This is a genomic window from Ascidiimonas meishanensis, assembly GCF_037782385.1.
Taxonomy (GTDB): domain Bacteria; phylum Bacteroidota; class Bacteroidia; order Flavobacteriales; family Flavobacteriaceae; genus Ascidiimonas; species Ascidiimonas meishanensis.
The window spans coordinates 1-57671 of sequence record NZ_JBBEXD010000008.1 but is presented as its reverse complement, the minus strand read 5'-3'; the positions used below and the strand labels follow the sequence as shown (position 1 = coordinate 57671).

General features: G+C 35.0%; 65 protein-coding genes (1 of these 65 running past the window's edge). 12 read left to right on the top strand and 53 right to left on the bottom strand.

From position 1 onward, the window contains the following. Positions 1-1345, bottom strand: partial view of a SulP family inorganic anion transporter gene (locus WBG07_RS14550; RefSeq protein WP_340202251.1) — the 5' portion only. Its footprint begins 185 nt before the window's first position; 1345 of the gene's 1530 nt are visible here — the first part of the coding sequence; it begins with the start codon at positions 1343-1345; the stop codon falls past the left edge of the window. Between the two features lie 342 nt (positions 1346-1687). Here WBG07_RS14550 and WBG07_RS14545 point away from each other — a divergent pair, with 342 nt between their 5' ends. Continuing rightward, positions 1688-3169, top strand: a complete 1482-nt coding sequence (locus WBG07_RS14545) for a BCCT family transporter (RefSeq protein ID WP_340202272.1) — start codon at positions 1688-1690, stop codon at positions 3167-3169. Between the two features lie 99 nt (positions 3170-3268). On the opposite strand, the gene WBG07_RS14540 is transcribed toward WBG07_RS14545, so the two are convergent. The 3 genes from WBG07_RS14540 to WBG07_RS14530 all read right to left on the bottom strand — a co-directional run bounded on the left by WBG07_RS14540 (position 3269) and on the right by WBG07_RS14530 (position 7562). After that, positions 3269-4729 (bottom strand): M14 family zinc carboxypeptidase, encoded by a 1461-nt coding sequence (locus tag WBG07_RS14540; protein WP_340202250.1) that lies wholly within the window; start codon positions 4727-4729, stop codon positions 3269-3271. Then, positions 4722-5405 carry a peptidoglycan recognition protein family protein gene (locus WBG07_RS14535; RefSeq protein ID WP_340202249.1) on the bottom strand — a complete coding sequence of 228 codons (684 nt, stop codon included), beginning with the start codon at positions 5403-5405 and terminating at the stop codon, positions 4722-4724. The genes WBG07_RS14540 and WBG07_RS14535 overlap by 8 nt, the downstream gene beginning before the upstream one ends. A gap of 87 nt (positions 5406-5492) precedes the next feature. Beyond that, positions 5493-7562, bottom strand: coding sequence for a DUF4403 family protein (locus WBG07_RS14530; protein WP_340202248.1), 2070 nt, complete (start codon positions 7560-7562; stop codon positions 5493-5495). A gap of 196 nt (positions 7563-7758) precedes the next feature. Between WBG07_RS14530 and WBG07_RS14525 the strand changes: the two genes are divergently transcribed. From WBG07_RS14525 to WBG07_RS14515, 3 genes are all read left to right on the top strand, one after another. Further along, positions 7759-8886 (top strand): vWA domain-containing protein, encoded by a 1128-nt coding sequence (locus tag WBG07_RS14525; protein ID WP_340202247.1) that lies wholly within the window; start codon positions 7759-7761, stop codon positions 8884-8886. A gap of 54 nt (positions 8887-8940) precedes the next feature. Beyond that, entirely contained in the window at positions 8941-10404 is a 1464-nt protein-coding gene (locus tag WBG07_RS14520; protein WP_340202246.1) for an AAA family ATPase, read from the top strand. Positions 10405-10523: 119 nt separating this feature from the next. Continuing rightward, positions 10524-10751: a hypothetical protein gene (locus WBG07_RS14515; RefSeq protein ID WP_340202245.1), complete on the top strand. Its 228-nt coding sequence runs from the start codon at positions 10524-10526 to the stop codon at positions 10749-10751. 189 nt (positions 10752-10940) lie between these two features. Here the strand turns inward: WBG07_RS14515 and WBG07_RS14510 are convergent, their stop codons facing one another. From WBG07_RS14510 to rpsL, 42 genes are all read right to left on the bottom strand, one after another. After that, on the bottom strand, positions 10941-12191 hold the full coding sequence (locus WBG07_RS14510) for a sulfate adenylyltransferase subunit 1 (RefSeq protein ID WP_340202244.1): 1251 nt from the start codon (positions 12189-12191) through the stop codon (positions 10941-10943). 1 nt (position 12192) lies between these two features. Beyond that, positions 12193-13098, bottom strand: coding sequence for a sulfate adenylyltransferase subunit CysD (gene cysD, locus WBG07_RS14505; RefSeq protein ID WP_340202271.1), 906 nt, complete (start codon positions 13096-13098; stop codon positions 12193-12195). Positions 13099-13138: 40 nt separating this feature from the next. Continuing rightward, on the bottom strand, positions 13139-13765 hold the full coding sequence (locus tag WBG07_RS14500; RefSeq protein ID WP_340202243.1) for a phosphoadenosine phosphosulfate reductase domain-containing protein: 627 nt from the start codon (positions 13763-13765) through the stop codon (positions 13139-13141). Positions 13766-13769: 4 nt separating this feature from the next. Further along, positions 13770-14006 (bottom strand): DUF2061 domain-containing protein, encoded by a 237-nt coding sequence (locus WBG07_RS14495; protein ID WP_340202242.1) that lies wholly within the window; start codon positions 14004-14006, stop codon positions 13770-13772. 75 nt (positions 14007-14081) lie between these two features. Then, entirely contained in the window at positions 14082-14498 is a 417-nt protein-coding gene (locus WBG07_RS14490) for an RrF2 family transcriptional regulator (protein ID WP_340202241.1), read from the bottom strand. After that, positions 14498-15436, bottom strand: a complete 939-nt coding sequence (gene ctlX / locus WBG07_RS14485; protein ID WP_340202240.1) for a citrulline utilization hydrolase CtlX — start codon at positions 15434-15436, stop codon at positions 14498-14500. Before ctlX ends, WBG07_RS14490 begins: the two co-directional genes overlap by 1 nt. 344 nt (positions 15437-15780) lie before the next feature. Further along, entirely contained in the window at positions 15781-16695 is a 915-nt protein-coding gene (locus tag WBG07_RS14480; protein WP_340202239.1) for a dimethylarginine dimethylaminohydrolase family protein, read from the bottom strand. Between the two features lie 74 nt (positions 16696-16769). Then, a complete protein-coding gene (locus WBG07_RS14475; RefSeq protein WP_340202238.1) occupies positions 16770-18053 on the bottom strand; it encodes a citrate synthase in 1284 nt (427 codons plus the stop codon). 304 nt (positions 18054-18357) lie between these two features. Then, positions 18358-19647 carry a phosphopyruvate hydratase gene (eno, locus tag WBG07_RS14470; protein WP_340202237.1) on the bottom strand — a complete coding sequence of 430 codons (1290 nt, stop codon included), beginning with the start codon at positions 19645-19647 and terminating at the stop codon, positions 18358-18360. Next, positions 19644-20762: a glutamine-hydrolyzing carbamoyl-phosphate synthase small subunit gene (carA, locus tag WBG07_RS14465; RefSeq protein WP_340202236.1), complete on the bottom strand. Its 1119-nt coding sequence runs from the start codon at positions 20760-20762 to the stop codon at positions 19644-19646. The genes eno and carA overlap by 4 nt, the downstream gene beginning before the upstream one ends. A gap of 101 nt (positions 20763-20863) precedes the next feature. After that, positions 20864-21370 (bottom strand): 50S ribosomal protein L17, encoded by a 507-nt coding sequence (rplQ, locus tag WBG07_RS14460; RefSeq protein WP_340202235.1) that lies wholly within the window; start codon positions 21368-21370, stop codon positions 20864-20866. A gap of 29 nt (positions 21371-21399) precedes the next feature. After that, positions 21400-22392 carry a DNA-directed RNA polymerase subunit alpha gene (locus WBG07_RS14455; RefSeq protein ID WP_340202234.1) on the bottom strand — a complete coding sequence of 331 codons (993 nt, stop codon included), beginning with the start codon at positions 22390-22392 and terminating at the stop codon, positions 21400-21402. A 21-nt stretch (positions 22393-22413) separates the two neighbouring features. Continuing rightward, positions 22414-23019: a 30S ribosomal protein S4 gene (rpsD, locus tag WBG07_RS14450; RefSeq protein ID WP_340202233.1), complete on the bottom strand. Its 606-nt coding sequence runs from the start codon at positions 23017-23019 to the stop codon at positions 22414-22416. Between the two features lie 83 nt (positions 23020-23102). Next, positions 23103-23495 (bottom strand): 30S ribosomal protein S11, encoded by a 393-nt coding sequence (gene rpsK / locus WBG07_RS14445; protein WP_340202232.1) that lies wholly within the window; start codon positions 23493-23495, stop codon positions 23103-23105. 11 nt (positions 23496-23506) lie between these two features. Next, positions 23507-23881, bottom strand: a complete 375-nt coding sequence (gene rpsM / locus WBG07_RS14440; protein ID WP_340202231.1) for a 30S ribosomal protein S13 — start codon at positions 23879-23881, stop codon at positions 23507-23509. Positions 23882-23884: 3 nt separating this feature from the next. After that, a complete protein-coding gene (gene ykgO, locus WBG07_RS14435) occupies positions 23885-24001 on the bottom strand; it encodes a type B 50S ribosomal protein L36 (RefSeq protein ID WP_340202230.1) in 117 nt (38 codons plus the stop codon). A 15-nt stretch (positions 24002-24016) separates the two neighbouring features. Then, on the bottom strand, positions 24017-24232 hold the full coding sequence (gene infA / locus WBG07_RS14430; RefSeq protein WP_123216423.1) for a translation initiation factor IF-1: 216 nt from the start codon (positions 24230-24232) through the stop codon (positions 24017-24019). A gap of 3 nt (positions 24233-24235) precedes the next feature. Then, the gene (secY, locus tag WBG07_RS14425) at positions 24236-25582 is read right to left on the bottom strand and encodes a preprotein translocase subunit SecY (protein WP_340202229.1); all 1347 of its coding nucleotides are present in this window, start codon (positions 25580-25582) and stop codon (positions 24236-24238) included. A 9-nt stretch (positions 25583-25591) separates the two neighbouring features. Continuing rightward, the gene (gene rplO, locus WBG07_RS14420; RefSeq protein ID WP_340202228.1) at positions 25592-26044 is read right to left on the bottom strand and encodes a 50S ribosomal protein L15; all 453 of its coding nucleotides are present in this window, start codon (positions 26042-26044) and stop codon (positions 25592-25594) included. 18 nt (positions 26045-26062) lie between these two features. Beyond that, on the bottom strand, positions 26063-26242 hold the full coding sequence (gene rpmD / locus WBG07_RS14415) for a 50S ribosomal protein L30 (RefSeq protein WP_340202227.1): 180 nt from the start codon (positions 26240-26242) through the stop codon (positions 26063-26065). A gap of 30 nt (positions 26243-26272) precedes the next feature. Next, complete coding sequence (gene rpsE, locus WBG07_RS14410; RefSeq protein ID WP_340202226.1) at positions 26273-26797, bottom strand: 30S ribosomal protein S5; 525 nt, start codon at positions 26795-26797, stop codon at positions 26273-26275. Positions 26798-26804: 7 nt separating this feature from the next. Next, on the bottom strand, positions 26805-27161 hold the full coding sequence (gene rplR / locus WBG07_RS14405; protein WP_340202225.1) for a 50S ribosomal protein L18: 357 nt from the start codon (positions 27159-27161) through the stop codon (positions 26805-26807). An 11-nt stretch (positions 27162-27172) separates the two neighbouring features. After that, positions 27173-27715 (bottom strand): 50S ribosomal protein L6, encoded by a 543-nt coding sequence (gene rplF, locus WBG07_RS14400; RefSeq protein ID WP_340202224.1) that lies wholly within the window; start codon positions 27713-27715, stop codon positions 27173-27175. A gap of 18 nt (positions 27716-27733) precedes the next feature. Beyond that, positions 27734-28132 (bottom strand): 30S ribosomal protein S8, encoded by a 399-nt coding sequence (rpsH, locus tag WBG07_RS14395; RefSeq protein ID WP_340202223.1) that lies wholly within the window; start codon positions 28130-28132, stop codon positions 27734-27736. 22 nt (positions 28133-28154) lie between these two features. Continuing rightward, complete coding sequence (gene rpsN / locus WBG07_RS14390; protein WP_340202222.1) at positions 28155-28424, bottom strand: 30S ribosomal protein S14; 270 nt, start codon at positions 28422-28424, stop codon at positions 28155-28157. Positions 28425-28427: 3 nt separating this feature from the next. After that, complete coding sequence (rplE, locus tag WBG07_RS14385; protein ID WP_340202221.1) at positions 28428-28979, bottom strand: 50S ribosomal protein L5; 552 nt, start codon at positions 28977-28979, stop codon at positions 28428-28430. A 2-nt stretch (positions 28980-28981) separates the two neighbouring features. Beyond that, on the bottom strand, positions 28982-29296 hold the full coding sequence (rplX, locus tag WBG07_RS14380) for a 50S ribosomal protein L24 (protein WP_340202220.1): 315 nt from the start codon (positions 29294-29296) through the stop codon (positions 28982-28984). 12 nt (positions 29297-29308) lie between these two features. Further along, positions 29309-29677, bottom strand: coding sequence for a 50S ribosomal protein L14 (gene rplN, locus WBG07_RS14375; RefSeq protein ID WP_340202219.1), 369 nt, complete (start codon positions 29675-29677; stop codon positions 29309-29311). 2 nt (positions 29678-29679) lie between these two features. Next, a complete protein-coding gene (rpsQ, locus tag WBG07_RS14370) occupies positions 29680-29937 on the bottom strand; it encodes a 30S ribosomal protein S17 (protein WP_340202218.1) in 258 nt (85 codons plus the stop codon). Positions 29938-29954: 17 nt separating this feature from the next. Continuing rightward, positions 29955-30146 (bottom strand): 50S ribosomal protein L29, encoded by a 192-nt coding sequence (gene rpmC, locus WBG07_RS14365; protein WP_340202217.1) that lies wholly within the window; start codon positions 30144-30146, stop codon positions 29955-29957. Positions 30147-30158: 12 nt separating this feature from the next. Continuing rightward, positions 30159-30578 carry a 50S ribosomal protein L16 gene (gene rplP, locus WBG07_RS14360; protein WP_340202216.1) on the bottom strand — a complete coding sequence of 140 codons (420 nt, stop codon included), beginning with the start codon at positions 30576-30578 and terminating at the stop codon, positions 30159-30161. Positions 30579-30597: 19 nt separating this feature from the next. Next, the gene (rpsC, locus tag WBG07_RS14355) at positions 30598-31317 is read right to left on the bottom strand and encodes a 30S ribosomal protein S3 (protein ID WP_340202215.1); all 720 of its coding nucleotides are present in this window, start codon (positions 31315-31317) and stop codon (positions 30598-30600) included. 8 nt (positions 31318-31325) lie between these two features. Further along, positions 31326-31733 (bottom strand): 50S ribosomal protein L22, encoded by a 408-nt coding sequence (gene rplV / locus WBG07_RS14350; RefSeq protein WP_340202214.1) that lies wholly within the window; start codon positions 31731-31733, stop codon positions 31326-31328. A 9-nt stretch (positions 31734-31742) separates the two neighbouring features. Then, positions 31743-32021: a 30S ribosomal protein S19 gene (rpsS, locus tag WBG07_RS14345; protein WP_340202213.1), complete on the bottom strand. Its 279-nt coding sequence runs from the start codon at positions 32019-32021 to the stop codon at positions 31743-31745. A gap of 12 nt (positions 32022-32033) precedes the next feature. Further along, a complete protein-coding gene (rplB, locus tag WBG07_RS14340; protein ID WP_340202212.1) occupies positions 32034-32858 on the bottom strand; it encodes a 50S ribosomal protein L2 in 825 nt (274 codons plus the stop codon). A 13-nt stretch (positions 32859-32871) separates the two neighbouring features. After that, positions 32872-33162 (bottom strand): 50S ribosomal protein L23, encoded by a 291-nt coding sequence (gene rplW / locus WBG07_RS14335; RefSeq protein ID WP_340202211.1) that lies wholly within the window; start codon positions 33160-33162, stop codon positions 32872-32874. 8 nt (positions 33163-33170) lie between these two features. Continuing rightward, positions 33171-33800 carry a 50S ribosomal protein L4 gene (rplD, locus tag WBG07_RS14330; RefSeq protein ID WP_340202210.1) on the bottom strand — a complete coding sequence of 210 codons (630 nt, stop codon included), beginning with the start codon at positions 33798-33800 and terminating at the stop codon, positions 33171-33173. Further along, the gene (rplC, locus tag WBG07_RS14325) at positions 33800-34417 is read right to left on the bottom strand and encodes a 50S ribosomal protein L3 (protein WP_340202209.1); all 618 of its coding nucleotides are present in this window, start codon (positions 34415-34417) and stop codon (positions 33800-33802) included. Before rplC ends, rplD begins: the two co-directional genes overlap by 1 nt. Before the next feature lie 179 nt (positions 34418-34596). Further along, on the bottom strand, positions 34597-34902 hold the full coding sequence (rpsJ, locus tag WBG07_RS14320) for a 30S ribosomal protein S10 (protein ID WP_007094989.1): 306 nt from the start codon (positions 34900-34902) through the stop codon (positions 34597-34599). A gap of 10 nt (positions 34903-34912) precedes the next feature. After that, positions 34913-37045, bottom strand: a complete 2133-nt coding sequence (gene fusA, locus WBG07_RS14315; protein WP_340202208.1) for an elongation factor G — start codon at positions 37043-37045, stop codon at positions 34913-34915. A gap of 6 nt (positions 37046-37051) precedes the next feature. Continuing rightward, on the bottom strand, positions 37052-37528 hold the full coding sequence (rpsG, locus tag WBG07_RS14310) for a 30S ribosomal protein S7 (RefSeq protein ID WP_340202207.1): 477 nt from the start codon (positions 37526-37528) through the stop codon (positions 37052-37054). A gap of 18 nt (positions 37529-37546) precedes the next feature. Next, positions 37547-37927, bottom strand: a complete 381-nt coding sequence (rpsL, locus tag WBG07_RS14305) for a 30S ribosomal protein S12 (RefSeq protein ID WP_340202206.1) — start codon at positions 37925-37927, stop codon at positions 37547-37549. 526 nt (positions 37928-38453) lie between these two features. Here rpsL and WBG07_RS14300 point away from each other — a divergent pair. The 4 genes from WBG07_RS14300 to rlmB all read left to right on the top strand — a co-directional run bounded on the left by WBG07_RS14300 (position 38454) and on the right by rlmB (position 45180). After that, a complete protein-coding gene (locus WBG07_RS14300; protein WP_340202205.1) occupies positions 38454-41735 on the top strand; it encodes a SusC/RagA family TonB-linked outer membrane protein in 3282 nt (1093 codons plus the stop codon). A gap of 17 nt (positions 41736-41752) precedes the next feature. Then, entirely contained in the window at positions 41753-43411 is a 1659-nt protein-coding gene (locus WBG07_RS14295) for a SusD/RagB family nutrient-binding outer membrane lipoprotein (protein WP_340202204.1), read from the top strand. A 19-nt stretch (positions 43412-43430) separates the two neighbouring features. Next, a complete protein-coding gene (locus tag WBG07_RS14290) occupies positions 43431-44294 on the top strand; it encodes a hypothetical protein (RefSeq protein WP_340202203.1) in 864 nt (287 codons plus the stop codon). 133 nt (positions 44295-44427) lie between these two features. After that, positions 44428-45180 (top strand): 23S rRNA (guanosine(2251)-2'-O)-methyltransferase RlmB, encoded by a 753-nt coding sequence (rlmB, locus tag WBG07_RS14285; protein WP_340202202.1) that lies wholly within the window; start codon positions 44428-44430, stop codon positions 45178-45180. On the opposite strand, the gene WBG07_RS14280 is transcribed toward rlmB, so the two are convergent. Continuing rightward, positions 45159-45857, bottom strand: coding sequence for a rhomboid family intramembrane serine protease (locus WBG07_RS14280; RefSeq protein WP_340202201.1), 699 nt, complete (start codon positions 45855-45857; stop codon positions 45159-45161). The two genes, rlmB and WBG07_RS14280, sit on opposite strands and share 22 nt — an antisense overlap. Before the next feature lie 87 nt (positions 45858-45944). Here WBG07_RS14280 and WBG07_RS14275 point away from each other — a divergent pair, with 87 nt between their 5' ends. After that, positions 45945-47222 (top strand): replication-associated recombination protein A, encoded by a 1278-nt coding sequence (locus WBG07_RS14275; RefSeq protein ID WP_340202200.1) that lies wholly within the window; start codon positions 45945-45947, stop codon positions 47220-47222. Here the strand turns inward: WBG07_RS14275 and WBG07_RS14270 are convergent. The 5 genes from WBG07_RS14270 to WBG07_RS14250 all read right to left on the bottom strand — a co-directional run bounded on the left by WBG07_RS14270 (position 47219) and on the right by WBG07_RS14250 (position 52896). Further along, on the bottom strand, positions 47219-48022 hold the full coding sequence (locus tag WBG07_RS14270) for a hypothetical protein (RefSeq protein ID WP_340202199.1): 804 nt from the start codon (positions 48020-48022) through the stop codon (positions 47219-47221). The two genes, WBG07_RS14275 and WBG07_RS14270, sit on opposite strands and share 4 nt — an antisense overlap. 16 nt (positions 48023-48038) lie before the next feature. Continuing rightward, the gene (locus WBG07_RS14265) at positions 48039-48725 is read right to left on the bottom strand and encodes a YjjG family noncanonical pyrimidine nucleotidase (RefSeq protein ID WP_340202198.1); all 687 of its coding nucleotides are present in this window, start codon (positions 48723-48725) and stop codon (positions 48039-48041) included. Further along, entirely contained in the window at positions 48706-50016 is a 1311-nt protein-coding gene (locus tag WBG07_RS14260) for a polysaccharide deacetylase family protein (RefSeq protein WP_340202197.1), read from the bottom strand. Before WBG07_RS14260 ends, WBG07_RS14265 begins: the two co-directional genes overlap by 20 nt. Before the next feature lie 45 nt (positions 50017-50061). Next, on the bottom strand, positions 50062-50760 hold the full coding sequence (gene radC, locus WBG07_RS14255; RefSeq protein WP_340202196.1) for a RadC family protein: 699 nt from the start codon (positions 50758-50760) through the stop codon (positions 50062-50064). 786 nt (positions 50761-51546) lie between these two features. Then, complete coding sequence (locus WBG07_RS14250) at positions 51547-52896, bottom strand: UDP-N-acetylmuramate--L-alanine ligase (RefSeq protein ID WP_340202195.1); 1350 nt, start codon at positions 52894-52896, stop codon at positions 51547-51549. Between the two features lie 219 nt (positions 52897-53115). On the opposite strand from WBG07_RS14250, the gene WBG07_RS14245 reads away from it, so the two are divergent. Next, entirely contained in the window at positions 53116-53283 is a 168-nt protein-coding gene (locus WBG07_RS14245) for a bacteriocin-like protein (protein ID WP_340202194.1), read from the top strand. Between the two features lie 90 nt (positions 53284-53373). After that, on the top strand, positions 53374-54999 hold the full coding sequence (locus WBG07_RS14240) for a vitamin K epoxide reductase family protein (protein ID WP_340202193.1): 1626 nt from the start codon (positions 53374-53376) through the stop codon (positions 54997-54999). Between the two features lies 1 nt (position 55000). On the opposite strand, the gene WBG07_RS14235 is transcribed toward WBG07_RS14240, so the two are convergent. Then, positions 55001-55966: a tetratricopeptide repeat protein gene (locus WBG07_RS14235; RefSeq protein ID WP_340202192.1), complete on the bottom strand. Its 966-nt coding sequence runs from the start codon at positions 55964-55966 to the stop codon at positions 55001-55003. A gap of 202 nt (positions 55967-56168) precedes the next feature. Here WBG07_RS14235 and WBG07_RS14230 point away from each other — a divergent pair. Further along, positions 56169-57671: Ig-like domain-containing protein (locus WBG07_RS14230; RefSeq protein ID WP_461781916.1), on the top strand; the 1503-nt coding region annotated here is incomplete at its 3' end.

Genomic DNA, 57671 nt, shown 5'->3' with positions numbered 1-57671 from the left:
CTCTACTCTCTTGAAAATCAATAATTATTTCGTTAGGATCATTTAAGATATCAAACTTCTCATTAAAAGCGGTAACAGAACCAAAAAACAAAGGGCCGTAAATTTCATAGTGTTTCACTCCGTTCTCATCTACATATTTTCTGGCCCTAATTCGTTTAGCATTGTCCCATGCAAAAACCAAGGCAGAAATAATTACTCCTAAAATTACGGCTAACGCCAGGTTGTGAAGAAAAACAGTGACTAGTGTCACCAATACCATCACGAAAATATCAGATTTGGGCATTTTGTTAACGGTTTTTATACTCGCCCACTCAAAAGTACCAATAGAGACCATTATCATCAATCCAGTAAGCGCCGCCATAGGTAATTTTTCTATCAAATTTGCTCCAAACATAATGAAAACCAGTAACATAATTGAAGCGACAATACCAGACAAACGTGCTCTAGCTCCGTTAGAAATATTAATAAGACTTTGCCCAATCATTGCACAACCACCCATGCCAGAAAACACTCCTGATAGTACATTTGCCATACCTTGTGCTACCGCTTCCTTGTTTCCACGACCGCGAGTTTCTGTAATTTCATCTACTATATTGAGGGTTAATAAACTTTCAATAAGCCCCACGCCTGCAACAATAAGTGCATAAGGAAATATAATAGTTAATGTTTCTAACTTTAAAGGTACTTGTGGGAGATGGAAAGGTGGAAACCCTCCTTTAATAGAAGCAATATCACCTACGGTTCTGGTATCTATATTAAAAAACACTACCAAACCAAAAATGGTGAGAATTGCTACTAAAGAAGCTGGAATTGCCTTGCTCAACTTAGGAAGCCCCCAAATAATCAACATCGTAGTAAAAACAAGGGCTAATAAAATATATAAAGGGGTTCCCGTTAGCCAGTTTCCGCCTAAATCTTTAAATTGCTCTAATTGAGACATGAAAATGATAACAGCTAAACCATTTACAAAACCAAATATAACCGGATGTGGCACTAGTCTCATTAACTTACCTAGGCGTAAAAAACCTGCTGTTGCTTGAATAAGTCCTGCTAATACCACGGCGGCAAATACATACTCTACTCCGTGAGATTTTGCTAAAGAAACTATAACAACAGCCACCGCGCCAGTAGCTCCAGATATCATACCTGGTCTACCTCCAAATATGGACGTAATTAAACCCATTACGAAGGCTGCATACAAACCGGTTAGGGGTGACAAACCTGCAATTAACGCAAATGCAACAGCTTCTGGCACAAGTGCCAGCGCTACTGTTAAACCAGATAATACCTCGGTTTTATAATCTACTTTCTGCTTGAGATCGAATAAATTAAAATATTTCTTCATAGCTGAATTGAAATTTAAGCAAATGCTCCTGCTTTAAAGGGCGCAAAAATACCTCTATTTAGTCTCATTCCAAGGAAGAATATCTCAAAAATACTAGGTAAGGATTGTTTTATTACTAAATTCATTACCGCAATATTGCCATATATGTTTTTAGCACCTTTATTGTTAGGAGTCACTAAAATTCATGATCTAATTTAATCACCAAACTAAAGTTAGAACTAGAAAGCGCATTTTAATTTTAATTGAAAGCTAGGATACAAATTATCATATAAAAAAATAGATCTTTTGTTTTCTTTTACGAAAAACGATTAATTTTAAACGGAATCTTAAAATAATAAGCATATCAACATTTCTAAAAATAGCCTTCTGTATGTATCCATAAGTATTCTTGTCTTATTCTCGCTTCCAGCATTATTTTTTACACAGGTATATTATGATTTAATTGAATTGGCTTCAGTTTGGGTTAGAAAATGGTTTGGCTCTTTCTACCTTTGGCTTGGATTAGCCTGTGTTATGTTTATCACTATTATTGCTATCTCGCCTTTGGGAAATCAACGTCTCGGCGATAAAAATCAGAAACCAGAACATTCTTTATGGTCTTGGATTGCTATGTTATACAGTGCGGGTATGGGAGCTGGTATTTTGTTGAGAGCCGTACAAGAACCTGTTTTTATGTTGCAGCACCCTCCTCTAAATAACGGAGTCGCTCATAAAACTTTAGCATTAGAATACACCTTTTATCAATGGGGCTTTACAGCATGGGCATTTTACGGTCTTTTTGCCATGGTAATAGGCTATTATCTTTTTGTTAAAAACAAAAGAGTAAGGGTGAGTACTGCCATTGAAGATGCGTTGCCTTCTAAGTTTATGGCCGCTTGTATTGATATACTTGCAGTCATCACAACAGTTTTTGGGCTTATTGGTGCTATTGGGCTTGGCACCACACAAATAAATGGTGGCCTCAATCATTTATTAGATGCAGACTTTGATATTGGATTCACCATTGTATTGTCATTACTCATCTCCATACTTGCCTTTATTTCTGTGTGGAAAGGGGTAAATAAGGGAATTAAACTTATTTCTAAGCTTAACATAATTATTACCCTACTTTTATTGGCATTTGTCTTTTTTCAAAGTGATATTCTAGCTATTTTCTGGGCCTTTCTAAATGCCTTTTATCATTATATCATTGATTTTATCCCCATGAGTCTGGCCATTGGTAATTACAATCCGGGAGAAGAGTTCTTAACAGACTGGACTTATTATTATTGGGCATTCTGGCTTGCCTGGGCCCCTTTTACCGGGATCTTCATTGCTAGAATTTCAAAAGGGAGGTCTTTAAGGCAATTACTTTTGGGGGTTATGATGATTCCATCTCTGGGAACATTCTTTTGGTTTTCTGTTTTCGGCGAATCGGCTTTTGGACTTATCCAAGAAATGGACGTTTACCAAGACCAGTTTGGAAATGTTTTCACCTCCTTATTTCGTTTTTTTGAAAACTATCCTTTACAGACTTTTGTGAATTCTGTAGTGGTATTTTTGCTTATTAGTTTTCTGGTTACTTCTGTAGACTCTGCCGTTTTTGTATTAAGCATGTTTACCGATAGAGGAAAACAAGAACCTTCTAGAAAACACCGATTGATCTGGAGTGTATTTATTGCATTTTTTGCAGTTGCCATTTTAGTTTTAGGAAATGCAAAACCAGAAACAGATGTGCTTCAAGCACTACAGAAAATACTCATTATAACTTCTCTTCCTTTTGCGCTTTTTATGGTACTTATGGCTGCTATTTTTCTTAAAGACTTTCTTCAAAAAAAACCTTAACCATCTAAAATAAAATACTATCCACTTTAATTGTATGCACCCATTTAAAATAGAGATTGCAAGCTTATTCTCATAGAGATCCTTTCACTTGATGGTATTTTATTTCAAGATAAGTGCATTTCCAAATTGTCCTCCTCCTGTGTTTAAATCAATGAGAAATCCATTTATAACCGCGTGCGTCAACAATCCTTCTTTTCTAATAAAAAAGGTAGCATTTACACCCGGTTTTAATGTTTCACTGGGTTCAAATCCTTCAGGTACCAAATGCAAAGGAAACTTTACATCTGGAAAAGATTCTGGCAGTACTTCTACTTGAATATATGCAAAACCAGACTTCAGTAATTCATTAAAGTCTAATTGCATTACTTCATTAAAGTTTGATTGAACTTTTGGATATACTTTTGATGCTACATATTCATAACCAGCCATTTGTTTTTCTTCATAACCAAAGTACGTAGAAAGATCACCTTGATCTGAAACAGCACCTACATAGTAAAAGTCTTTAGCACCCATTTTATTTCTTTCAAGACGATGAATGCCTACATCTAATATAAAATTGCTTCCTTCTAAGGCATAAGAAAGTCCTGTAAGTTTTAAATCAAATAGTTTCCTGTCATTATTTGGAATTTCCGTGTACTGTCTTTTATTTATTTTTTTATATGATTCATTTGAAATACTTTGTATTGCAGTTAGAATGGAAACATAATTTAATTTTCGAATAAATTGCTTTTCTGTATCGTTTTTGTAACCTCCAGATTCAATCAAAATAGTACTTGTTCCCCATTTTTGAATATTATCTCCAAAAGCTCTTGGTTCAAAATCATCATTATATCGCCCCACTCCTCCAGGGATATACTTCTGAAGTATTTTGTTCATCAAAACAATTATTTTCATAGCATTACCGCGAACCTCATTCACAGATTTTTCATAGTTGTAGGCAGGCGCAAGAAAAGATACAGTTGCTGATTCTGGGGTTAGCAAGGCGTTGTAATACTTACTTTGATCATGAAGATTAAAACCAAAATCTGCACTTAGACTATCTCGTACTTTCTTAAGGGTTCTTGCCTCTGGTGATTGTAGGCGTAGTGCATCTCTATTTATATCTATCCCCAACAAATTACGCCTTTGGAATAATTCTGCTCCATCTGGATTCAACATGGGAAGTAAATGAATTTTAACCGCCTTAAGAATGGCCTTCTTTTGGTTTTCAAAGCCATCTCCTTCAAAAAAATTTAAGAGATCAAATAAAGCCATTGTAGCCGTAGACTCATCACCATGCATCTGAGACCATAGAAAAATATCAATCTTACCACTTCCAAGACTAATAAGCTGTAAATCTCTTCCTCCTATACTCTCACCTACCTTTTTAATAGTAAACCCATCTTTGTTTTGAAACTTAGCAATTAAGGGTTGTATATCTGCATGTTTAATTCTTCTGTTTTTGATACTCTTTTCACAATAATTCTCATAAGAATTGAAGAGTTGATCCTGAAAATTTTGAGCATTTAAGACAATAAGAGTTAGAAAGCTAATTACACAAGTAATAACATATTTATTCATTGATAGTATTTTTTAAAGGAATAGGTTTAAAATCAAGATCTTGAACAGCCTTTCGAACGCTATTCATAAATTCCGCACCAGGATCTGTTTTTTCAGTGCGATATCCTGCATCTTTCTCTAGCCATAATTCATGACCTTCAAATAGCGTGTATTCATAATGGCCAATCACATAATCTATTTTGTATTTTTCTTTAAGGTACTTTACCAGTTTAATATTGGCTTTGAGTTGTTTTTTTGTGAGTGGTTTGTCTTTTGTTCCTCCCACGTTTTCAATTCCAATAGCGCAATGATTTAGACCTATTACATGACGCCCCATGACATTTTCTGGCAATAGACGATACACGGTTCCGTTTTGATCTACCAGAAAATGGGTTGAAACATTAAGGCTTCCCGCGCTTGTTATCTCAGACCTTGAACCTGGTAGTTTTACATCTTTAAAAGCATCAAAAGATTTTTCAAAAGTGGGAATAGCCGTCCAATGTAAGACCACCATTTTTGGATCTATTTTAGGGGTTTCCTGAATGATCTCATATCTATCCTTCAAGTACTTTAATGTAAGCTGTTTTCGTTCCTCATTAAACGTTATAGGTTTATCTACAATTTTGAGATTTCCACATGAGGCTAACACCATTAGTGAAGAAATCCATAAAAAAAGTAAGCGACCACTTGGTTTCATATAAATTAAGAATGTGTAATGCCGAAATTTACATAATATCCCGGTAAAGAACTAATACAATACAAAGGCACTTTGATATTTTCTTGACTAATACCGTGGAAAATCAGTTTCTTGAAGGATATAAAAAAAGGTTTCATTTTTACTTTCTAGTATCAAAGTGTCTCCTGGAATTTTTCCTCTTAAAAGTGTTTCTTTTTGATTCTTCGAATCTTGTTTTTTTATTTGGAACTCTTTATTATTTTTAAACTTATTAAATTTTAAAAATGAATTTGTTGCCGATATATTTATAGTATTAGAATTTTCTGGAGCCATACTATTTAATGTGACCATTTCAACGACTTCAGGAACTCCTGCTTCACGATATAAATCTTCCATGGTGTTCAATGCAATAAAATCAGGATCTGTAAAAGATGATTTATTCCTGTTAGGTAATAAATCTATGTTTAAAGTTCCTTCAAAATCAGCGTACAAATCAATGGTTTCTTTATTAATATAAATAGGAATATTAGGTTCTAATTCCATCTTTGGGACTATTGCAATTTGATCATTTCGTATAGAAGTGTTAAGAGTGGCTCTAAATTTATCTAAAGTTTCTTTAACACTCCAGGCGCTACTTTTTTTCAATTCCTTTAATAAATAATTCTTAAGAGGTTTGAGGTTTGCCAAATTGAGAATAGGGGTATTCTCAATAAATAAATCAAGATCATCTAATTTCAATGTATCATTAGCAAAACCAAGTTTTGCAGTGATATATGTTTTTCCTCGTACTAATTTTCTCTTATTCTTTTTATTAATTCTATATAATTTAAACTCAAAAGCAAGTCTTTCTCCATTGGGGTATAACCTGATTTTATCAATAAAATACTTATTTCCAGTAAGATTTGGAATTTGAGGGTCTTCTTCATAGTAAGATTTTATTGAACTATTCAATTCGTCTGTTAAACGATTACCCAAGGTATTGTAATCTAAACGGACAATATTGCGAGTCTTAAATTTGTTATCAAAGTCATTATTTAAAACAATTTGTGGCAATTCAAAATTCATGACCGGTAAATTCTCTCCATAGTAAATCTCTGGCTGAATCTTTATGTTCATTCTAAAAATCAAATTGTTATTTCTTGCTTGAAGCTGATCCAGTTTAATACTTTCTAACTTTGAAGGTATTAACCAGATGTTATCTTCTATTTTACCTAGGGGTACTCCTTTCAAATTATCTTTCACCAATTTTGTAAGCTCCTCTTTTAAATTCATCTCACTTACTTCTTCGGCAAGACTCTCTTCAATAGTTTCGTTAAGCTTTCCTTCTACTAATTTTGTGATAACAAGGTCCAAAGCTTCAAAAGTTGGAAGTAATAGGGGTTGATAATCAAAGGAGAGTAATGGCAAGTTTGAACAGGCATCTAAAAAAGTAACTTTTGCATCATTATGAGAAGCCTCTAATTGTATGTCTGAATTCAACCTGAAAGAACCCTTAGATTCTACCTTCACCTTAATATTATCGCAATTTAATAATCCCTTAACCTTTATATTCCCTGCCAGACCATCCAAGAATGATTGTTTAACATCTACCTTCAAATTCATATTTACAATAGTTGTTACTTTAAAGTCTACTCCCTTTGAGGTGGAATTCATATCGATATCCAGCTGCTGTAGCTGCCCTTTTACTCGCACTTTTCCAGATGTGCCAAAGGTTTTATCTATGAGTTGTAATACCTCTTTTGGTACATTTTCTTTTATGGGTTCAATCCATATAGAAGTAGGCACCAAAACGGTAACCCAAGTTTCCTTAATACAATTTTTCCATTTGAAGGGATTTAACCAGCATTTAACCGTTTTTTCTACTTTCTTTTTAACGCTCTTCATTGTAGTAGTCCAATACCCTGGTTTTACAATCCGCTCTACAATTTCGGTAATGGTATTTGCCTCTTCGGCTAATAATTGAAGATTAATTTCGGGAGATTCATAATTAATGATATTTCCTTGTAAATCATTCCTCAATTTATCTGCTAATCTATATGTACTGAGTTCTGTTTGTAAGGTTATAGATGAATTGTCTAGCGGATTGATAGTATTGGCTTTTACAGCTTCTTTAGGAGCTTTACAGCCAGACATACAAACAATAATGATAAGAAAAATAAGAGATTTACGATAAGTCATAATTAAAAGTTTGTGCAATATATTAAGAAAAAGATATGATAGAAATACCTTGAAATGGGTAAATAAATGTTCTACTCATCCTTCCTTAGGGTTTTACATTAAATTACAAATAACATAAAAAATTAACAAAATTTTTATGTTATTATAGCTAAAGATTCGCCTGTTGCTATTAAAAAAAATAGTATTTTTAAATGCTATGAAAGATAAAATTTATAAGAAAGGTTTTCGGTTTGAAAGTTACGAAACACCTCATCAGGAACCTTTTGACAAACTCTTCGATATTTTTAAGGAATTGATTACCCACACCTCTGGAGATTTGGATGAAGCCTTGGATTGGTTACGGCAATTAGATACGGAATACAGCCTTACCGATGAAAATTATACAATTGATGATTTTATTGAAGATTTAAAGAAAAAAGGCTTCATAAAAGACGAGACTGACGATGAAGGCAATGGTGGCGGAATGGTTATCACTGCCAAAACTGAAAGAGCTATTAGACAACAAGCACTTGAGCAAATTTTTGGGAAATTAAAAAGAAGTGGCTCTGGAAATCATAAGACCTCTTATTCCGGAAGAGGGGATGAACATGCAGGAGAATTTAGAGAATATCGTTACGGTGATGGGTTAGAACAAATCTCTATGACAGAGAGTTTACGAAATGCCCAGGCAAACCATGGTATAGACAACTTTAAATTAACAGAAGATGACCTGGTAGTAGAAGAAACCCAGTTTAAAGCGCAAATGAGTACGGTGCTCATGATTGATATAAGCCATAGCATGATACTCTATGGAGAAGACCGAATTACACCTGCTAAGAAAGTAGCGATGGCGTTAGCAGAACTTATTACCACTCGTTATCCCAAAGATACACTGGACATTCTTGTTTTTGGTAATGATGCCTGGCCAATTGCTATTAAAGATTTACCCTATCTACAGGTAGGCCCTTATCATACCAATACAGTTGCCGGATTGCAATTAGCTATGGATATGTTAAGGCGTAAAAGAAACACAAATAAACAGATTTTTATGATTACTGACGGGAAGCCCAGTTGCGTAATTGAAAAAGATGGAAGCTATTATATGAATAGTGCAGGATTGGATAATTACATTGTAGACAAATGCTACAATATGGCAAGACAAGCCAGAAAACTTCATATTCCTATTACCACCTTCATGATTGCTCAAGATTCATATCTCAAACATTTTGTAGAGCAATTTACAAAAGCCAATCAAGGTAAAGCCTTTTACACTGGTTTGCGGGGTTTAGGTGAAATGATTTTTGAAGATTACGAGCAAAATCGCAAAAAAAGAATCAAAGGTTAATTCCTACAAAGCATAACTAACATAATTAATTTCAAGTACCAGATTATTAGTTCTATGAATCATACTGAGATCAAAACATTAGGTGAACTTAAAAAAAGTGGATACCAAAGCATTTCCATAAAAGAAGAACTCCGAAGCAATCTTCGCAAAAAACTAAGTAACGGTGAACATATTTTTGAAGGAGTTCATGGATATGAAAATACTGTAATTCCAGAATTGGAACGAGCGATTCTTTCCAAACACAATATAAATTTATTGGGGCTTAGAGGTCAGGCTAAAACCAGACTAGCAAGGCTTATGACCAATCTTTTAGACGAATGGATTCCGGTAATAGGAGGTTCTGAGATTAATGATGACCCCCTAAAACCCTTGTCTCGTTATGCCCAAATGCTAATCAAAGAAAAGGGAGATAATACCCCCATTACTTGGTTGCATAGAAGTGAACGGTTTTTTGAAAAGCTCGCTACACCAGATGTTACTGTTGCCGATTTAATAGGAGACGTAGATCCTATTAAAGCTGCCAATTTAAAATTATCCTATGCAGATGATCGTGTAATTCACTTTGGTATGATCCCCAGAGCAAATCGTTGCATATTTGTAATTAATGAGTTACCAGATCTTCAAGCAAGAATACAGGTAGCGTTATTCAATATTTTGCAGGAAGGTGATGTTCAAATTAGAGGTTTTAAAGTAAGACTTGCATTAGACATGCAATTTATATTTACAGCAAATCCAGAAGATTATACCAATAGAGGTAGTATTGTAACTCCCTTGAAAGACCGTATTGGTTCTCAAATATTAACGCATTATCCGGAGACAATTGAGATTGCTAAAACAATTACACATCAAGAAGCAAAAATCAGTAAAGAGCAAAAGCAAGCTATTTATGTACCTTCTCTTGCCAAAGATTTACTGGAGCAAATTAGTTTTGAAGCTAGAGAAAGTGAATATATTGATGAAAAAAGTGGAATTAGTGCTCGTTTGAGCATTACCGCTTTTGAAAATTTAATGAGTACCGCAGAAAGAAGACTTCTCACTTCGGGAGCTTCTGAAACTTCGGTACGTTTTAGTGATTTTATGGGAGTAATCCCTGCCATCACAGGTAAGGTAGAATTGGTGTATGAAGGAGAACAAGAGGGCGCCGCTTATGTAGCACAAACTCTTATTGAGGGAGCTACTAAAACACTCTTTCCAAACTATTTCCCAACTATTGAAAAGCTGGAAAGGCCAGAAGACGAAACTCCTTATAAAGAACTAGTAGAGTGGTTTTTTGATGCTGGAGCTGTAGACATGCAAGATGATCTTTCGGATGAATCTTATAAAGAACAATTAGATGCTATAAAGCCCTTAAAAAAGCTAATAGGTCAATACCAGCCAGATGCTCGCCCACAAGATCGTTACTTTTTGATGGAGTTTTTACTTTGGGGCTTGGTTTGCTTTAATAAATTAAGCAAACGTAGATTTGAAGAAGGATATCAATTTAAAGATATATACGGTAATTATATCAGTGGATTATAGCCTAGATTACAGAAAAATCAGATAAAACTTTCTAGAAATTCATGAAATTAGACTTATAGTATGACGTTTTAACCTAAATAATAATTACTTTTAATTGCATAAAATTAAAATGTATACAAATGAAGAAGAAGAAAATTTCAAGCAAGTTAAATCTTAACAAAAAGTCAATTAGCAATCTAAGCAATCAAATCGTTGGTGGTGGATGGTCTGACGGTTGCACTGATGGCTGCACTCCTGCTCAATCTTATGGAAATTGCACAAATGCTAATTGTTCAAATGATTGCACAGGCGGCGCCAGTTGGCATGAACTATGTACGCAACAAACTGAAGATCAATTCATGCCATAGTGACAAAACTAACAGAACAACAGATCTAAAACGAAATTAATATTGATAGCAAAATAAAGCTTTTGAAACTTTCCATAAAAAGCTTTCTCTAATAGCAATAAATAATTTCAAAACCGTAAAACGCTTGTCAAAATATTAAATCTTTGACAAGCGTTTTTAATTTGAGTAAAATTATGATCTTGTTTATAATCAACTACTCACAAAACCTAACGCACAGGTATTATTAGTTCTTGAATCTATTAAAATAAACACACCATTTGCTTTATTTTTAGCATAGGAATCTAGAAAAAGTGGTTGCGCCAATTTGATTTCTACTGCTCCTATATCATTTAGAACCAACTTAGAGCTATCCAATTTGAGGGTAGGGTTTTCTGGTGGTATTAAATAATTAATTTGTTGTAGTTTACATTGATTTAGTCTACTACCTGCCTGAATTAAATATCGGTTTCCAAGTCTTCCCTCATCTTCATCTAACCAAACTAATGTAGCATTTAAACTTTTGGTGCTATCTGGTTCTTCGTCTGTTTTCACGAACAAAGATCCTCTACTAGCATCTACTTCCCTGTCTAAGCTCAAAATCAATGAATCTCCAGCTATAGCTTTTTCCAAAACATCCTCGTATTTTCTTATCTCCTTAACGATAGCAGTTTTTTGAGATGGTAAAACGGTTAATTGGTCTCCAACTGATACCGACCCGCTGTTAATTTTACCACTAAAACCACGAAAATCTGTGAACTGTTCGTTTTGAACGTGTAAAACCTGTTGTACATCCATTCTAAAATCTGGAGCAGAATTGATTGCTGGTGGAATTTCATGCAGTACCTGATTAAGGGTTTTCCCCTGATACCAGGAAGAGGTATTACCCGAACGGTGCACTACATTATCTCCTTTTAAAGAACTTATAGGAATAATTTCTACTTCGGGGTTACTATGCTCAGAAGAGTCTACCATTTGCTTCACATCTGCAGCAATTTTAAGAAATACATCTTCGCTATAATCTACCAAATCCATTTTATTGATACAGAAAATAACCTTATCTAGTCTTAATAATTGACTTATAAAGAAATGTCTATAACTCTGTTCTAGTAATCCTTTGCGAGCATCAATTAAAATTATGGAAACCTCTGCATTAGATGCACCTGTAACCATATTTCTTGTATACTCTACATGTCCTGGACTATCTGCAATAATAAACTTTCGTTTTTCTGTAGAAAAATAAATATGAGCTACATCAATGGTGATACCCTGCTCACGTTCTGCGATTAAACCATCTGTAATAACAGAAAAATCTAGATCGCTTAATCCTTTTTCTATGGTTTTTTGTTCAATTAATGCCTCTTGTTCTTTGGTAAGTGCATTATTATCATGTAATAGTCTACCAATGAGAGTACTCTTCCCATCATCAACACTTCCTGCGGTACTTATTCTTAATAATTCCATTCTAAAAATATCCTCCTTTCTTACGTTGCTCTAGAGCTGATTCACTTCTTTGATCATCAATTCGAGCTCCACGCTCTGAATGTTTTGACGCCTTATTTTCATTTAAAACACTTTCCACCGTATTGGCGCTAGAAAGCAATGCTGCCGTACAGGTCATATCCCCTACGGTTCTAAATCTTACTTTTTCAAAAACTATTTCATCAGAATCTACAATATTTAAGAATGGGGAATGTGCTAAATAAGAACCATCCCTCTTCACTAACTTACGATCATGCGCAAAATAAATATTTGGTAATTCTAACTTTTCTTGTAAAATATAGGTCCAGATATCTTCTTCTGTCCAGTTACTAATTGGAAAAGCCCTGACATTTTCTCCAAAATTAATTTTACCATTAAGAATTTGAAATGGTTCTGGGCGTTGTTTCTTTGCATCCCATTGTCCAAAATCATCCCTTACTGAGAAAATACGCTCCTTTGCTCTACTTTTTTCTTCATCTCTTCTTGCTCCTCCCAGACAAGCATCAAAACCAAATTCTTCAATCCCATCCAATAATGTAACTGTTTGCAAAGAATTACGACTTGCATACTTTCCTGTTTCTTCTTTCGCTTTTTTGGCATCAATAGAGTCTTGTACATACCGAACAATTAACTCTACTCCCAAATCTTGAATGTATTGATCTCTAAATGCTATCGTTTCAGGAAAATTATGCCCTGTATCCACGTGCATAAAAGTAAATGGTATCTTGGCTGGATAAAATGCTTTTCTTGCCAAATGAGCAAGTGTAATTGAATCTTTGCCGCCTGAAAACAATAATACAGGCTTATCAAACTGTGCAGCTACTTCTCTTATAATGTAGATACTTTCGTCTTCAAGTGTCTGTAGGTGAGTCTTTGTCATGTTTTCTATAATTTTTTTATACACCTTTTATGTATAAGTATCATTAATCCTATTTAGTTTCTGATGTTGCAAGGTGCAAACCGCATTCACGATTTGAAAGCACCTTGGTGGGATCAAAATATTTGAATTCGTTCTCTAATTTATTTTTTTCTAAATACACATCTAATTGTTCATCTGTCCAATGAAAAAACGGACTCACCTTAAGTACTCCATCTGCACCTTGTGAAATAATATCTAAAGAGTCTCTAAAAGCGGTCTGCCCTTTTCTTAAGTTGGTAAACCAAACATCTGGTTTATGCACCGCCATAGCTCTTTGAAAAGGCTCTAACTTTACATCATATGTGAATTGATTGTGTTCTGGAGTATCTACCTGTGGAATTCCCACAAGTGCATCTCTATAGGCAGAAGTCTGTTTAGGAACATATAAATCAACTGCAAGCTTTAATTGTTCTATCGTTCTAAAAGCATGCTTATACGTTTGAGGTGTATTATAACCTGTATCACACCAAATTACTGGAATATCATTTTTAACTGTTGCACAAACATGAAGTATTGATGCCTCATAAGGACGAAAGTTAGTAGTCACAACAGGCCTTATTGCATTCTTTAGTATTTGACTAACAATCTCAACTGGTGATTTATCTTTTAATTCTTTATTTAATATTGAAATATCCATAGTTCTATTTTTTAGTAATCTTACCCCAAACACGTTCGTGTAAGTAATACAATAGCATTTTAGAAATAACTTCTATACTTCCTATACTAAAAGCAACCTTAAGATTACCTGTAAGCAGGTAAGATATGACCATGGTATCAATGGTTCCTATTACCCTCCATGAGATGGCCTTGAGCAAAGAAACCTTATGGCTACCCGAATTCAATTTTTCCTTTTCTGCTCTAAACAAATCTATAATCATGACGTTTTAATTCGCTTTTACAATTCAAATATACTATTAGTCTATCGATTTAGTAGGATATTTTGATAATTTTTTTTAATTTTTCTTTAAAATATCTCTAATTGTCTTATTTTCATACACTTCCAAAGTTCGATCTCTTACTTCAATCATCATCTTATTAAGGATACATTCCTCCTCACTTTTACAATCATCACATTTTTCATAGTAATTCAGACTCACACAAGGTAGCATAGCAATAGGACCTTCCAAGACACGGTAAACAGATGCTATAGTCATTTGTTCTGGTTCTTTCAACAAATAATATCCACCTCCTTTACCCATTTTAGACCCTAAAAAACCATTCTTTTTTAATTGAAGTAGGATTGCTTCTAAAAATTTTTTAGAAATATTTTCGTTTTCGGCTATCTCTGATATTAAAACAGGTGTATGAGACCCCTTCTCTGCCAAGTAGGCTAATGCTTTAATACCGTACTTTGTTTTCTTTGAGAGCATTATTTTTTTGTTTTAGGTAAAAACACTTCTGCCATCATACATCTTGCACTACCACCTCCGCATGTTTCAATAGTATGTAAATTACTAAATAAAATTTCTCCATGTTTTTCAAGCTGATTGACTTGGATGGGTTTTAGGCTTTTGTATGCAGCCTCACTCATTACAATATACCGCTTATTCTCATTATTGACAAGTTGAAGCATATTACCTGCAAAATTATGCATTTGCTTTTCAGAAATTTCAATGATTTCTTTGCCATTTTCTTTTAAATGAGCAATTACGCTTTTTCTTTCTTTCTTATCATCAATAGATGCAAGACAAATTACGCAAAAATTTTCTCCAAGGCACATCATGACATTGGTATGATAAATAGGTAAACGTGTGCCGTTTACAGTTTGATTTGCCGTGAAAATGACTGGTGAACATTCAAAATCTTCACAAAATTCAATAACCAGACCTTCGTCTGCTCTTGATGACAACGCACAATACACTTTATTATTTACACGATCTAATAACAAACTGCCAGTACCTTCTAAAAATATATCTTCTGCTTCTGCACTTGTATAATCTACCACATGGTTTATCTGGAAACCATTCTCTTCAAGAATATCTAAAATATCTTCCCTTCTTTCCTTCCTTCTATTTTCTGCAAACATGGGATACATGACTACCGTTCCATTAGCGTGATTAGATATCCAGTTATTAGGAAATATAGAGTCTGGAGTGTCTGACTCCTTTCTATCATCTACCACAATAACATTTATTCCACAAGATCTTAATTTAGACACGAATGCATCAAACTCTTCCTGAGCCTTTAAATTGATTTCTTTGTTTTTGAGATCTAAATCTTCCTGAAAATAGTTATTAACAGCAGTTTGCTCATTCATCCTAAAGTTCACAGGACGAACCATCAGAATTGTATTGGTAATCTGAGTCATTTATTGGTATATATTAAAAATGAAGGTTTGGCTTGTAAAATTACTAATTAAAAAGCATTTGACTTTTAAATAATATAAAATTTAAATACAGAAGATCATTTTTAGTGATCTCCATTCTTTTGTAGCACATTTAGTTTTCGTTATTCAAATACTTCTCATAAGACAAGAAACATAAAGATCAATTAATGAATACTTCAAAAAAATATGACATTTTACATTCAAAAAGTTATGATCTAAGTATGTGCTTTTATTGTAATCAAGATATAAAAGCTACTATTTATAGAATATTGTTATAATCAAGTCAGGTTGAGACATTTTTATTTAAACACGATGATAAATAAGGTTTAGTCCCTTATTAAAGGCATGGTAGAACATCTTAAAAGCCCTTCCTGTTTTGCTATTTCTGCGTACGGAATTTCTTCTACAATAAAACCCTCACTACGAAGCCAATTATTTAATCTAGTGAAATTTCGTTCTGAAACTACTACATCTGGTGCTATTGAAAAAACATTGGAAAACATAAGATACATCTCATCTCTTGTAATCTGAAAAAGGTTTTCTTTTCCAAAAAGATCGAGAAGATATTTATAATCGTTCGCGTTTCTAAACCCACCTTCATAAATAATTCCTTTGTTTTCTCCTACAGGTTGAAAACAACAATCTAAATGCAAAGCATTATCTCTAGCTTCTGTTTTTGATTTAACCAAATCAAACTCTTTAACGGTTTTATGGGGAAACAATTCTTTCAGAAAATCTACTCCATACATATTAGTTCTGGCTGTAATATGATCTGCATAATCTTGTCCTTTATAAGTACCTACCAAAATATGATCCTTCCATAACATTACATCTCCACCCTCAACATGCACTTTTTCCGGAGGTTTTATTATTTTATCAGGGGCAATCTGATCAATTACATAACTAACCGCTTCCAATTCCCGTTCTCTGTCTGGAAGAATATTAGATTTTATAAAAAGATCCTCAATTACAAATGCAATATCCCTAGCAAAGATTTGATTACAATTTTCAATAATTTGAGGCCTAAACACCTCTACATTGTATTTTTCAAAAACTGCATTAAATGCATCCATTTCCAGTGTCATATCTTTCTCAACCGGATAGGTACCTGCTAAAATATACTCTAAAGACTTTGGGTCATACGCTTCTTCTGGAGTTGGTGTGGGGCCATTGTTAACCGCAGTACCCAAAACTACTGCTCTTAATCTAGAGACTTCATCTTGAACGTTTAGTTGTAACATAAACTTGTGATCTTATAAGATTGTAAAAAGCAGCCAATAGGCCGCTTTTAGTAAATAATGAAATTTATAAAAATTTATCTTTTATGTAGTTCTTTGAATGCTCTTTGTGTATGACCATTGTATACCTGTCTTGGTCTTCCAATAGGCTCGTTATTTAAACGCATTTCCCTCCATTGAGCTATCCAACCTGGCAAACGCCCTAAAGCAAACATTACGGTAAACATATCGGTTGGAATCCCTAATGCACGATAGATAATACCCGAATAAAAGTCAACATTGGGGTATAACTTTCTATCTACAAAATAAGAATCTTCCAAGGCCTCTTTTTCTAAACCTTTTGCAATTTCCAAAATAGGATCCTGAACCCCCAGATCGCTGAGAACTTCATCTGCTGCTTTTTTTATAATTTTTGCACGAGGATCAAAATTTTTATACACACGATGACCAAAGCCCATTAAACGAAATGGATCTTCTTTGTCTTTAGCTTTTGCCATGTATTTTTTGGTATCACCACCATCTTCTTTTATGGCTTCTAACATCTCAATAACTGCCTGATTAGCGCCACCGTGCAACGGGCCCCATAACGCAGAAATACCAGATGAAAGTGAAGCAAATAATCCTGCATGTGAAGATCCTACGATTCGAACCGTAGAAGTGGAACAATTCTGCTCATGATCTGCATGAAGAATTAATAACTTGTCTAGGGCTTCAATAACTATGGGGTTTCTTTTGTATTCTTCGTTAGGTTTTTTGAACATCATTTTCACAATATTCTCTACATAACCTAAAGAATTATCACCATAATCTAATGGTAAGCCTTCCTTTTTACGCAAGGTCCAAGCTACTAGCACAGGAAACTTGCCTAAAATCCGAACGATTGCTTTATACATAGCTTCCTCAGAAGAAACATTTACAAAAGAAGGACTAAAAGCAATTAGTGCACTTGTTAATGAAGAGAGTACACCCATAGGATGTGCTGATTTTGGAAAGCCGTCTAAAATCTTTTTAATATCTTCATCTACTCTTGATTGTTCTTTTATATCCGTATCAAATTTTTGAAGCTGTTCTTTGTTTGGTAATTCCCCAAAAATCAAAAGATAAATAACTTCTAAAAAATCTGCTTTTTCTGCTAATTCCTCAATGGAGTAGCCTCTATACCTAAGAATTCCTTTCTCGCCGTCCAAGAAAGTAATTTCACTAATACATGATCCAGTATTTTTGTAACCTGGATCAATGGTTATCATTCCTGTTGAAGCACGTAATGTTTTAATATCAATCGCCAGCTCATCTTCTGTTCCTTTAACCACTGGAAATTCATATCTATTTCCATCATATTCTAGTATAGCTTTATCGGACATATATATGTTTCTTTTTAAATTATTTCTGAGTGTTGCGAAATTAAGGAATAAAGTGTTAAAATAGGGTTAAGCCTACATCTTTTTTACTTAAAAACAGGAAGTGATTGCCAAAATATATAGCTAGGTTAAAAAAGAATTGATCTTATACTTAGTGTCTTTATAAACCAAATACAAACGGAGTTGAGAGTAGTTATTTCAGAGTCAATTATTCCATCCTAACAGCGTCTTCAAATTGCAATAGCATTGTTTAAAAGAAAAAACCGCCTTTATTAAAAAGACGGCTATTTTAATACCTATTATTTCTTTATTTCAACTTAAATGCTTTCTCTTTTGGATAATAAGCTACCGGGCCTAGTTGCTCCTCTATTCTCAAAAGTTGATTATACTTAGCCATACGATCTGATCTAGAAGCAGAACCTGTCTTAATTTGTCCTGTGTTTAAGGCTACTGCTAAATCTGCTATGGTATTATCTTCTGTTTCACCAGATCGGTGAGACATTACAGAGGTGTATCCGGCATTATGAGCCATATTGACGGCTGCAATAGTTTCTGTCAAAGTTCCAATCTGATTTACTTTGATAAGAATAGAGTTTGCTATATTTCCCTCAATACCTCTTGATAGACGTTCTACATTTGTCACAAAAAGATCATCTCCGACTAATTGTACCTTATCTCCAATTTTATCGGTAAGAACTTTCCAACCATTCCAGTCGTTCTCATCCATTCCATCTTCAATGGAAATAATAGGATATTTAGATGCTAAATCTGCCAAGTATTGCGCTTGCTCATCAGAAGTTCTAATTGCACCTTTATCACCCTCAAACTTAGTATAGTCATATTTCCCATCAACATAGAATTCAGCAGCGGCACAATCTAAAGCAATCATAACTTCATCTCCGGCTTTATAACCTGCTTTTTCAATAGATTTGATAATGGTATCAAGAGCATCTTCGGTACCATCTAAGGTAGGAGCAAAACCACCCTCATCACCAACAGCAGTACTTAGTCCGCGATCGTGTAACACCTTTTTTAGGTTGTGAAAAATTTCTGTTCCCATCTGCATGGCGTGCGTAAAGTTTTTAGCTTTTACGGGCATCACCATAAATTCTTGAAATGCAATAGGTGCATCAGAATGAGAACCTCCATTAATGATGTTCATCATAGGAACTGGAAGTGTATTAGCACTTACCCCACCTACATATCTATATAAAGGTAAACCCATTTCATGAGCTGCAGCTTTAGCTACTGCCAATGAAACTCCAAGAATAGCATTGGCACCTAAATTAGATTTATTAGGAGTTCCATCCAAATCAATCATGGTTTGATCAATAAAGTTTTGTTCAAATACAGATAATCCTACTATTTCCTCTGCTATAATAGTATTTACATTTTCTATTGCTTTAGACACGCCTTTTCCCATATAGGAATTACCACCGTCTCTCAATTCTACTGCTTCGTGCTCTCCAGTGGAAGCACCAGAAGGGACAGCGGCTCTTCCAATTGTTCCTGTTTCTGTGATTACATCTACTTCTACTGTAGGATTTCCTCTTGAATCCAGAATTTGTCTGGCATGAACACTTAATATGATACTCATATGGTTTGTAATTTATGTTTTTTTATGTTATTAATAAATTCGTCAAAAAGGTAGGAAGCATCGTGCGGTCCTGGGCTTGCTTCGGGATGATATTGTACAGAAAAACAGTTTTTATTTTTTATACGAATTCCTGCAACTGTATGATCATTTAGATGCACATGAGTAATCTCTATATCTGGATTGCTCTCAGTTTCTTCACGATTAATGGCAAAGCCGTGATTTTGGGAAGTTATTTCTCCTTTTCCTGTTAATAAATTTTTAACTGGATGGTTAATTCCTCTATGTCCATTATGCATTTTATAGGTAGATACACCATTAGCTAGTGCAATTAACTGATGTCCCAGACATATTCCGAATAAAGGTAAATCTTTTTCTAGTATTTCTTTTGCAACTTTTTGTGCTTCTATTAAAGGAGCCGGATCTCCAGGACCATTAGATAGGAAATAACCATCTGGCTGCCAAGCACTCATTTCTTCAAATGTACTGTTATATGGAAACACTTTAATATAAGCATCTCTTTTTGCTAGATTACGAAGAATATTCTTCTTGATTCCAATATCTAACGCGGCAATCTTATAGGATGCATGTTCATCTCCAAAAAAATAGGGTTCTTTTGTAGAGACTTTAGAAGCCAATTCTAATCCGTTCATATCAGGAATAGACTCTAACCTCTTTTTTAATCCTTCTATATCATTTACTTCTGTAGAAATTACTGCGTTCATCGCTCCATGATCTCTTATATAGCTTACTAATGCTCTGGTATCTACATCTGAAATAGCCATCAAATTATTTTCGTTAAAAAATTCCAAGAGACTATTATCTGCTCCGTATCTGGAATGATTATAACTGAAGTTTTTGCATACTAACCCAGATATTTTAATACTATCAGACTCCATTTCGTCTTCTCTCACGCCATAATTTCCTATATGCGCATTGGTGGCTACCATAATTTGTCCAAAATAGGAAGGATCTGTAAATATTTCCTGATAACCAGTCATACCGGTATTAAAACAAATTTCTCCAAAAACTGTGCCTTCATTTCCCACAGTTTTACCGTGAAAAATCATACCGTCTGCCAGCAAAATAACTGCTTTTTTTCTTGATTGATACTTCATAAAATCCTGAGCTCTTTTAAAAGGTTTCACAAAATAACATAAAAAAAAGGATAAACTGAAAAGTTTATCCTTTGTGATATGTAATTATATAGTTAACATTATTACTCTTCTGTAGAAGCTTCATTTTCATCTGCTTTTGGAGCCTCTGAAACCGCTGGTTGTGCTTCAGCAACAGCTTCATCTTTTTTCCTACCTCTACTTCTTCTGGTAGATTTTTGTTTGACTTCTTTCTTACCAGTATTGTAGATTTCATTATAGTCAACAAGCTCTATTAATGCCATTTCCGCATTATCACCTAACCTATTACCCAGTTTAATGATTCTTGTATATCCACCCGGTCTGTCTCCAACTTTCGCCGCTACGTCTCTAAAGAGCTCTGCTACCGCATATTTATTGCGCAAATAACTAAAAACAATTCTTCTGTTATGCGTAGAATCTTCTTTAGACTTTGTAACTAAAGGTTCAACAAACTGTTTTAAAGCTTTGGCTTTAGCAACTGTTGTATTTATTCTTTTATGTTCAATAAGTGAGCAAGCCATATTCGCAAGCATTGCTTTTCTGTGCGCCGACTTTCTACCTAAGTGATTATTTTTTTTTCCGTGTCTCATTTTTCTTCGTATTCAACTCGTAACTAGAGTTAGTCTTTATCTAATTTATACTTGGATAAATCCATTCCAAAACTAAGCCCTTTCACATTTACCAACTCTTCAAGTTCTGTCAACGATTTTTTACCAAAATTTCTAAACTTCATCAAATCGTTTTTATTGAAAGATACAAGGTCTCCTAAAGTATCTACTTCTGCGGCTTTAAGACAATTTAATGCTCTTACGGATAAATCCATATCAACCAATTTGGTTTTAAGCAATTGTCTCATATGCAGTGATTCTTCATCATAGGTCTCCGTTTGAGCTATCTCATCTGCTTCCAGAGTAATTCTTTCATCTGAGAATAACATGAAATGATGTATCAGTGTCTTAGCAGCCTCGGTCAACGCATCTTTAGGATGTATTGAACCATCTGATATAATTTCAAAAACTAATTTTTCGTAATCAGTTTTTTGTTCTACACGATAGTTCTCGATACTATACTTTACATTTTTAATAGGTGTAAAGATTGCATCCGTTGCAATTGTACCTAATGGTGCGTTAGATTTTCTATTTTCTTCAGCAGGTACATATCCTCTACCCTTCTCAATGGAAATTTCCATATTGATACTAACACCAGGTTCCATATTACCAATAACAAGGTCTGGATTAAGCACTTGAAATCCAGAAATAAACTTCTGGAAATCACCCGCTGTTAGTTGTTCTTTTCCGGTAACAGAAATAGATACCGTTTCATTATCGATATCTTCTATTTGTCTCTTGAAACGAACTTGCTTAAGATTAAGAATTATTTCCGTCACGTCTTCTACAACACCAGGTATTGTAGAGAATTCGTGTTCTACTTTATCTATTCTTACCGATGTGATAGCGAACCCTTCCAAAGAAGAAAGAAGTACTCTACGTAACGCGTTACCAACGGTCAATCCATATCCTGGTTCTAAAGGGCGAAACTCGAATTTCCCTTCAAAATCGGACGAATCGATCATTATAACTTTATCGGGCTTTTGAAAATTAAATATTGCCATAATAGGACTGCTGTCTGATTATTATTTAGAGTATAACTCGACTATTAGTTGTTCTTTGATATTTTCAGGAATCTGAAGTCTTTCAGGAATGGTCACAAAAGTACCTTCCAATTTCTCCGTATTCCATGTGATCCATTCGTAAACACTGCTATTTCCAGCCAGTGAGTCTTCAATAATCTGTAGGGATTTTGATTTCTCTCGAACTCCTACGACGTCTCCTACTTTTAAAGAATAAGAAGGGATGTTAACAATTTCTCCATTCACTGTAATGTGCCTGTGAGAAACCAATTGTCTAGCACCTCTTCTAGAAGGGGCAACACCCATACGATAAACCACATTATCTAAGCGTGATTCGCATAATTGAAGAAGCACTTCACCAGTAACTCCTTTACTTCTATTTGCTCTTTCAAATAAGTTTCTGAACTGACGCTCAAGAATACCATAGGTATACTTCGCTTTTTGCTTTTCCATTAACTGGACAGCATATTCAGATTTTTTCCCTCTCCTACGATTATTACCGTGTTGACCGGGAGGATAATTTCTTTTTTCAAATGATTTGTCATCACCAAAAATAGCTTCACCGAACTTTCGGGCTATTTTTGTTTTTGGACCTGTATATCTTGCCATTTTATAAAATTGAATCGGGTTGATTATGAATTAAGGCTTTCCTTCGATAATCTTCGATAACCCTGTTATACATAAAAAATTGATTAAACTCTTCTTCTTTTTGGAGGTCTACATCCGTTATGTGGTAATGGAGTCACATCTATTATCTCTGTAACTTCTATACCTGCATTGTGTATAGATCTAATTGCAGATTCTCTTCCATTTCCAGGTCCTTTTACGTACACCTTTACTTTTCGAAGTCCTGCTTCCTGAGCTGTTTTTACCGCATCTTCAGCAGCTACCTGTGCCGCGTACGGAGTATTCTTTTTTGAACCTCTGAAGCCCATTTTACCCGCCGAAGACCAGGATACCACATCTCCTTTTTTATTGGTAAGTGATATTATGATATTGTTAAAAGTAGCAGAAATATGTGCTTCTCCAACAGATTCAACAATCACCTTACGCTTTTTGGAAGTTTTAGTATTTGACTTTGCCATATTACTATTTATTATTTAGTTGCTTTCTTCTTGTTAGCAACCGTTTTTCTCTTACCTTTTCTTGTTCTGGAGTTATTTTTGGTACGCTGACCTCTTAAAGGAAGACCAGATCTATGACGAATACCTCTATAACATCCTATATCCATTAATCGCTTAATGTTTAGCTGAATTTCAGAACGCAATTCTCCTTCAATTTTAAAAGAAGAGACTGCATCACGAATGCGACCTATCTCGTCGTCATTCCAATCTGAAACTTTTTTATCTTCACTTACCTGAGCAATTTCTAAAATTTTTTTAGATCTACTTCTACCTATTCCAAATATATAAGTTAACGAAATAACTCCTCTTTTGTGTTTTGGTATGTCTACCCCTGCGATTCTTGCCATAACTTAACCTTGTCTTTGTTTAAATCTAGGATTCTTTTTGTTGATTACGTATAATCTACCTTTTCTTCGTACAATCTTGCACTCGGAACTTCTCTTTTTTACTGATGCTCTAACTTTCATCTGATTTATTATACTTTAATATCTATATGTAATTCTAGCTTTTGATAAATCGTATGGACTCATTTCAAGTTTGACCTTGTCGCCCGGTAACAATTTAATATAGTGCATTCTCATTTTTCCTGATATATGAGCTGTCACTACATGTCCATTTTCTAATTCTACACGAAACATAGCATTTGATAATGCTTCTATAATTGTTCCGTCTTGTTCTATTGCTGCTTGTTTTGCCATAAATTATGCAACTACTTTTCTATTTTTACCTGTTTTCATTAAACCATCATAATGTCTATTCAACAGATATGAATTTACTTGTTGAACGGTATCTATTGCAACTCCAACCATAATAAGCAATGAGGTACCTCCATAAAATAAGGCCCATCCTTGTTGTATTCCCACAATTTTAACAACCACGGCTGGTAATACAGCGATTAAAGCTAAAAACAAAGAACCGGGAAATGTTATCAGAGACATTATTTTATCTAAATAATCTGAAGTTTCTTTACCTGGTCTAATACCTGGTATAAAACCACCACTTCTTTTTAAATCATCTGCCATTTTATTTGTTGGAACCGTAATAGCTGTATAAAAATATGTGAATATGATAATCAACAAAGCAAAAACGATGTTATACCACAATCCAAAGATATCTCCAAAAGCAGCTTGAATAGACTGCGCTGTTTCCGACTCTGATAGACTTGCAAGTGCACTTGGAACAAACATAATTGCTTGCGCAAATATGATAGGCATTACACCTGATGCATTCAATTTCAAAGGAATGTATTGTCTAGAACCAAAAATATTCTTTTCATAACCACCAGAAGCAGTTCTTCTAGCATATTGTACTGGAATCTGTCTAGTAGCCATCACTAACATAACGCAAGCCAAAATAACAACAAACCAAATAATAACTTCTATGAGAATGAGCATTAGTCCTCCATTGTTTTCTGATACCCTTGAAACAAATTCTTGAGCAAAAGACACGGGCAATGTTGCTATTATACCTACCATGATTAGTAGAGAAATACCATTACCAATACCCTTATCTGTTATCTTTTCGCCTAACCACATTGCAAAAATAGTTCCAGTTACAAGAATTAAAACTGCAGGTACAATAAAATTAAGTTCTCTTCCGTAAACAAAAGCATCTGGTGGAACACCCAATGCCTCTAATCCGTAAAGATAAGCCGGAGCTTGAACCAAACAAATTGCTATTGTCAACCATCTAGTGATCTGGTTAATTGTTTTTCTTCCACTTTCTCCTTCCTTTTGTAACTTTTGAAGATATGGTATTGCAATTCCCATAAGCTGCACGACAATAGAGGCCGATATATAAGGCATAATACCCAAAGCAAAAACTGAAGCATTCGCAAAAGCACCACCTGTAAAAGCATTTAATATACCTAAAAGACCACCACCATCTGTTTTACTTGTAAGCTCAGAGAGCGCTAATGAATCAATACCGGGAAGTACAACATGCGCACCAAAACGATACACAAGTAAAAGACCTAAAGTAACTAAAATTCGCCCCTTAAGTTCTTCTATTTTCCAAATATTGGAGAGTGTTTCAATAAAGTTCTTCATTCTATTTACTTATAAAGTTACTGCTTCACCACCTGCTGCTTCGATAGCCGCTTTAGCACTGGCAGTAAATTTATGAACTGATACTTTAAGCTTTGCCTTTAGCTCTCCTCCACCTAAAATTTTAACAAGGTCATTTTTACCAACAAGACCATGATCTATCAGAATTTGCAAATCCAAAACATCTTTAACAACACCCTTATCAACCAGTTCTTGAAGTTTATTCAAATTAACCCCTTGATATTCCTTACGGTTAATGTTTTTAAAACCAAACTTAGGAACTCGTCTTTGAAGTGGCATCTGTCCACCTTCAAAACCTATTTTCTTAGAATAACCTGAACGAGATTTTGCACCTTTGTGGCCTCGGGTTGCAGTTCCACCTTTTCCAGAACCTTGACCTCTACCAACTCTCTTACCATCTTTATGTACTGAACCTTCTGCAGGTTTTAAATTACTTAAATTCATGACCAAAAATTTCTTTTCTTAAGCTTCTTCAACAGAAACTAAGTGTTTTATTTTATTTACCATACCAATAATTGGCGCAGTAGCTTCATGCTCTACGCTGTGACCTATTTTTCTAAGTCCTAACGCTTCGAGGGTTCTTTTTTGGTCCTCGGGACGTTTGATATTACTTTTTACTTGCGTAATTTTTATCTTTCCCATTATACTAATTTATCAACAGTAATTGTACACTTACCCTTTAAAAACTTTTTCCAAAGATATTCCTCTTTGCGCTGCAATTGTTCTTGCATCTCTAAGACGCAACAATGCATCAAAAGTAGCTTTTACAACATTATGTGGGTTGGAAGAACCTTGAGATTTAGAAAGTACATCGTGTACACCAACTGCTTCTAATACTGCTCTAACCGCACCACCTGCAATAACTCCTGTACCCTGTGAAGCTGGTTGAATATAAACCCTTGCTCCTCCGTATTTACCTTTTTGATCATGAGGCACTGTACCTTTAACAAGAGGTATTCTTACTAAATTTTTCTTTGCGTCTTCTACTGCTTTGGAAATAGCATCTGCTACTTCTTTAGATTTTCCCAAACCATGACCTACGACTCCATTCTCGTCGCCTACCACAACAATAGCAGAGAATCCAAAAGCTCTACCACCCTTGGTTACTTTAGTAACTCTTTGCACTCCTACCAAACGGTCTTTCAATTCCAGTCCACTAGGCTTTACAAGCTCTACGTTTTTATAATTTTGATACATATCTTAATTAGAATTTAAGTCCGCCTTCTCTAGCGCCTTCTGCTAATGATTTAACTCTCCCGTGATATAAATAACCTCCACGATCAAAAGAAATATTTTCTATTCCTGATTTTAGTGCTTTCGCAGCAACAGATTTACCAACCAAAGCAGCTAATTCTGTTTTTGTGCCTTTTTTACCACTAATATCTTTGTCTCTGGACGACGATGCTACTAGTGTTTTACCAGTTGTATCATCTACTATTTGAGCGTATATCTCGTTATTACTTCTAAAAACAGCTAATCTAGGTTTTTCGGAAGTTCCGTTTATCACCTTTCTTATTCTGCTTTTAATACGCTGTCTTCTTTCAGTCTTTGATAATCCCATTTTGCTAATTATTAAGCTGATTTACCTGCTTTTCTTCTAAGCTGTTCACCTACAAATTTGATCCCTTTTCCTTTATAAGGCTCTGGCTTACGGAATGAACGAATTTTTGCCGCTACATGTCCTATCAGTTGTTTGTCGTATGAACTTAACTTAATTATTGGATTTTTACCTTTTTCAGATATAGTTTCCACTTTTACCTCTGGTGCCAATTCAAATACAATATTGTGTGAAAAACCAAGTGCCAAATCTAATTTCTGACCCTGACTACTTGCACGGTAACCCACACCTACTAATTCTAATTGCTCAGTAAATCCTTCAGAAACTCCAATGATCATATTGTTAATTAATGAACGATATAAGCCATGTTTAGCCTTTTGTCCCTTTGAACTGTTGGTTGTTTCTAAAGTGATTTCGCCGTCTTCTTGTTTCACGACAATTTCCTTTATTTCCTGAGATAATTCACCAAGCTTTCCTTTCACGTGTACAACCCCATCTTTAATGGTTACTGCAACGCCTTCTCGAACACTTATTGGACTTTTACCTATTCTTGACATTTCTTTTGTCTTTAATATTTAGTAAACGTAACATAAAACTTCACCACCCACATTCTCATGTTGCGCTTGCTTACTTGTCATTACTCCATGAGAAGTTGAAACAATTGCAATACCCAAACCATTGAGAATTCGAGGAAGACTGTCAGCACCCGAATACTTTCTTAGACCAGGCTTACTGATCCGCTGTATCTTTCTGATAACAGGTTCTTTGGTGAATTTATCATACTTAAGTGCTATCTTTATAACACCTTGCACTACATTATCTTCAAACTTATAACTAAGAATGTAACCTTGATCGAATAAGATCTTAGTAATTTCTTTTTTAAGCTTAGAAGCAGGTATCTCTACCACTCTGTGCCCTGCACTGTTAGCGTTTCTTATTCTTGTTAAATAATCTGCTATAGGATCTGTATACATCTTAATATATCCTTTAATTCTATTACCAACTTGCTTTTTTAACTCCCGGAATAAGGCCTTGATTGGCCATTTCCCGAAAAGTTACCCTAGAAATACCAAACGTACGCATATATCCTTTAGGTCTACCCGTAAGCTTACATCTATTGTGCAATCTCACAGGAGAAGCATTTTTAGGCAGCTTTTGTAAAGCCTCATAATCTCCAGCTTCTTTCAAGGCCTTACGTTTTTCAGCATACTTATCTACCAGCTTTTGTCTTTTTACCTCACGGGCTTTCATTGATTCTTTAGCCATACTTTAATTCTTTTTAAAGGGTAATCCTAATTCGCTTAATAGTGATTTTGCTTCCTTATCTGTCTTTGCAGAAGTTACAAAACTAATATCCATACCTGAAATTTTATTTACTTTATCAATATCAATTTCAGGAAAAATTATCTGCTCTGTTACACCTAGATTGTAATTACCTCTACCATCAAAACCAGTAGCTCTAATCCCATTAAAATCTCTAACCCTAGGCAATGCTGAAGTAATAAGTCTATCTAAAAACTCGTACATACGCTCTCCACGTAACGTTACTTTAGCACCAATTGGCATACCCTTACGAAGCTTAAAAGATGCTACATCTTTTTTAGATATAGTAGAAACAGCCTTCTGACCAGAAATCTTAGTAAGTTCATCTACTGCGTAATCAATAAGTTTCTTATCGGCTACGGCGGCACCAACCCCACGGCTAATTACTATTTTTTCTAACTTAGGTACTTGCATAACGTTTGTATAACCAAACTCTTCCGTAAGAGCCGATGATACTCTATCGCTATATTCTTGCTTTAATCTTGGAATGTAAGCCATAACTAAATTACTTCATTTGATTTTTTAGAGATTCTTACTTTTTTACCATCTCTTTCTTCTATACCTACTCTTGTAGTTTCACCTGATTTAGGATCTATTAAAGAAAGATTTGAAATATGAAGAGGAGCCTCTTTTTTAACAATACCTCCTTGAGGATTTTGAGCACTAGGCTTCATGTGTTTTGAAACCATGTTTACTCCCTCCACAATTGCCTTATTTTTTTCACGATCTACCTTTAAAACCTTACCTTCAGTACCTTTATGGTCTCCAGCAATAACTTTAACAGTATCTCCTGATTTTATCTTTAGCTTTATCATCTTTAACTTGTATTAAAGCACCTCTGGTGCTAATGATACGATCTTCATAAATTGCTTATCACGAAGTTCTCTCGCCACCGGACCGAAAACACGAGTACCTCTCATTTCTCCGGTTGGATTCAAAAGAACACAAGCATTATCGTCAAAGCGAATATAAGAACCATCTGGTCTTCTCACCTCTTTTCTGGTACGAACAACTACAGCTGTAGAAACCTGCCCCTTTTTAACACTACCATTAGGAGTGGCATCTTTTACTGTGACAACAATTTTATCACCTACAGAAGCATATCTTCTTTTTGTACCTCCTAATACACGGATTGTCAAAACTTCTTTTGCTCCGGTATTGTCTGCTACTCTTAATCTAGATTCTTGTTGTACCATAATTACTTAGCTCTTTCAATGATTTCAACCAATCTCCAACATTTGCTTTTACTCAAAGGTCTTGTTTCCATGATCTTTACAGTATCACCAATATTGCAGTCGTTCTTTTCGTCGTGTGCAACATATTTCTTTGTTTTCAACACAAACTTACCGTACATAGGATGTTTTACTCTTTTCACCTCTGAAACCACTATTGATTTCTCCATTCGGTTACTAGTAACTACCCCTATTCTCTCTTTTCTTAAATTTCTTTTTTCCATCTTTAAGCAGAATCGAATTATTGTAATTCTCTTTTAGTGAGCTCTGTTGCCAATCTTGCTACCGTTCTTCTTGCTTTGCGCAATTGAAGTGGATTCTCAAGAGGAGTTATGGCATGAGCCATTTTTAAATCTGCATAACTCTTTTTGGATTCACCAAGCTTTTCCTGCAACTCAGTTATTGATAGTTCTCTTACTTCTGACTGTCTCATAAACTAATACTATTAGGCAACGTAATCACGTGCAATAACAAACTTGGTTTTTACAGGAAGTTTTTGCGCCGCAAGGCGTAATGCTTCTTTGGCGACATCCATAGGAACACCACCCACTTCAAACATTATTCTTCCTGGTTTAACAACGGCGGCCCAATATTCTGGCGCTCCCTTACCTTTACCCATTCGTACTTCAAGAGGCTTTTTTGTAATTGGCTTGTCTGGAAAAATTTTAATCCATAACTGACCTTCTCTTTTCATAAAACGAGTAGCGGCAACACGAGCAGCTTCTATTTGACGTGATGTTATAAATGATGAATCCAACGATTTTATGCCAAACATACCATTTGAAAGTTGAAATCCTCTCTGAGAATTCCCTTTCATACGGCCTTTCTGCATTTTTCGATATTTGGTTCTTTTTGGCTGTAACATTTTTCTTTACTTTAAAAAATTACTTTCTACGACGAGCTCCTTTTTTTGGACCGGATCCAGCACCTTTACCACCTTGTTTTTTGGACATTCCAACTAAGGGTGATAATTCTCTTTTTCCATAAACTTCGCCTTTCATAATCCATACTTTTATCCCTAATCTTCCATAAGTAGTATGCGCTTCCACTAGTGCGTAATCAATATCAGCTCTAAAAGTTGATAATGGAATTCTACCGTCTTTGTAAGACTCGGAACGTGCCATTTCAGCACCATTCAAACGCCCGGATATCATCACTTTAATACCCTCACAATTCATCCTCATTGCAGCTGAAATAGCCATTTTTATTGCCCGGCGATATGAAATTCTACTTTCTATCTGGCGCGCAATACTTGCAGCAACAAGATTTGCATCTAATTCTGGTCGTTTGATTTCAAAAATATTGATTTGAACCTCCTTATCGGTAATCTTCTTTAACTCTTCCTTTAGCCTGTCTACCTCCTGACCGCCTTTACCAATAATAATACCGGGTCTTGCAGTGGTGATAGTAACGGTTACAAGCTTAAGGGTTCGCTCTATAATTACCCTTGAAACACTCGCTTTAGAGAGACGCGCGTGAACATATTTTCTTATCTTATCGTCTTCGGCAAGCTTATCGCCGTAATCGTTACCTCCGTACCAATTGGACTCCCATCCTCTAATGATACCTAAGCGATTTCCGATTGGATTTGTTTTTTGTCCCATGTTCTCTCCTAACTTTGTGTATTATTACTAGCTCCTAAAATCAATGTAACATGATTGGAACGCTTTCTAATTCTATGTGCTCTACCTTGAGGTGCTGGACGCAGACGTTTCAGCATAGAGCCTCCATCTACCTTAATCTCTTTAATAAAAAGATTAGCCTCTTCTACATTAGCATCTTCATTCTTCGCTTGCCAATTAGCAATTGCGGAAAGCAACAGCTTTTCAATGCGTCGAGATGCTTCTTTAGAATTAAACTTTAGTATAGCAAGTGCTTTTTCTACCTTTTCACCACGAACTAAATCCGCCACTAGACGCATTTTTCTAGGTGAGGTAGGGCAGTTATTTAACTTTGCAAAAGCAAGACTTTTCTTTGCCTCTTTAATTTGCGCTGCTCTTTCTTTTTTTCGAACTCCCATAGCTACCTGTTATTTTTTTCCTTTATTTTTCGCACCTGCATGCCCTCTAAATGAACGCGTGGGTGAAAATTCTCCTAACTTATGTCCCACCATATTCTCAGTAACATATACTGGAACAAATTGGCGACCATTATGTACAGCAATTGTTTGCCCGACAAAATCTGGGGTAATCATAGATGCCCTAGACCAGGTCTTAATTACTGTCTTCTTACCAGACTCTACATTCTGTTGAATCTTTTTTTCTAAACTATAGTGAACGTAAGGTCCTTTTTTAAGTGAACGTGCCATTTCTAAATTCTTTTATTTCTTTCTACGTTCTACAATATACTTATTACTCGACTTGGTCTTCGATCTTGTTCTAAAACCTTTTGCAGGAACTCCATTTCTAGATCTAGGATGACCTCCGGAAGCTCTTCCTTCACCACCACCCATTGGATGATCTACTGGGTTCATAGCTACAGGTCTAGTTCTAGGTCTTCTACCTAACCACCTACTTCTACCCGCCTTACCAGACACAATTAATTGATGATCTGAATTAGAGACCGCCCCTATTGTAGCCAAACAATCTGACAAGATCATTCTTGTTTCACCAGATGGCAATTTGATAGTAGCATACTTCTTATCTCTTGCCATTAATTGGGCAAAAGCACCAGCTGATCTTGCCATAACGGCACCTTGACCTGGCCTTAACTCAATACAAGATATAATAGTACCCAAAGGGATATGACTAAGCGGTATTGCATTACCTATTTCAGGAGCAGCATCCACACCAGAAACCACCTTCTGACCTACTTGCAGGCCATTTTGAGCGATGATGTAATTCTTCTCTCCATCCGTATACTTTATAAGCGCAATAAAAGCTGTTCTGTTTGGATCATATTGTATAGATTCAACAGAAGCATCCACGCCTGTCTTTGATCTTTTAAAATCAATGATACGATACTTTCTCTTGTGACCCCCGCCTATGTAACGCATGGTCATTTTTCCTTGACTGTTTCTACCACCAGACCTTTTTAACGGAGTAAGTAAACTTTTCTCCGGCTTATCAGTAGTAATCGCGTCAAATCCGTTTACTACTCTAAAACGCTGTGCTGGGGTTATCGGTTTTAATTTTCTAACTGACATTATTCGTCTCTAGTTATAAATTGCTATAAAAATCAATATTTTCTCCTTCCGCAACTTGAACAATTGCTTTCTTAAAAGCATTTGTCTTGCCGTGTTGAACACCGGTTTTCGTGAAGCGGGTTTTTCTTTCAGGTCCGTAATTCATAGTTCTAACTTTCTCAACAGTTACTCCATAAGTAGCTTCAACAGCATCTTTAATTTGGAGCTTATTAGCTCTAGGATCTACTATGAAACCATAACGATTTAAACGCTCGCTTTCAGCGGTCATTTTTTCCGTTATTACTGGCTTTATTAATACATTCATGTGGCTCCTTATTTTGTTAAGTTAGATTCAATTCCCTCTAGTGACCCTTCTGTAAGCACTACATTATTAACATTTAAAATCTTGTAAGTGCTTAATTCTGAACTTGTTACAACTTGTGAGGACTTCAAATTACGTGACGACAAATATACATTATTATTTAAATCACCCAACACAAACAACGATTTTTTATTTTCAAGACCCAAAGCCTTTAAAATATTTATAAAATCTTTTGTTTTTGGAGCCTCTAAACTAAAGTCTTCAAGCACTGTTATTGACTGCTCATTTGCTTTTATACTTAAAGCAGATTTCCTAGCCAACCTTTTAAGGTTTTTGTTAAGCTTCTGAGTGTAATCTTTAGGTCTTGGACCAAAGACTCTACCTCCACCAACAAACAAAGGATTTTTAATACTACCCGCACGAGCAGTACCTGTTCCTTTTTGCTTTTTAATCTTTCTGGTACTACCAGCTATTTCTGCTCTTTCTTTAGCTTTATGAGTTCCTTGTCTCTGATTTGCCAAATACCGTTTAACATCTAAATAAACAGCATGCTTATTAGGCTCTATTGCAAAAACCGAATCAGAAAGCTCAACTTTCCTTCCGGTATCTTTTCCGTTAATATCTACTACTGCTACTTCCATTACTTCTGAATGATTACGTATGCGTTCTTGTGACCTGGAACGCAACCTTTAACTACTAAAAGATTTTTTTCAGGAACTACTTTAAGCACTCTTAAATTCTGAACAGTTACTCGCTCAGCACCCATTCTACCTGCCATTCGCATTCCTTTAAATACTCTTGACGGATAAGAAGACGCACCAATAGAACCCGGAGCCCTTAAACGATTATGTTGTCCGTGAGTTGCTTGTCCGACACCGGCAAAGCCATGTCTTTTAACTACACCTTGAAAACCTTTTCCTTTGGATGTTCCACTTACATCCACAAATTCTCCTTCAATAAAATGATCAACACCAACGGTGTCTCCTAATTTAAATTCTCCTTCAAAATCTTGGAATTCAACGACTTTTTTCTTTGGCGAAGTACCTGCTTTTTTAAAATGTCCCTGTTGAGACTTATTCGCACGTTTTTCTGCCTTGTCATCGAAACCAAGCTGAAGGGCACTATACCCGTCAACCTCCTCGGTTCTGACTTGGGTAACTACACACGGACCCGCTTCTATGACGGTACAAGGAATATTTTTCCCGTTCTCGTCATAAATACTGGTCATGCCAATCTTTTTTCCAATTAACCCAGACATTTACATTTAGTTTTAAGACCTCATCTAATTTTTAAAGTTGAGACCTACGTTATTAACATTTATTTATTTACTCAAAAAAACAGGGTCAAAAATACTTCAACCCTGAATGTATTTATTACCGTTTTTCCTTCGCGAAACGCTCCGGACATGTCTTTAGAAGTACCACTTCTATTCAATCATCAAACCTTAATCTCCACTTCAACTCCACTAGGTAGCTCTAACTTCATCAAAGCATCAATTGTTTTAGATGAAGAACTGTAGATATCTAATAATCTCTTATAAGAACTCAATTGAAATTGTTCTCGAGACTTTTTGTTTACGTGAGGTGATCTTAATACCGTAAAGATTTTTTTGTGCGTAGGAAGAGGAATAGGTCCTGTAACTACTGCACCCGTTGTTTTAACAGTCTTTACGATTTTCTCAGCAGATTTATCTACTAAATTATGATCGTATGATTTTAATTTTATTCTAATTTTTTGACTCATCTTCTAAAATTTATGCAGTTACGCCTTTTGAGGCCTTAATTACCGCTTCTGAAATACTTGAAGGAGTTTCCGCATAGCGCGCAAATTCCATCGTTGAAGTTGCTCTACCTGAAGAAAGTGTTCTTAAGGAGGTTACGTAACCAAACATTTCTGACAACGGAACTTCTCCCTTCACTACCTTAGACCCTGCTCTGTCGCTCATATCACTGATAGTACCTCTTCTTCTATTTAAATCTCCAACTATATCCCCCATATTCTCTTCGGGAGTCAATACTTCTATTTTCATAATTGGTTCCAAGATAACGGCACCAGCAGCTCTACCTGCAGATTTATATCCCATTTTTGCAGCAAGTTCAAAAGACAAAGAATCAGAATCTACCGCATGGAAGGAACCGTCTTTTAGGGTAACTTTCATAGAATCCATCTCAAAACCAGCCAAAGGACCATTTTTCATTGCAGTTTGGAAACCTTTTTCAACCGATGGAATGAATTCTTTAGGAATACGACCCCCTTTAATTTCATCAACAAATTGCAATCCGTCGCCTTCAAAATCATCATCTGCAGGTCCCATTTCAAATACGATGTCCGCAAATTTACCACGACCACCAGATTGCTTCTTATAAACCTCTCTATGCGAAGCTAATTTAGTTAAAGCCTCCTTATATTCTACTTGTGGCTCACCTTCGTTAACCTCAACTTTAAATTCGCGTCTCAACCTATCAACAATAATATCTAGATGAAGTTCTCCCATACCAGATATAATGGTTTGACCAGATGCTTCATCTGTCTTCACCTGAAAAGTTGGATCTTCTTCTGCTAATTTAGCTAACGCCATTCCCAGCTTATCAACATCTGCTTTTGTTTTAGGCTCTACCGCAATACCAATTACTGGATCTGGAAAATCCATACTTTCAAGTATTATCGGATGCTTTTCCGCAGACATGGTATCACCGGTTTTAATATCTTTAAAACCTACAGCGGCTCCAATATCACCTGCTTCAATAAAGTCAATAGCATTCTGTTTGTTAGAATGCATTTGATAAATACGTGAAATACGTTCTTTTTTACCTGATCTATTATTCAAAATGTAAGATCCCGCATCTAAACGACCAGAATATGTTCTAAAGAATGCCAAACGACCTACAAAGGGGTCTGTAGCAATCTTAAATGCCAAGGCCGCAAAAGGTTCTTTTACATCTGGCTTTCGCGTAATCTGCTCACCTGTATTTGGATCAACACCTACTATATCGTCCTTATCAATAGGAGATGGCAAGTATCTACAAACTGCATCTAATAAAAACTGTACACCTTTATTTTTGAATGAAGAACCGCAAATCATAGGAATGATAGCACGATCCATCACAGCTGCTCTTAATGCTGCATGAACTTCTTCTTCTGTAATAGAATCTTCGTCCTCGAAAAATTTCTCCATTAGATCTTCATCATATTCCGCAACAGCTTCAATTAAAGCAGCTCTATACTCCTTTACTTCTGCTTTCATTTCTTCGGGAATATCTACGATATCAAAAGTAGAACCAAAACCTTCTTCATGCCAAACAATGGCTCTGTTTTTAGCTAGGTCAACGATACCTTTAAAATCGCTTTCATCACCAATGGGTAAAACGATTGGCACAGCATTGGACCCAAGCATTGTTTTGACTTGATTACAAACCATTAAAAAGTTAGATCCTTGACGATCCATCTTATTTACAAAACCAATTCTAGGAACCTTATAATTGTCTGCTAACCTCCAGTTAGTTTCTGATTGCGGCTCTACACCGTCAACAGCACTAAACAAGAAAACTAATCCATCAAGCACTCTTAAAGAACGATTAACTTCTACTGTAAAATCAACATGACCCGGAGTATCAATGATATTAAAATGATAATCCTTAGCATCATCGGTAGGTAGCCCATTTTCTGTCGGGAACTTCCATTCACAAGTTGTGGCAGCAGAGGTAATAGTAATACCACGCTCCTGCTCTTGCTCCATCCAATCCATAGTAGCGGCACCATCATGCACCTCTCCTATTTTGTGGCTAACACCCGTATAAAATAATATACGCTCTGTTGTAGTGGTCTTACCAGCATCGATATGTGCAGCAATACCTATATTTCTCGTGTATTTTAAATCTCTTGCCATTTCTGATTAAAATCTAAAGTGGGAAAATGCTTTATTAGCCTCAGCCATTTTATGAGTATCTACTCTTTTCTTAACCGCCGCTCCTTCTTCTTTAGCAGCTGCTAATACCTCAGAGGCTAGTCTTTGTGGCATTGATTTCTCATTTCGCTTTCTTGCGTAACTAATCAACCACTTCATTGCCATTGAAACCTTTCGGTCTGGCCTGATTTGCATTGGAATTTGGAAAGTAGCTCCACCCACACGACGACTTCTTACTTCCACATGTGGCATAACATTTGACAATGCATCCTTCCATATTTCTAATGCCGTTTTTTCGTCATCATTTTTTTTCTCCTCTACAATTTCCATTGCATCATAAAAAACCTTAAATGCAACTGACTTTTTACCATCCCACATCAAGTTATTTACAAATCTCGTTACTAGTTGATCGTTAAATTTTGGATCCGGTAAAAGAGGTCTTTTTTTCGCCTGTCTTTTTCTCATGTCTTTAACTTATAAAGATTATTTTTTATCCTTGGGACGTTTTGCACCATATTTAGATCTCCTTTGCGTTCTTCCAGCAACACCAGCTGTATCAAGCGCGCCTCTAACAATGTGATATCTAACACCTGGCAAATCTTTTACTCTTCCACCCCTTACTAATACTATCGAGTGCTCCTGGAGGTTATGTCCTTCACCGGGGATATACGCATTCACCTCATTACCGTTAGTCAAACGAACTCTCGCTACTTTTCTCATAGCGGAATTTGGTTTTTTAGGTGTTGTGGTGTAAACACGCGTACAAACCCCTCTTCTTTGAGGACACGAATCCAAAGCAGCCGATTTACTCTTCTTAGTAATCTGGGTTCTTCCTTTTCGTACTAATTGTGAAATTGTTGGCATAATTTACTGTTACAATTCTATTTTAAGATATTAATTCCCTTATTTTTAAGGCTTGCAAAGGTAGGGTTTTTTTTAAATTATTCAAATCGTAAAGAATTAATTTTCAATATTATTTATAAATAGCCATTTTAGCTAAAAAAGAATACTATATAATAAGGTGTATCTTTTGATGCTAAATCATATTCTTTACTACGAATTAGAGAAGTTGAAATTCAAAAAATGTTTGGCATCAACAAAATAATCATTTTTCAATAACAAATGAGTACTTGGCAGATAATCTCCTAAAATTTATACTTTAATTAGTTTTATGAAAAATAGGAATAAATAGTTCAATTCCTACAGATGTATATATTTGATTAGCAGATTGATAAAAAATTTACTTCATTTTTCTTTTTCTCTACCTACAGGCCGTTTTAATTTACAATTGCGAAATTCTCAATGTTTTTAACTTTTTGTTAGGAAAAAAATTGGAATTTTAACTTGAATTTATCATTTTTGACTTTAGCTAATTCAAATAATTTAAAAAATGGGAACAAAGTTTAGTGGATTTCTAACGCTCTTGTTAGCGTTGCTTGTGCAGATTACATTTGCACAAGAGAAAACTATCTCAGGTACGGTTACAGACCAAGACGGTCTGCCGCTGCCAGGGGTTAATATAGTTGTACAAGGCACCACCACAGGAACTCAGACAGATTTTGATGGAAAGTATCTCATCAAAGCGTCTGTTGGGCAGGTACTAGTGTACACCTATGTAGGACAAAAAACAACTGAGCGAACTGTAGGGGCATCTAGCACCATTGACCTTCAAATGGAAGAAGATGCGCAGGCACTTGAAGAAGTGATCGTTACAGCTCAGGGTATAAAAAGAGAAAAACAAGCACTGGGGTATGCAATAGCAGAGGTTAAATCTGAGCAACTCGAGCAACGTGCAGAAGGAGATCTTGGAAGGGTTCTTAGTGGTAAAGCCTCTGGTGTTCAGATCACAGCACAAAGTGGTATTTCAGGATCTGGAACTAACATTATTATTAGGGGTCTAAGTTCATTTAGTGGAAGTAACCAACCACTTTTTATTGTAGATGGTGTTCCTTTTAATAGTGACACCAATACAGCTGGAGCAGGAGATGGAGACAGTGATGGTTCAAATGACTTCATTAATGGTAATTTAGGATCTAGTAGATTTTTTGATCTTGATCCTAACAATATTGAAAGCATTAATGTATTGAAAGGTTTGGCAGCAGCTACACTTTATGGAACCGCTGGTAGAAATGGGGTTATTCTTATTACTACCAAAAATGGTTCTACTGGGGCTTCTAAAAAGAAAAGTGAAGTAACACTTACTTCATCAGTCTTTTTTAATGAAATTGCATCACTTCCAGATTATCAAGATTCTTATGGTAATGGTTTTGACCAATCCTTTGGATGGTTCTTTAGTAACTGGGGACCAAGTTTTGAAAGAGATGGAGTTGCAGGATGGGGTAATAGCTCATCTTTTGATGCAAATGGAACGCTCCCTCACCCTTACTCAACAGCCGGAGCTTCTACAGGAATTCCACAGGCATTTCCTGAATTTGCAGATGCAAGATATGAATGGAGACCTTATGATAGTGCGAAGAAATTCTTCCGCACAGGGGTTGCAAAAAGTACTGCTCTTAATTTCTCAGGAAATTCTGATGACGGAAAAGTATCTTACAATATGAATTTTAGTCATCTTGATGATGAAGGTTTTACCCCTGAAAACAAAGTTATTCGTAACACATTTGGTCTTGGTGGTAAAGCAGAATTAAGTAATAATTTCACCGTTAGCGGTACTATCAACTACGCAAGAACAGATTTCCGTTCTCCTCCAGTAGCTGCAGGTGATGGAAATACTGTATTTGATGCTATTGGTAACTTTGAAGGTAGTACAGGTTCTTCTGTCTTCTCAAATATTTTCTTTACACCAAGAAGTGTAGATGTACAAGGACTTCCTTTTCAAAACCCGGTTACTGGTGCCAGTGTTTATTATCGCCAAAACAACAGTATTCAGCATCCATTATGGACTGTTTTTAATGCAAAGGTCCAACAAGTAACCAATCGTGTATTTGGTAATGGAGCCATTCAGTATAAGTTTAATGATAATTTAAATTTTCTTTACCGTTTGGGGATAGATGTTGCAAGTACTAATAATACAAACCAACAAAATAAAGGTGGTGTTTCAGAAGATACTACTACAAGAAGTGGTCTCTACCAAACTTGGAATGATACTAATACTATTTGGGATCATAACTTTATTCTTAACGGTCAATATGATCTCGGCGAAAAGATTGGGGTTTCATTTAACCTAGGTGCTACCACTAGAAGAGAAGTTTTAGACAGAACTGGAGTTAGAAGTTCAGGACAGCAAATTTTTGATGTATTCAGACATTTTAATTTTGCAATACAAGATGAATTACAATTCACGAGTGAGCGAAATATCGTAGGTGTATATGGACAAGCAGAATTTGATTACGACAGATGGTTATATGTAACGGTTGCTGGACGTAATGACTGGGTTTCTAATCTAGCAGTTGAAAATCGTTCTATTTTCTATCCTAGTGCTAGTTTTTCATTTGTTCCTACCAGTATTATTGATGGTTTGAAGAATAATGAATATATAAATTATCTGAAAATTCGTGGTGGTTATGGTACTTCTGCAAACTTCCCTACAGGATTCCCTGTTGCCTCTAGGTTAGAACTAGACACCAGAAGATTTCTTGATGATTCAGGCGGAGCTATCGTATCAAACTCAACTAGCCCATTTGTTGAAAATCCAAATTTGAAACCAGAAAGACTGGATGAAATTGAGATTGGTATTGAATCAAGATTCTTCAATAATAGAGTGACTTTAGATGCTTCTTACTATACCAGAATTACTAAAGACTTAATTGTAGATCAAGATTTAGATGCTTCTTCCGGTTTCCTAACTACACAGACTAACGTAGGTGAAATTGAAAGTGATGGTATTGAAATAGATTTAGGAGTTAATATTTTCCGTTCTTCCGAAGAAGGTGGACTTAATTGGGATATCAATGCAAACTGGACCACAAATGATGCAGTAGTAAACGATTTAGGAGCCAATGATTCTCAAATATTAGTTTATGCTGGTATTAATGGACTTGCAGCTAACGCAGCAATTGAAGGAGAATCGCTCGGGTCTATTGTTGGAAGTAGAATTCAACGTGATACTGAAGGTAACTTTGTAGTAAACAGCCAAGGTAACTACATCATTGAAGAAGGAAACTTTATTATTGGTGATGCGATCCCAGACTGGAATCTAAATATTTCAAATAGCTTCTCTTATAAAAATTTCAATTTTGGATTTTTATTTACTTATGTACACGGAGGAGATATTTATAGCCAGACTATAGCAACGCTATTGGGACGTGGTTTAACTACCGATACTGAAGACAGAGAAAATACTTTTATTTTGCCTGGAGTTCAGGAAAACGGACAACCTAACAATGTTCAGATTAATAATTCAGGTTATTATTTTGACAATGTTCTTTTTGGTCCGGCAGAACTAAATATTTATGATGCAACTGTAATAAGATTACAAGAAGTCTCTCTAGGATATTCTGTTCCAAGTGAAATTCTTGAAAGGACACCATTTGGTTCTTTATCTTTTACAATCTCTGGTTATAATTTATGGTTTGATGCAGTTAATACTCCAGATGGAGTAAACTTTGATCCTAATGTTGCAGGTGCTGGTGTAGGTAATGCTGCCGGTTTTGATTTCCTTAACGGTCCAAGTTCAAAAAGATACGGGTTTAGTTTAAAAGCCACTTTCTAATTTAAAAAACAACAAACATGAAAAGAATATATAAATTTATAACTCTGGTCTTGTTTTCGGGTTTAATGCTAAACTCTTGTGAAACAACAGAGCTTAATTTAAGGGATAATCCCAATTTCCTCTCGGGCGACCAGGGAAATGTAGATTTTTTCCTTAACGCTATTCAGCTTCAATATGCTGAATTAATAGATGACCTTGGGTATACCGGAGGACGGCTTGTAAGAATGGAGGTTCTTCAAGAACGTAATTATTTAAATGCACTTTCTCCTGTAAACTTTGATGAAGAATGGGAATGGGCATATCAAGATATTTTAGCCGATATTAGAAAGATGCAACCTCTAGCGGAAGCAGATGGGCAATATCGCCATCTAGGTATTGCTAATGTTATTGAAGCAGATGTTATTGTAACACTGGTAGATTATTTTGGTGATGTTCCCTATAGTGAAGCAATTCAGGGCTTGGCAAATCCAAATCCGAAGTTAGATGATGCTGCAGGATTATATGATGCAGCGCTAGCATTACTGGACGAAGCTATTAATAATTTTACCAGAGATGATAACTTACTAGAAGTTCAAAATGATTTCTTTTATGGTGGTGATTATGATAACTGGGTAAAATTGGCAAATACACTAAAGATGAAAATTTATCTTCAGCGCAGACTAGTTGATCCAGGAGCAGCAGCAGCTTTTCAAGCGATAGTTGACACTGGAGATTTTATTTCCAGTACTTCAGAAGACTTTGAATTTAATTGGGGAATAAATGAAGTACTCCCAGATACAAGACACCCTAGTTATATAAGTAATTATACTCCAACTGGTGCTGGCACTTATATGTCTAACTGGTTGATGAATTATATGCAAGAGAATGGTGATCCTCGCATTCGTTATTACTTCTACAGACAAGTATCTGTTCTTCCAGGGGAGGGCGGTACAGATCCAGACGAAGAAACATTGAGATGTTCACTCCAAGATGCACCTTTACACTATACTGATGGTGGTTTCACTTTCTGTAGTTTAGCTAATGGATATTGGGGAAGAGACCACGGTGATGATGAAGGAATTCCACCGGATGGATTATTAAGAACTGCTTATGGTATCTACCCGGCCGGTGGGGCTTTTGACGATGACAGATTTGAAGGTGTTGAACAAGGTGCCGGTGCTGGAGGTGCAGGTATAACGCCATTACTATTAGCATCTACAGTTGATTTCATGAGAGCTGAAATGGCAATGGTTGCTGGGAACCCCGGCGATGCAAAACAGTTCATTTTAGACGGTCTTGATAAATCTGTTGCCAAAGTAATAACCTTTGGTCCTAAAGATTCTAGTGCAGATTTATCTTTTGCACCTTCCATGACTGAAATTGCAGATCACACTGATCTTGTGGATGATGCATTTGAAGATGCTACTACCGATGAAGAACGTTGGAACATATTGGCCGAGCAATACTGGGTAGCTGCATTTGGTAATGGTACTATGAACTATAATTTCTATAGGAGAACAGGATACCCTACTACGCTTCAACCAAACAGAGAACCACAACCAGGTGGTTTCATAAGGTCGTTAAGATACCCTCAAAATGCACTTAACAATGCATCGATTCAACAGAAAACCAATGTAACAAGTCAGGTATTCTGGGATATCAATCCCGGATCACCAGGTTTCCCGGTAGCTAACTAATTTAAAATCTATCTAGAAAATGAAAAAAATAAATAAAATAGTTGCATTGAGTCTTTCTGCTATGGCCATTTCCTGTAGTTCAGATGACAATGCAATAGACACCTTATTTGAGAACGTTACCCGTGGTGCGGTATTAAGAACCGTTGATGTAGTAAGCGGTTCATTTAATGTGTTTGACGATACTTCTGAGTTTATTATTGAACTTGAAGAGCAAGATACTCAAAACGGAGGGCTTTTAGCCTCTGTAGATGTAAAGGCTACCTTTATTGATAACTTTGATGATGGTACAGATAATTCTGTAGCTTCAACAGATGTAACTACCATTGATGTAAGTGCCTTTTCACCAGGCCCATTTGGATTACCACGTACTACCTTTTCTATTTCACTTAATTCAGTAAGAACGGCATTAGGCCTTGATGGAAGTCAACTTAATGGTGGTGATCAATTTAATATGGAGTTTGTATTAAATCTAACCGATGGAAGATCATTTACTTTTACAGATGTATCTGGTGCAGTTCAGTCTGGTTCATTCTTTCGCTCACCGTTTAGATATGGTGTTGGTGTAAAATGTGTTCCAACAGCACCAGTTCCAGGTGATTACTCCCTTACACTAAGGGATAGCTTTGGAGATGGGTGGGATGGTGCATTCATAACTGTAAATATCGATGGAGTAAGTACTGATTATACCATTACAGATGGTTCTTCAGGAAGCTTTACTATTACAGTTCCTAATGGTGCTACCATACTAGAATGGTCTTATACTCCCGGAAGTTTCGAAGAAGAACACACCTATGAATTAATAGCTCCAACTGGAGAAACAGCTGCTGCTGATGGCCCTGGGCCAACTCCTGGAACTATTGTTCTAAATATTTGTAACGGATAGTAAGTATTCTTCCATTATGAAGAAATAATAGAGACCACCTGAAAATAGGTGGTCTCTTTTTTTATCTACTACTATTTTGAAGAATGAGTACTTTACGAAGATCATAAACCATTTTTTATCTACCTTTATCGCTATGAAAAAAAGTACGCAAATTTTTGGAATCCGCGCAATTATGGAAGCCATTCATGCAAACGAAGATATTGACAAAGTCTTCTTACAAAATGGGCTTAAAGGCAATCTATCTTCTGAGTTAGAACACCTACTTAAGTCAAAAGAAATTCCATTCTCATATGTTCCCATTGAAAAATTAAATCGAATCACTAAAATGAATCACCAAGGTGCTATTGCCAATATAGCGCCTATACGTTTCGTGGATTTTGAAGAGTTAGTATCCCAAATAGTTGAATCAAAATCCAATCCTCTTTTCCTTTTGTTAGATCAGGTTACAGATACAAGAAATTTTGGAGCCATTATTAGAACAGCAGAATGTACAGGTGTTGATGCGATAATTATCCCCAGAAAAGGTGGGGCTCCTGTGAATGCAGATACAGTTAAGACATCAGCCGGTGGGATTTTTAATATTCCAATTTGTAAAACAGCGCATATTAAAGATGCTATTTACTATCTGCAAGCTTCTGGAGTAAAAGTGGTTGCTGCCACCGAAAAAACATCACAAAGTATCTATCAAATATCCCTAAATACTCCTTTGGCAATTGTAATGGGAGCGGAAGATACTGGTATTTCTGCATCTGTTTTAAAAATAACAGATGAATTAGCTATGCTACCAATGAAGGGAAAAATAGGTTCACTTAATGTTTCGGTGGCCTGTGGTGTCATTTTATATGAAGTCTTAAGACAAAGAAATTATTCCAATTCTTCTTCCTGATCTAGTTTTTCAAGTTCACTGGTAGGAATAAAATTTCCATCTTCATCAAAATGTTTTAAAAAGGGATCATCTTTTTCATAAAATAAAGATTCTTCATTTGCAGCTTCCTTAATTTCAACTTTATTACGAAATAGGAGCGCTAGAACAAATCCTACCAAAAAACCAGAAAGATGTCCTTCCCAGGAAATACGGTCATCTACTGGAAAAAGATACCAAACCAAGCTTCCATAAATAAAAACTACTATTAGAGATACTGCTATTAATCTATAATACTTGGTGAAAATACCTTTAAAAAAAATAAAACTACTCAATAGGTATATCATTCCGCTTATACCAATATGATAAGCTTCTCTTGCCATAATCCATGTAAGTAATCCAGAAAGTAACCACCCCACAACCAGCACCTTTAAACTAATCGTCCTATAAAAGTATAGTAGTGCGCTCATGAGAATGAGGGTAGGAAAGCTATTGTTATAAAGATGTTTCACCGAGCTATGTATAAATGGGGAAAGGATAACCCCTCTTAAACCACTAAGAGACCTCGGGTAGATACCATATTTTGTAAAGTCAAAACCAAACTTAAACTCAAACCAATAGATAATCCACAATAAGAGTACTGTAAAGAAAGGAACTAGAATTACCTCGTTAGAAAATTTAAAATTAGGCGCTCTTTTCATATATCTTATTTCCACTGTAAACTCAAAAACGAATCCAAAACAAGAATTCGTGAAAAAATGTCATACAAATATTAGTAAATTTGAATTATGAATGAACCTTTAGCAGAACGAATGCGACCCAAAGTATTGGAAGACTATATAAGTCAGTCTCATTTAGTGGGTGAAAATGGAGCGCTCACGCAACAAATTAAAAAGGGTATTATACCATCTCTCATATTATGGGGACCGCCTGGAACTGGCAAAACTACCCTTGCTAATATTATTGCAAAGGAATCTGAAAGACCATTTTTTATCTTAAGTGCTATTAGTTCAGGAGTAAAAGATGTGAGAGAAGTAATTGAAAAAGCTAAAGGTAGCGGAGGGCTTTTTACAGCTAAAAACCCCATTTTATTTATTGATGAAATTCATCGCTTTAGTAAATCGCAACAAGATTCACTGCTAGCAGCAGTAGAAAAAGGATGGGTTACTTTAATAGGAGCTACTACAGAAAACCCTAGTTTTGAAGTGATTCCTGCGTTGCTTTCCAGATGCCAAGTCTATATACTTGAACCATTTTCTAAGGAAGACCTTACTGCATTATTAGAAAGAGCTATTACAAAAGACCCTAGCCTAAAAGATAAAGAAATAATCCTTCAAGAAACAGCTGCTTTACTAAGACTTTCTGGAGGAGATGGAAGAAAATTGTTAAACATTTTTGAGTTACTTATTAATTCTGAAAATTCGGACGAGATTATAATCACGAACGAGTTAGTGATGAAAAGAGTTCAACAAAATACAGTTCGTTATGACAAGACAGGAGAACAACATTACGATATTATCTCTGCATTTATTAAATCTATTAGAGGAAGTGATCCAAATGGAGCAGTCTACTGGCTTGCTCGAATGATTGAAGGTGGAGAAGATGTAAAATTCATTGCAAGAAGACTCCTTATCTCTGCCTCAGAAGATATTGGAAATGCCAACCCAACTGCTCTAGTTATTGCCAATAATGCCTTCCAAGCTGTAACCACTATAGGATATCCAGAAGCCAGAATTATACTAAGCCAATGTGCAATTTACCTAGCTACTTCGCCTAAAAGCAATGCTACTTATAATGCTGTTAACAAAGCTATCTCAGCGGTAAAAAAGACAGGAGATTTGAGTGTTCCATTGCATTTAAGGAATGCTCCTACTAAACTCATGAAAGACTTGGGCTATGGTGAAGGTTACAAGTATGCTCACAATTATGAGCGTCAATTTATTAATCAAGAATTCTTACCTGATGAATTATCAGGCACCTTGTTTTATGAACCTGGAGAAAGCACTCGAGAGAAAGCTACCAGAGATTTTCTTGCATCCAGATGGAGACAAAAATATAATTACTAAAATTTAACAGTAAATACTTTTTTTATCACCCGGTCGTTATCATAAAATTCAGCTATCCAATTTGCACCTTCTTTATAAAAGATACCTTTCTCATCCTTTAAAAGATATAAATCCTTTTTACTTGTCTTATAAATAATAAAAACAATACTGGGACTTGTATCAACTAACTGAAATCCAACTTTGTTTGGTTGCGCATACAAAACAGGGTATTTTTTAGTAGTAGTAGTTTCTAAACTCACATCTTCCTTTAAATTTGGAGTGTTTTTTTCCTCCACCTCTAAAGTGGTTGCCGATTTTATTTTCTGTTCCTCTTTTTCTTCTAAAAGTTTATTTTCCTTTTCAATTTTATAAGCACTATTAGTTGCTATGTTAGAAGGTGTATATTGGTATTTTAAACTTGCAAAAGATTCAAAAGCTCTTCTTATTGCCTGCTGATAGGTAACCCTGTATTCTTTTTCTTTACTTTTTCCAATTTTAGAGGTATAAACAAGGTTGTTTTGACAATCTCTAAGTTCTACCTTAAGCTTAGTGACAAACATACTGGATTCATCTACGATAACTGATTTTAATCCCAGACAGCTATTTCGGTATAAATCTTCAGGAAGATCGCCTTCAAAAACGGGATTAAAATTATACTTTTTAAAAAGAAATTTTGTCAGATCATTCAACTGGTATTGATTTTCACTTTTCTGAAAATCAAATCTCTTAGAAACTATTACGTATTTATAATCGTTCACAGAAGATTGTGCTTTTAAAAAAACGCTGATTAATACTAAAACTAAGAATGCTATTTTTCTCATTAAGCTATTTTTAATGTTAAAGGTAATTTTTAAGTTCTAATAATTCTTTTACAATGATACCATGTTCATGAATAGGATCGTTGGTAGAATTGAAGTGAATAGTTTGCATTCCTACATTCTTAGCTCCTAAAATATCGGCTTCTAAACTATCTCCCACCATCACTGACTTAACTGCGCTTACTCCAGCTTTATTTAATGCAAACTCAAAAATACGAGGATTAGGCTTCTTCACCCCTACCATTTCTGAGTTAACTACATTCTGAAAAAAAGACCTAATAGCAGAATTTTGTAATTTTTTTTCTTGAATTTCTTCAAAACCATTGGTGATTATATGCAATGTGTAACGTTCTCTAAGATAATTAAGAATATCTACGGTATTAACAAAAAGGTTATTCTGCTCTGGTAAAACTTCAATATAGCGTTTTGACAAGTCGTTTATCAGATCATCTTCAACATCAAAATTCAAAGTGTCAAAGCTAACTTTCAATCTTGAATATCTTAATTGAGATTTACTTATTTTTTCTTCTCTATACATCTTCCAATACTTAAAGTTAAGAGGAACATATACTTCTAAAAATTCATCTAAAGCTATTTGAATATTTTGTTCTTCAAAAATAGTCTCAAAAGTTAGTGCAGAATTTTTTTCAAAATCCCACAAAGTATGATCTAAATCAAAAAAAATATCAGTTATTGTATTTTTCACTACCTAATGTTTTAATGAGTTCTTCATAAATTCTTTGGTTATTATGTACAACTGAATTTCCTAACATACTGTTTGAAAATACAGTAATAAAATCACCTTTTACATTTCTTACCTCGTTAAATAAACGAGCGATTAAGGATCTAATCTCATCCTCTGTTCTAAATTGTAAAAATGAATAATTATGAATACAAAATGGATTAATCTTTAGCGGTAATTGCACTTCATAACTTATGTCGTAAAAATAAAAAGGAGTGCAAGTTCCTGCTCTAAAACCTGGATATCGAGTATACCCCATGGTATAGTCTTCATTAAATTCGGCATCTACCAGTAGCTTATAAGTTTCTGGTATATTCACCCGATTATAGCGAAGTCGTATTCTCTTAACTGGTCTATTAATTAGTTCGATTAATGTGGCTCTATTCTTTTTTAAACTAGATATATTCTCATAAGAATCATAAGACCCCATTAGAGAAACAATAGCGTAGTCTGCTATAGACTTAATTAAAGACCTAAAATTATTGTTAAAGATGGAAATGCTCTTATCATATTTAGAATAATCTGCAATTAAAATAAAAAAAATTGCTTTTATCTTATTTTCAGTATGAAGCTTTAAAAGCGATTGAAAATTATCATATGGATCTTTTTTTAAACCCAGTAATACCATATATCTTTTGAAAATTCTTTTTAGTCTAAAAGAGGTAAGATCCAATAAAGTACCTCCTAAAGTTCTTAAAATTCCTCTATGCTTAAAACAATGGGATATAGCTACATCAATAACCGAAACATAAGAGAATTTACGCAATTTTACTTGTAAGTCAGGAAATCGCTCTAAGAGTAAAACAGTGAACTGTTTTATCCATAAATCTACTACTGGTTTTTGTAAGAACCCTTGCTTAAATGCAAGACTTTCTTCTGCGGGATATCTACCGTGACTATCTTTTACATGCGGTAAATACTCTTCATACCTACTTAGTAAATAAAAGCCCGCAGCAAAAATATCATAAGGAATATCACTGCGCTCATTTGTTGGAAAAAAACAAGGAATCCCATTCCACTCAAACATTTTAATATCTATAGATGCAATACCTTGTTCAAATAAAAGATCGTGACTTCTTATAAAAAATTCATTCTGTAATGGCTGTTTTGTATATGTAATTCTAGGTCCTGTATGAGCAATAAAGGATTCTACTTTATTCGTAAAAGTAACCTCTACTCCCATCATTTTATGAAATATATGCTTCACAATATAAGTAAAGCGAGGTGTAATTCTATGCGTATATACTAAGAGCATGTTTAGTTAAGACTGACATATATTCTTTGTTTAGAGCGTTGATATTTACAATAAGTTTTCGTCAGCAAAGCTAAAATACGCTTTTTCCGTAACAATAAGATGATCAAGAATTTTTATATCCAGACTTTCACAAGCCTTTTTTAATTTATAGGTAAGTTTTTTATCAGAATCGCTTGGTCTTAATGTACCAGAAGGATGATTATGGGCAACAATTAAAGAGGTAGCGCTAAGTTCTAATGCTTGTTTAAGAATAATTCTAACATCAACTAGTGTTCCTGTGATACCTCCTTTACTTACCTGAAAAGATTTTAGCACTTTATTTGAATTATTTAGATATATAATCCAGAATTCTTCATGAGGTAATTCTGCAATTATAGGATGAAGAAACTCAAAAGCTGCATGGCTTGAGCTTATTCGTGACTTATCTGGATTTCCCTGAGACCTTCTTCTTTTACCCAACTCTAAAGCCGCTGCTATTGTTACTGCTTTCGCTTCACCAATACCCTTAAAAGTTTGTAGGTTTTCTACAGAAAGTTTTCCTAATATATTGAGATTATTTTCCGTTGAAAACAGAATACGTTTTGCAAGATCTACAGCACTTTCGGCCCTACTGCCACTTCCTATCAAAATAGCCAATAATTCTGAATCACTCAAAACAGGAGCACCCTTATCTAATAATTTCTCACGAGGACGATCTGCTTTAGACCAGTTTTTTATGCTATAATATGTTGATTTTTCTTTCATTTTCAAATTTATAAAATTATTGTAAATTTTTTTCAATTTCACATTGAATCTATACAATCACTTTTCTAAAAAGACACTTATTTTCTATTGTGGAGAGAATTAAATTAATTATAGTGTACATTGAAAGGGAATGAGGATTAAATAATACCATCACAAATTTTATGCATTATAAAGGTCCATTGCTAAAATTCTTAGAAAAAACAGTAACCTCAAAACAAATCTACTAAGCAAAATAATATTTCAGTTTTTTAAGTCGTCTCTATATGATAATAAACCATGGAAACATAACTTACCTACTCTTAAAAGCTTTATAATTACTAGAGAACATGATCTTGAAAATAAAAAAGAACTCTTAATTCTTATTGAACAATTTCATAAAAGAAAAGAACATCAAGTATGGCAACTACACCAACTGTTTAGGAAATTTACTCCAGATCAATGAACCAAGTGAAATTTAAACATCTAAATCAATACCTTAAACAATTTGGAGTTTAATTTGCTGTTTTGAAATCATTTATATAAGCCATAAAAGAACTTATCTTACCTTTTTGGTATAGAATCTGTAAGTCAAATTTTTCTAGGGATGAATTTCTTATTACTTATGTGGATTGATGCACGAAGAGAAACCATAATGTAAATAAGGAAGAGATTCAATGATACTTATTGGAGTTATTCTATTCTTTTTTGATACTACTAAAAGAACCTCAACCTATTCACGACACTCCTAACTCCTAAAGAAAGTTAACTTAAAATATAATGTAGCTACCATATTTTGTAATAACTCGGTTACAAACTTTTTAAAGAATTAAAATCTAATCCTCCATAGTTTCCACTGCTCATAAGTAATAGTACACTATTTTCAAGATTGCTATTCATTAAAAATTCTTTAAACCTGTCCGCATTAGTTTCTATTAAAAGGTCTTTTCTTCCAAATGCTTCCTTTATTTGATGCTCATCAATAGGCTCCAATTTTTTTATTTCAAGTGCCTCCGGTGTATAAAATACTAATGCATTGTCTGCAGAATTCAGTGAACCTCTATACTCTTCTATGAATGATGAGTTTAGACTACTGTAGGTATGAAGTTCTAGACAGGCTACTAATTTTTTATCAGGATATTGTTCTTTCACCGCATTTACCGTAGCTTTAACCTTACTAGGAGAATGTGCAAAATCTTTAAAAATAGGCAAGTTCCTTGTGTTCTCTATTTTTTCTAAACGTTTAGCTGCTCCTTTAAATGATGCTATGGCTTCATAAAAGTCAGATTCATCTATACCCATATGCTGGCAAATCCATTTAGCACCTGCAAGATTACTCAAATTATGCTTTCCAAAAACCTCCAGAGGCATCAAACCCTCAGGTGTTTTGAGATACGTTGTTCCTTCAATTATGGAGAAATCTGGCAACTTATAAGGATGCTTACGAATGGTTTTTGTAGATGCTTCCACTATTTCTTTTACCTCTGCATCTTCTTCGTTATAGGTAAGAGTTCCGCCATTTGTAATCGTATCTATGAATATCTCAAATTGATTTTTATAATTTTCAAAAGTTGGAAACACATTTATATGATCCCATGAAATCCCACTTAACAAAGCTATATTAGGTTTATATAAATGAAACTTAGGTCTGCGATCAATGGGTGACGAAAGATATTCATCTCCCTCCAATACAATAAAATCATTGTCAGCAGTAAGATGTACCATAGTTTCAAATCCTTCCAACTGTGCTCCAACCATGTAATCTACGTCTCTTTCATGATAGCGTAAAACATGAAGAATCATAGCTGTAATAGTGGTTTTACCATGACTCCCACCTATAACTACTCTTGTTTTAAGCTTGGATTGTTCATATAAAAATTCGGGATAAGAATAAATCTTAATTCCTAATTCTTGAGCTTTTTGCAATTCAGGGTTATCAGGCTTTGCGTGCATCCCTAAAATTACTGCATCTAAGGACTCGTGAATTTTTTCCGGAAACCACCCAAATGATTCTGGTAAGATTCCTTTGCGCTCCAATCTAGATTTAGACGGTTCAAAGATTACGTCATCACTTCCCGTAATTTGATATCCTTTACTATAGAGCGCTATTGCAAGATTATGCATTGCACTACCCCCTATTGCTATGAAATGTAACTTCATTGAGCTTGCATTTATTGTTGCAAATATAAAATGATTATGAGTCAAAGCTGTTATATTCTATGAAAATATGCAATAACCCTAATGATCTCAATTATCTTAAATTAGTACTAATTAAGAATAGCTTAACTATTAAATTGTAAGTTTTCACCTTCATTTGTGTACTGAAAAAGGTGAAAGCTGAAAAGCCTAAAAAGAGTAAGCTAAATTAAACTTAATGTTATGAAAAAGTTAATCACAAATGCTATGTCAAAAAAATTATCCAGAAATGAAATGAAGACAATTTCAGGAGGAAGGTTTGCAATTGATGGCGATTGTATTAGTTGCACTTGTAATGGTGTTGATTATGGTTGTGTATCTTCGGTGCAAGAATGTTGGAACAAATGCTAATACAATTAGCCTAAAAACATAAAACCCGATAATTCGGGTTTTTTTATGCAATTTTACTTACATTTATATATGTAAAAATTTGATAGCCCTATGAAAGATGAAAACCCTATTGAATTTATGATTCAATACTTAAAGAAGGAGAAGATCACTATTGATTTTGAAGAGTATAAATTTCAAACGGAAACGCACCCAGATTATCCTTCCTTACTTTCCTTTAGCGAGTCTTTGAGTTTTTTCAATATTGATAATATTGCCACTAGAGTGCCTAAGGATCAATTTAAAAATATACCAGATCGTTTTATTGCCTTATTAGAACCTAAGGAAAAGGCTCCTTTTCTAAGTTTTGTTGAACAAAAAACAAATGGAGTCGAATATTTTTTGGATGGTTCCATGCATACCATTGATGAGGCAAACTTTTTGAATTTGTGGTCAGGAATTGTATTAATCGCAGAGCAAACTAAAGATACAGTTCAAACTATTAGAAAAAGAAATTCAATAACAAATTTAATGCCTCTTATTGCACTTATTTTAATTGGGTTGCTCACGATGACAATTCGTGACTTTCCATTTTCATTTAGCGGTTTTGCCTTTTTATCATTATTAGGTATTTTTCTAGCTTTTGAGGCACTAAAACAAGAATTTGGTATAAAGAATACTATTAGTTCCGGGGTGTGTAATTCATCTTCAAATACAGATTGTCATTCAGTAATTAGCTCGGCAAAGGTCAAGTTCTTTGGAACACTAGGGTTGAGTGATATTAGTATTATTTATTTTCCATCACAACTAATATCATTTCTAATTTTAGGTCTTGGTGTATATCAAAATACCTTTTTACAAAGTACCTTATTATCTTTGGCCATTGCAATACCAATAACTCTCTTTTCATTACATTATCAATACAATATTGCCAAAAAATGGTGTCCTGTTTGTCTAGGGATTGTTGCCATTATTTATGCCCAATTAATCACCTTAGGAACGCTTCTAGAATCTGTTTCTTTACATCTGGACATTATAGGATTACTTGCTACCGCATGTATTTACCTATTTTTCACAGGTTTATGGTTGCATATAAAACCGTTTATTAAAGAATTCTTTGCCTTGAAATCTTTTAAATTAGATGCTATGAGATTCCAAAGAAATTATAGCCTTTTTAAAAATGCTTTAAAGGCTACACGCAAGGTAGAACCCATAATTATGTCGTCCAAAATAACGTTAGGAAATCCTTCTTCAGCTTTGCAAATTAGCGTAATTACAAATCCTTTTTGTAAATTTTGTGAAGGAGCGCATGAGGCGATTCATACGATTATCAAAAGAAACGGGATGGAAACTGGAATAAGTTTGAGGTTTAACATTCACACAGAAAAAACAGCTCTTTCAAGTAAATTATTGCATCAAGGATTCATTGAAATATATAAAGAAAAAGGAGGAGAGGCCTTATTAGACGCTATGGATTTTTGGTTCTTGCATAAGGATAAGGATCTTTGGTTTGCGAAGTATAAGACTTCACAAGAATTAAATCCTGAAATAATGACAATACTTCAACAGCAATATTCTGAAAATGCAGAAAATGAACTTATGTTTACTCCTGCAATTATTATTAATGAATATTTATATCCTTCCATGTATAAGCCAACAGATTTACCAAGATTCATTTCTGAACTGGAAGAAGATACAGATGTAATTGTTAATGAAAATTCTTTAGAAGTATTGCAATAAGCTATTTCAATTTTTGAATTAGTTTTTTTTCCTTTAATGCTTCTTTAAAATCTTTTCTTATATCCAATGCTTTATTAACCCATAAAATCGCATTAGCAACGTCCCGATCATGTCTGTAAATTTTTGCTATTCTATAATAGGCCCATTCTAAAGGAACTCCATCAGAAACTTTATAGTTTTTAATATATTGTTGTATACTCCTAATACCTTTATCCAATTGCACATTATAATCTGCACTTATTTTACCTATTTGATAGTGCAAAGCATTTTGTTTATGCTTTGAATAGGAATTTTCTATAGTGCTAATAGCCTCCTCAGGTTTATTCATTTTTTTCTCATACAAATCAGTTAACTTTTGGTAGCAAGTAATGGAACCGCCTACTGAAATTGCTTTCTTATAATAATATGCTGCTTTTTCAAACTTATTATCATATTCATAAATATAACCTTTCGCTAAATAACCATCTACCATCGATAACGACTGTAATTCCTCTGCATATTTCAAAGACTTTTTTTTACTTCCTCCCAAAATGCCTGGCAATTGCATAAATAATTCAACCAACGCCCATCGTGCCTCTATATGTTTAGAATCTAACTCCGCTGCTTTCATAAAAGAAGACTTGATATCACCAATAAGTCCAATAGCCTTCATTTTATTTTTTAAGGCTTTCATCCCTAGAACGCCACCATATTTGTAATGATAATTCGCAACTTTGGGTTTTAAATCTCTGATTTTTTTGTAATAAACAGCCGCTTTATCCCATTTTTTTTGATGCCCATAAACGTCTCCTATTCTTTCTAGTAATTCAGTGTTATTTTCATTCGAGGAAAGCGCATTTAGTAATATTTCTTCCGCCTTTGCAAATTGTTTCGTTTCTATGAATTTATCCGCATTAGAAAGTAAAGAAGATTGCCCAATAGACCATAAAGGCAATAGAAACAAAAGGATTATATACTTTTTCATCATTCTACAAAAAACCAGATTTTAAACTAAAAAACTCACTAAAAAATTGTTAAAAAAAATTTTTTTTTTTAACATTTTGACCGACTAATTACGCTTTTAGTCGAAAAAAACGACAATAAAACCGTAATCTGAGAGAAAAATTGCTTTTTTACTGTCCAAAAGTACCTTACTGCAAGGTTTTAAGTAATATTTTAAAAATTTCTTTATGAAGAAAATTACTTGGAAGTTAACTTTTGGAAAATCCTTTTTCAATATAGCTTTTCTTCTCTGTTTGAATATTGTTCTAGGACAATGTCCAACAATAGTAGATAATGACCAAACCTTTTGTGATATTAATAATCCGAGGGTGAGTTCTTTGGTTGCAACGGATGAAGGTGGCGGTATTTCTTGGTATTTTCAGCCGACTGGAGGAAATGCCTTATCTCCTATAACTCCACTTCAAGATAACGTTATTTATTATGTTGATAACAGCACTGGCAATTGCGGTGCAAGAACCCCAGTGTTAGTGCATATTTTTGGTGAGCCCCCCACCAATGTAGATGTAGCCGTTTCCAGATGCTCATCCGATACAAATACAGTTGCACAATTAAGTGCAGACGGAACCAATATTGAATGGTATGACGCACAAACCAATGGCAACTTTCTACCTACAACTACAGAATTAGTAGATGGTTTTACATATTGGGTTCAGCAAACAGAAAATGGATGTACAAGTCGTAGACTCCCCACAAGAATTACTATCATAGATCCTGGTGCTCCTTCTGGCGATCCAGAACAGTTTTTTTGTATAGATTTAGACAATCCTATAGTCTTTACTGTAGCCGATTTAACTGCAAACGGAACCGATATCACTTGGTATGACACGAACACTTCTACAATACCCCTAGATCCTGGAACACCTTTAATTGAAAATGAAGACTATTTTGCAACACAAACTAATTTTCCATGTGAAAGTGAAGATCGTTTTGTTACTATTGTAAGATTTGACACTGCAGTAGATGCTGGTGAAAATGCAAATCTTGATATTTGTGAAGACGCAACTTCTACTATTGATCTTTTTGATATTTTAGGAGGAACCCCAGATAATGGTGGAGTATGGACAGGTCCAATTACTCTTAACAACGGAGATCGTGGAACCTTAAATCCTACTTTACTCAATCCTGGATCATTTGTATTTACATATACAGTGACGGGACAAAATGCATGCCCTAATGAATCTGCCACAATTACTGTAAGCGTCCAAGAAGAACCTAATGCAGGAGAAAATGGTCAAATTGATATTTGCAGTACAGATGCTGCTATAGATTTGTTTACAGTTTTAGGAGGGAATCCTGATACTGGGGGTACTTGGTTGCCAGCTTTAGACAGCGGCACAGGTGTTTTTGACCCTGCTAATGATACCGCAGGAACCTATACCTATACCGTAAATCCTACTAATCCTTGTACTTCCCCTGATTCAGCCACGGTAGAAGTTAATGTAGAACAAGCTCCAGATGCAGGAACAAATGGGAATGCACTTTATTGTGAAAATGATCCACCAGTTGATTTGTTTACCCTGCTTGGTGGTACTCCAGATACAGGGGGAACTTGGTTGCCCGCCTTAGACAGCGGAACGGGGGTTTTTGATCCGGCTATTGATAATGCCGGAACTTATACATACACCCTTGCTGCCACTGCAATATGTCCGGAAGATTCAGCTACCGTAACT

Coding starts and splice junctions, on each gene's coding strand:
- WBG07_RS14260 (WP_340202197.1), bottom strand. CDS start 50,016: ATGCTCTTAGTATATACGCATAGAATTACACCTCGCTTTACTTATATT.
- WBG07_RS14280 (WP_340202201.1), bottom strand. CDS start 45,857: ATGAAAAGAGCGCCTAATTTTAAATTTTCTAACGAGGTAATTCTAGTT.
- WBG07_RS14290 (WP_340202203.1), top strand. CDS start 43,431: ATGAAAAAAATAAATAAAATAGTTGCATTGAGTCTTTCTGCTATGGCC.
- eno (WP_340202237.1), bottom strand. CDS start 19,647: ATGAGTATCATATTAAGTGTTCATGCCAGACAAATTCTGGATTCAAGA.
- ykgO (WP_340202230.1), bottom strand. CDS start 24,001: ATGAAAGTTAGAGCATCAGTAAAAAAGAGAAGTTCCGAGTGCAAGATT.
- WBG07_RS14270 (WP_340202199.1), bottom strand. CDS start 48,022: ATGAGAAAAATAGCATTCTTAGTTTTAGTATTAATCAGCGTTTTTTTA.
- rpsN (WP_340202222.1), bottom strand. CDS start 28,424: ATGGCTAAAGAATCAATGAAAGCCCGTGAGGTAAAAAGACAAAAGCTG.
- rplQ (WP_340202235.1), bottom strand. CDS start 21,370: ATGAGACACGGAAAAAAAAATAATCACTTAGGTAGAAAGTCGGCGCAC.
- rplC (WP_340202209.1), bottom strand. CDS start 34,417: ATGTCTGGGTTAATTGGAAAAAAGATTGGCATGACCAGTATTTATGAC.
- WBG07_RS14295 (WP_340202204.1), top strand. CDS start 41,753: ATGAAAAGAATATATAAATTTATAACTCTGGTCTTGTTTTCGGGTTTA.
- rplN (WP_340202219.1), bottom strand. CDS start 29,677: ATGGTACAACAAGAATCTAGATTAAGAGTAGCAGACAATACCGGAGCA.
- rpsK (WP_340202232.1), bottom strand. CDS start 23,495: ATGGCAAAGTCAAATACTAAAACTTCCAAAAAGCGTAAGGTGATTGTT.
- WBG07_RS14500 (WP_340202243.1), bottom strand. CDS start 13,765: ATGGATATTTCAATATTAAATAAAGAATTAAAAGATAAATCACCAGTT.
- rpsM (WP_340202231.1), bottom strand. CDS start 23,881: ATGGCAAGAATCGCAGGGGTAGACATACCAAAACACAAAAGAGGAGTT.
- rpsQ (WP_340202218.1), bottom strand. CDS start 29,937: ATGGAAAAAAGAAATTTAAGAAAAGAGAGAATAGGGGTAGTTACTAGT.
- rpsG (WP_340202207.1), bottom strand. CDS start 37,528: ATGAGAAAAAGACAGGCGAAAAAAAGACCTCTTTTACCGGATCCAAAA.
- WBG07_RS14235 (WP_340202192.1), bottom strand. CDS start 55,966: ATGATGAAAAAGTATATAATCCTTTTGTTTCTATTGCCTTTATGGTCT.
- WBG07_RS14535 (WP_340202249.1), bottom strand. CDS start 5,405: ATGAAACCAAGTGGTCGCTTACTTTTTTTATGGATTTCTTCACTAATG.
- rpsD (WP_340202233.1), bottom strand. CDS start 23,019: ATGGCAAGATATACAGGTCCAAAAACAAAAATAGCCCGAAAGTTCGGT.
- rplO (WP_340202228.1), bottom strand. CDS start 26,044: ATGAATTTAAGTAATTTAAAACCTGCAGAAGGTTCAGTACATAAAGAT.
- WBG07_RS14240 (WP_340202193.1), top strand. CDS start 53,374: ATGAAAGATGAAAACCCTATTGAATTTATGATTCAATACTTAAAGAAG.
- rpsS (WP_340202213.1), bottom strand. CDS start 32,021: ATGGCACGTTCACTTAAAAAAGGACCTTACGTTCACTATAGTTTAGAA.
- ctlX (WP_340202240.1), bottom strand. CDS start 15,436: ATGACTCAGATTACCAATACAATTCTGATGGTTCGTCCTGTGAACTTT.
- rplB (WP_340202212.1), bottom strand. CDS start 32,858: ATGTCAGTTAGAAAATTAAAACCGATAACCCCAGCACAGCGTTTTAGA.
- WBG07_RS14455 (WP_340202234.1), bottom strand. CDS start 22,392: ATGGCAATATTTAATTTTCAAAAGCCCGATAAAGTTATAATGATCGAT.
- WBG07_RS14250 (WP_340202195.1), bottom strand. CDS start 52,896: ATGAAGTTACATTTCATAGCAATAGGGGGTAGTGCAATGCATAATCTT.
- rplR (WP_340202225.1), bottom strand. CDS start 27,161: ATGGGATTATCAAAGACTGAAAGAAGACAGCGTATTAAAAGCAGAATA.
- WBG07_RS14300 (WP_340202205.1), top strand. CDS start 38,454: ATGGGAACAAAGTTTAGTGGATTTCTAACGCTCTTGTTAGCGTTGCTT.
- rplW (WP_340202211.1), bottom strand. CDS start 33,162: ATGAATGTATTAATAAAGCCAGTAATAACGGAAAAAATGACCGCTGAA.
- rplE (WP_340202221.1), bottom strand. CDS start 28,979: ATGGCTTACATTCCAAGATTAAAGCAAGAATATAGCGATAGAGTATCA.
- rpsH (WP_340202223.1), bottom strand. CDS start 28,132: ATGTATACAGATCCTATAGCAGATTATTTAACAAGAATAAGAAACGCT.
- rplF (WP_340202224.1), bottom strand. CDS start 27,715: ATGTCAAGAATAGGTAAAAGTCCAATAAGTGTTCGAGAAGGCGTTGCA.
- rplX (WP_340202220.1), bottom strand. CDS start 29,296: ATGATAAAGCTAAAGATAAAATCAGGAGATACTGTTAAAGTTATTGCT.
- rpsL (WP_340202206.1), bottom strand. CDS start 37,927: ATGCCAACAATTTCACAATTAGTACGAAAAGGAAGAACCCAGATTACT.
- WBG07_RS14275 (WP_340202200.1), top strand. CDS start 45,945: ATGAATGAACCTTTAGCAGAACGAATGCGACCCAAAGTATTGGAAGAC.
- WBG07_RS14525 (WP_340202247.1), top strand. CDS start 7,759: ATGAAAGATAAAATTTATAAGAAAGGTTTTCGGTTTGAAAGTTACGAA.
- infA (WP_123216423.1), bottom strand. CDS start 24,232: ATGGCAAAACAAGCAGCAATAGAACAAGACGGAACAATTATAGAAGCA.
- rpsE (WP_340202226.1), bottom strand. CDS start 26,797: ATGTATCAAAATTATAAAAACGTAGAGCTTGTAAAGCCTAGTGGACTG.
- carA (WP_340202236.1), bottom strand. CDS start 20,762: ATGAAGTATCAATCAAGAAAAAAAGCAGTTATTTTGCTGGCAGACGGT.
- rpsJ (WP_007094989.1), bottom strand. CDS start 34,902: ATGAGTCAAAAAATTAGAATAAAATTAAAATCATACGATCATAATTTA.
- rplV (WP_340202214.1), bottom strand. CDS start 31,733: ATGGGAGTTCGAAAAAAAGAAAGAGCAGCGCAAATTAAAGAGGCAAAG.
- WBG07_RS14475 (WP_340202238.1), bottom strand. CDS start 18,053: ATGTCCGATAAAGCTATACTAGAATATGATGGAAATAGATATGAATTT.
- WBG07_RS14530 (WP_340202248.1), bottom strand. CDS start 7,562: ATGACTTATCGTAAATCTCTTATTTTTCTTATCATTATTGTTTGTATG.
- rlmB (WP_340202202.1), top strand. CDS start 44,428: ATGAAAAAAAGTACGCAAATTTTTGGAATCCGCGCAATTATGGAAGCC.
- WBG07_RS14510 (WP_340202244.1), bottom strand. CDS start 12,191: ATGGAATTATTAAGAATAAGTACCGCAGGAAGTGTTGATGATGGGAAG.
- rpmC (WP_340202217.1), bottom strand. CDS start 30,146: ATGAGACAGTCAGAAGTAAGAGAACTATCAATAACTGAGTTGCAGGAA.
- rpmD (WP_340202227.1), bottom strand. CDS start 26,242: ATGGGAAAGATAAAAATTACGCAAGTAAAAAGTAATATCAAACGTCCC.
- rplP (WP_340202216.1), bottom strand. CDS start 30,578: ATGTTACAGCCAAAAAGAACCAAATATCGAAAAATGCAGAAAGGCCGT.
- WBG07_RS14245 (WP_340202194.1), top strand. CDS start 53,116: ATGAAAAAGTTAATCACAAATGCTATGTCAAAAAAATTATCCAGAAAT.
- WBG07_RS14490 (WP_340202241.1), bottom strand. CDS start 14,498: ATGCTCTCAAAGAAAACAAAGTACGGTATTAAAGCATTAGCCTACTTG.
- WBG07_RS14520 (WP_340202246.1), top strand. CDS start 8,941: ATGAATCATACTGAGATCAAAACATTAGGTGAACTTAAAAAAAGTGGA.
- radC (WP_340202196.1), bottom strand. CDS start 50,760: ATGAAAGAAAAATCAACATATTATAGCATAAAAAACTGGTCTAAAGCA.
- WBG07_RS14515 (WP_340202245.1), top strand. CDS start 10,524: ATGAAGAAGAAGAAAATTTCAAGCAAGTTAAATCTTAACAAAAAGTCA.
- WBG07_RS14495 (WP_340202242.1), bottom strand. CDS start 14,006: ATGATTATAGATTTGTTTAGAGCAGAAAAGGAAAAATTGAATTCGGGT.
- rpsC (WP_340202215.1), bottom strand. CDS start 31,317: ATGGGACAAAAAACAAATCCAATCGGAAATCGCTTAGGTATCATTAGA.
- WBG07_RS14540 (WP_340202250.1), bottom strand. CDS start 4,729: ATGAATAAATATGTTATTACTTGTGTAATTAGCTTTCTAACTCTTATT.
- fusA (WP_340202208.1), bottom strand. CDS start 37,045: ATGGCAAGAGATTTAAAATACACGAGAAATATAGGTATTGCTGCACAT.
- WBG07_RS14480 (WP_340202239.1), bottom strand. CDS start 16,695: ATGTTACAACTAAACGTTCAAGATGAAGTCTCTAGATTAAGAGCAGTA.
- rplD (WP_340202210.1), bottom strand. CDS start 33,800: ATGGAAGTAGCAGTAGTAGATATTAACGGAAAAGATACCGGAAGGAAA.
- secY (WP_340202229.1), bottom strand. CDS start 25,582: ATGAAGAACTTTATTGAAACACTCTCCAATATTTGGAAAATAGAAGAA.